Source organism: Acetobacterium sp. MES1 (assembly GCF_002237635.1).
GTDB lineage: Bacteria > Bacillota > Clostridia > Eubacteriales > Eubacteriaceae > Acetobacterium > Acetobacterium wieringae.
In genome coordinates this window covers 57,672-109,395 of sequence record NZ_MJUY01000002.1, presented here as the reverse complement: position 1 = coordinate 109,395, position 51,724 = coordinate 57,672, and the positions used below count along the sequence as shown (strand labels likewise).

The window sequence follows — 51,724 nt, the reverse complement described above, 5'->3', positions numbered from 1 at the left end:
TGCCATTATTAAACGTGAATGGCTCAATCGCTTTAAAATCCTTGATTATAACCATGCTTACCGGCTGATCTTTGAGTATCTGGAAACCTTTTATAATACAACTCGAATCCACAGTCATTGTAATTATATGTCGCCGAATAATTTTGAAAAACTTTTTACTAAAACACAAAATGAAAATTTACAAATAGCAGGTTAAAATGTGGGTGTCAAATTCTCATTTTAATTTGTACTAAATCTTGACATAGGACCACGGGTTTATTTGTAAAAAATGGTTACTGATTAAACACTACCTTCGGGAAGAGAAACGATTAAATAAGCTGGTAGCGAAAGAAATATCGGAAGTAAATATTCAGAGAATTAAGATTCTTCAAGTTACAGCGATTGTAATCAATGTCGTTTTGATTTTTTCTTTTACATATTTGTTCAATCCGGTTACCGTAATGGAGGAAAAATGGCGCAATAGCGTGATCATTGTGCATCTTGTCAGCGTCGCCGTCGTCGCCCTGATAAGCCTTTTGCTGATAATCAATCGTAAAAAAGCAAATCCTCTTTTAGGTGCCAGAATAATTGAACATCTTATTATCGTTTATGTCGTTTCATTCGGACTTGCTATTATCTTTGTAGATCTGCCTCGTACAACAAATATTGTTCCATTTTTAATTGTCTGCGTGGTCATAAGTGCTTTTGTTTTGAGAAGACCGGTTTGCGTAGTTACACAATATTTAATTTCGTATCTTATCTTTTTTAATATCATTTCAACAAACGAAACAGATTCCATGGCTTTAATTACTAATTGTGTCAATGGCTCCGTATTTGTTATCATTGGCATTTTTATTGGAATTATTCTCTGGCAAACCGAAAGAAATAATCTACTGCAGAAACGAAAAATACAGGAACAACAAAATAAACTCGAATCAATGGCCTATTACGATGATTTAACCGGGCTTATTAACCGCCGCAAATGGATTGAACTGCTTAATCAGGAATTTGAACGGATGAAACGCTACAACCATAAAAGCAGTATCTTATTACTGGATATCGATAATTTTAAAGCAATTAACGATCAGTTTGGACATCCAGCTGGGGATCGAATTCTTCAGGAAATAGCGCTTCGGGTAAAAAAACAATTGCGCAGTTGTGATCGAATTGGTCGATGGGGGGGCGAAGAATTTATTGTGCTGCTGGTTGAAACACCGCTAGAAAAAGGGCTTGACGTCGGGGAAAAACTGCGAAATGAAATTGAAAACTTGACGGTGCCGTTTGAATCGCACCGGATAATGGTGACCTTGAGTATTGGTGTATCAAGTCTGGATTGTGAAAAAGAATTTTTTACCAGTTATAAAGAAGCCGATCAGGCCCTTTACTTGGCAAAACAAAATGGCCGCAACCGGGTTGAATGTTATCCGCAGGATACGTTGATACCCGTCACTTAAATTGTCTAATTTAACTTTTCGGTATCACCAGTAGTTAGTGGCTATGATTGCCATCAGCACGGGGCTTTGCGGTCAAATAGCTCTACGCTCGTCCATTGATCGAGAGGGCGGAGGTACTGTGTAAAACATCAATCCGCCTCGGTTGGTAAACCATGAAAAGGGGGACATCACCGTACCAGAAAGTCCAGATGCCCTCTTTCTTATCGTTCAAGTAAGCACCTTCATTACTCCGGATACCGCTATCAAACCAGCTTTTGTAATCACCGTTGAGCAGATTATTAGTATAGCTGCACGTTAAAGCAAGCTGGCCGTTTTCATGCCGGCTTCACGGGCTCCCCGGGAACTGAGCCCGAAACCAACTTATAAACTTATTACCAATATGTCATGTAACAATTCTCACAACAAAGGAGAAACCCCATGAAACCAGAAAAACTCACCGAAATCATCAGCGGCGGCGAAGGCCTGACCGTCGAATTTAATCAAAGCCGAAACAAATTAAATCGGGATGTGTTCGAAACCGTCTGCGCTTTTTAAACCGGAGCGGCGGTCATCTTTTTCTGGGGGTCGATAATCAGGGTGGGATTGTCGGGATCAAACCCGCTGCCATTGAAAAGCTGAAAATGGATTTTGTCACGGCCATGAATAATCCGCTAAAAATCTCGCCGACCTTTTATCTGTCCATTGAAGCCATCGAATTGGAAGGTAAAACGATCTTCCACATCCTGGTACCCGAGAGCTCCCAGGTGCCCCGCTGCAATGGCCGGATTTTTGACCACTATGAAGATGACGATCTGGATATCACCGACAACACCAACCTTGGTGGCCGGTTTGTATAACCGCAAGCAGGGGGCTTATACTGAAAACCGCATCTTTCCCTATGCAAAGCTATCCGAGCTTAACCCCGATTTGTTGAACCGGGCCAGAAAAATGGCCGCCAATGAACGGGCCGATCATCCCTGGAAAACCATGAACGATCTGGAGCTGCAAAAATGCGCCGGCCTGTATTTAAAAGACCCCAAGAGCGACAAAGAGGGGATTACCCTGGCCGGGATTTTGATTTTCGGAAAGCCCGAGCTGATTCTGGCGGCCTTGCCCCATCACCGCACCGATGCGCTGCTGCGCAAAGTCAATCTGGATCGTTACGACGACTACGATGATATCCGGGTGAATCTGCTGGAGAGTTATGAACGGCTGATGCAGTTTATCAACAAACACTTAAACGACACCTTTTATCTGGAAATCGATTAATGCAGATATGTGATGTATAAACAGCCTTTGCACTAGGGATTACCGGTCATAAAACCACCCAGCGGTTAAAATCAACGATTCCAACCACACTTAACTTCGCCCTGACAATGATTATGCGCATTGAAAGATGTTTTTATTTAAAAAATCGAAGCACACGGGATAGATATCAATAAGATATTAATGTGAATGAACTGTCAGGCCATTTGCAGTTGAAAATTGAACAAATTATTCCTGTTATAGTTGTCAGTAAATGTGTATAATTAACCCTAATAAAGCTTTAGAACACAAAGTGACGCAGGTTTTGTGTCCTGGGTCTTGCTAGTGCGGATAGTTGCGAAACAGGTTCACGTCGCTGCCATGGGGGCTTTTTCGGTTTTCATCGACGTCCAGTTATTAAAACAGCATCAGAAAACGGCCGAACACACAATAATAAATTCCAGTTTGAGGAGGGAACTAATAAATGGAAGAGAACAATAAAAAAAACGAGATTGTTAAAGCAATGATGAATGTTGAATACTATCCTGCTGTACTAAAAGATGAAGTAGCGCTAGAAAAATGTACACAAGTACCTTTACTAAGCATTGCCGCATTGGGGACAGCTTTTGCTACCATACCGGAATCTTTTAGAACCATTACGCAAACGATTGAAACTAGCGGAATGGATGGTTACTATAAGGCCGTTTTCCCAGAAGGGGTTGTTGGAGCGCTTGTCAAGGCAAAAGATGGCACTGGTTTCCGTGGTCTCATTCAGGGTGCGAATGGTCAATTTGCCGGTCAACCAGTATTTACGCCGGTAACGGGTAACATCAAAACAATAAAAACCGTTATTCCTGTTGATCCAATGACGCTGGTGATTGCCGTCGCATTGATAAGCATCGAAAAAAAACTGGATGATATCCTTGAAACGCAACAAGAGATTCTTGAATTTTTAAAACAGAAAGAAAAATCGAAACTGAGAGGAAACCTCAATATATTGGAAGATGTTCTGAATAATTATAAATACAATTGGGACAATGAAAAATACAAAACCAACAAACATATTCAGGTTCAGGATATCAAACGGGATGCGGAGCAAAGTATTGTTTTTTATCGGGAGCGAATCGTCAAAAAAATAAATAAAAAAATAAATCCATTGCTATTCATTCATCACGACCAGGATGTCAAAGGCAAGTTGGAAGAAGTGCGGGCTGAGCTCAAAGAATATCAACTAGCCTTATATTTATTCGCTTTTTCATCCTTCCTTGAACTGATGTTATTGGAAAACTTTGACTCGGCCTATCTTGATAGCGCCGTTCAAAAAATAGAGGGTTATTCCCATCAGTATCGGGAATTATATACTGAGTGCTATAACCAGATTGAAGGATATGCTAAAACTTCTATTAATTCTTATTTATTAGGTGGGTTAGCATCCATTAATAAATTTGCCGGTGATGCGGTGGCAATGATTCCCGTTGTCAGTGATTCACAGATTGATGAAACCTTAATTGAAACAGGCAACCAATTAGATAAAATTTGCTCAAAAAAGACAGAAGATACCATGGAGCAGTTTCGGAGCAACCAGAGTAGCTGTGTTAGTCCGTTTGTAGAAAATATCAACACCGTTAATCGGCTGTATAATCAACCACTGGCGCTTCTTTTTGATCAGGAAAACATATATTTAAGTCTACATCAGTAAGAACGAATAACTAAAATGTACGATATGGTTAATATAAAAATACCCCCTGTCTAACTGGGCACCAGGTTGCTGTACTTCTCTGGCGGTACGCCGCCAAGGCATACCCCGATTTATTTCAGAGAATTTTTATGATCACCTTAAGAGTTTTTTGAATTAAAATATAATCATGTCACACGGTTTGCCACATATTGACAAGTTTTTCAATGATTGTTACTATTGAACCAAAGTCATCATAAATTGAATGACCTATGCACACTGTTTAATGACAATGATGCAAAGCATTCTGTTCATAAAAACAACAAGAGTTGAGAAGGAGGATGAATTTGTGAGTAAACGTATACAGAAGTTGTCGGTTTTGTTGTTGGCTTTAGTGCTTATTGTTGGGCTGATTCCAGCCAGTGTGTCAGCATCAGCAAACCCAAGCGTATCTTATCGCACCCACGTGCAGAACGAAGGGTGGCAGGATTGGAAAAAAGATGGCACGATGAGTGGCACATCCGGTAAGGGACTTCGTTTAGAGGGAATTGAAGTGAAGCTGGATACCCAAGGCTATGATCTCGGGATCAATTACCAGACCCACATCCAGAATATTGGCTGGGAAGCCGATACAGAAAGAGGATGGAAGTCAAATGGCGCCATGAGCGGGACAGAGGGTCTTTCATATCGCTTGGAGGCCATTCAAATTAAGCTAACCGGGACGGATGCCAATCAGTTTGATGTTTATTATCAGGTTCATGCTCAAAACATGGGCTGGCTGGGTTGGGCCAAAAACGGAGAATCAGCTGGGACGGCTGGTTTCGGTTATCGACTTGAAGGGATTAATATCGTTGTCGCTCCGGCTGGGACAGGTACACCAGGTGGCGTGGTAGATAAAGCAGAACCGTTTTATGAAAATCCTCTGGCATTGTATCCTGCGATTGCATCAGAGCTCAAAGCTTTGAATTGGAAAGACGGTAAATATGAGAAGGGTCAATTATATTATTGTTATGAAGATTTATCAAATGATGGAATACCCGAATTAATAATTGGTATACAGGTAAAGCCCTGGAACTTTGCCGTTTTTCCATACGCTGGTAAATGCAATCATGAAATAGCAATGATTTTTCAAGTGAAAAATGGTTCGCCAGTCCCAATTTTAGGACGTGATGCATATATTAGAGGGAGATATTATTTGGATCCCAACAATTACATAATCGATTTTGGATCTGGCGGGGCCTATTCCCATGGCTGGGTTTATTATAGTGTTAGTGATTACGATTTGAACTATATAGCACATGTTTATTTGGAAAACCTTTCTGGAGAAGTATACACATTGAGAGATCAAAATGGATATTTATTAAAAAATCTTACAAAATCTGAAGCCTACGCGATATTTGATAAGTATTCGATCAAAACAAATATCGATTGGACGCCTTTAGTCTTTTAAAAAATAGAAGCCAGTGAAGAACGGCGCACCTTTTTAATAAACAAGTTGCCAATACGACTGAGTTCGACCGGAGCTTCCTTGACGGGACCGCCAAGGATGGCCGGCCTGCACAACAATAGTCTGTTTATGAGATAGAATAAAACAAATAGCACTTCAGAATAAATTAATGAATAGGAGGTCAAATTCGTGAGAAGAGAGTTGGAGAGGCTGCTGGTTTTCCTGATGGTTCTGCCAATGCTTTATTTGGTGCCAACTGGTGTTAAGGCTGATGCCACACCGAGCGTGAGCTATTGCACCCATGTCCAGAATGTCGGATGGCAGGATTATTCACCCCAGGGAGAGATGTCGGGAAGTGAAGGTCAAGGGCTGCGGTTGGAAGGTATTCGCATCGCTCTTAATGAATCGGGTTATGATCTTGGGATTGAGTATCAGACGCACATCCAGAATATCGGTTGGGAAACCGATACAGCCAAAGGCTGGACGACATCAAATGGTATTTCTGGAACCCAAGGAATGGGATATCGTCTCGAAGCGATCCAGATCAGACTGACGGGAGCTGATGCAGATCAATTTGATATTTACTACAAGGTGCATGCTCAAAATTATGGATGGTTGGATTGGGCAAAAAATGGTGAGGAAGCTGGAACAGCAGGTTTTGGTTATCGACTGGAAGGAATTATCATTAAAATCCTGCCAGCCGGTTCCGAAGCACCAGGCAATGTCGATTATCCATTTGTGAGCACAAATGAATTTTTAAATAAGATAAAAGGCAACTGGTACAGCATAAAAAATCCCTCAACATTACCAGGCTTGAAAATAACTGGGAATCCCTATGAAGAATGTGGCTTATTATGGTTGGGTTCAAAATATTATGAATGTCGGTATCGTATCATTTTCGTTGCAAAAGATGGTAAAAGTGGAACTTTTGAAGCTTACGAGCAGAATTATTATAAGCCACCATGTTCTGAAAATTCAAATTGGCAAAAAGTACCAATAGTTATCAGCGATATTTATCAGCTTAATGAAGATAATACGATTTCAAGAACATCAAAATCATATAAGGAAACATTTAGAAAGTAAATTTCAATATTAATTATGTAAGCGGTGCTCTCACATTCAGATTTTACTACGAAGCAAGGCTGTTATTAAACCAATTAATACCATCTGCCTTTGTAACCCTGGCCCTTGTGCCGGGGTTTTATTTTTCCTGATCCATTTTAAATGTCGCAAAATAATGCCGCAGTTTGCTGACAAAAACAAACTAAATGTGTATAATTAACCCTAACAAAGCTTATGGGGAACCGTGCCTGATACCATCGGATAGCGTAATAAAAGGCCGCCGCCCTCAAGCGATTCAATTTGTTACCGATGCGTTTCGAAAAATGATCATAAAAAGGGGAAAAGAAGATGTCACAAATTAAAAAACACCTAACTGGGAAAGTAGCAGTGTTGCTGACCCTGATGCTGCTGTCGGTATTCGTTTTTTCCGGTTGCAGCGCCCTTGATGGCCAGAATAAACCGGATTTTGAAGGGTATACCTGGATCGAAGTCGATGGTGGCGACCTGTCGGGCCAGCGGCTGCCCAATGTGGTGGTAGATATTGGTTTTGGCGATCGTGAGTATTATGCTTTTACCAATGAATATGGCCAATTGGTCAAGGTGACGGCAAAAGAAATCATTTTACAGGATGATGATAAGGAACCGGTTTTGGACACGGGCCGCTATTATCCCGATGAGGCCAAGGTTCCCGGTACCGAAAGCCCCACCCTCGATGAGGGCCATGTCATTGCCGATTCCCTTGGCGGGGTGTCCAATGCCTATAACATCACTCCCCAGGATAGCACCCTGAATCGGGATGGTGATCAGGCCTACATGGAAAAGGTCATTCGTGATGCCGGTGGCTGCAGTGATTTTACTGCGGTGATCACCTATCCATCGACCACCACCCAGATCCCCAGTCACTACTGTTATACCTATACCTTAAAAGGCAATGTCATCCATGATGAATTTGACAATGTCAATCCCGATGACGTCAATCAGGGACTGGGCCTCACGTCGCAAAATGGGGGAGCCGGTAGCGGCGTCAGCATTAGCGCCCTTGATAAAAAGGCCGAATACATCGTCATTAAAAATGACGGTACCAATCCGGTTGACCTGACCGGCTGGAAAATCGTATCCGTTACCGGGAATCAGACTTTTACCTTTCAGGCCTTTAGTTTAGCCGCTGGTGCCGAGGTGAAGGTAGGCGATTCTGCCACCAATTCCGGTATCGATTTTCATTGGCTCGATGGCGGCGGGACCTGGAGCAACAGCAAAAGTGACCCGGCGGAGTTATATGACAACACCGGTAAACTGGTGGACCGTTATGATGATTAATCATAACGTTAATGGAGAATAACCCATGAACATCATCACCATCTCAGCCGGTTCCAATTGTTATCTCATCTCTCAGGGGGAACACCACCTGATGATTGACGCCGGTGCCCCGGGAATGGGGGCTAAGATTGAAAAAACCCTGGCCCAACACCAGATTGCCATGGAACAAATCCGTTATCTGGTGCTGACCCATGGCCATAGCGATCATATCGGCAGTGCGGCCATCTTTCAGAAAAAATATGGTATCCCCATTGTCATCCATCAAAACGACATCAATATGATTGATAATCCCTTTTCACAACAAATGCAGGCCACCCATCCCATCGGCAAAATGATTACATGGCTAGGGAAGGGTACCATGAAGCGAAATCCGCCCCAAAGCTTCACGCCGGATCTGATCATCACCGTGCCGGAAACCAACCGGCTGGGTTTTGGCGAAACCATCCATCCACTGCCGGGACATACCCGGGGCTCCATGGTGATTACCTTTCCCAGCGGTGAATTATTTGTCGGGGACATCCTGATGCATATGCTAATCCCCCAACCGGCATATTTATGGGAGGATCACGCCGCCTTGCAAAAGAGTATTCAGGCGGTGCAGCAGCTGCCGGCAAAAACCATTTACTACGGACATGGCCGACCGACACCGGCAAGTAAAATAGGGCAGTAGCAATCGCCCGCAGAACATTTCCCGATAACGAAGCGCTTTTTGCCAGAACAATAAACAAGGGAATAAATATTTTCAGAATTAAAAGAACGGAGCAGATGTGACCGATAAAAATAAAAAACCAATGCGAAAGGACTACCAGGCCATTTTTACAAAAGCCTATGCTCTGATGGATGAAGCGATCATCGCCGGTAATTGTGGAGAATGGTGTGGCTATCATTGTTGCCGCCGACGTGATGACGACGAGAAACGACTGGGTATGTATTTATTACCGCTGGAATATGAATACATACAAGCGGCAGTCGCAACCGACTACGAGCTGCACAGCCAGAAGCACTACAAGATGCCCCCTAAAATTAAAAAAATGTATTATATCTATTGCCATCTGGAGAGTGGTTGCCTGCGGGATCATCGGCCCATTCAATGCCGGACCTATCCCTTTGAACCCCATCTCGAAAATGGGGTCTTCTCACTGGTAATAGAAAAAGAGCAGATTCATGGCTGTCCACTGATAACACGCCGCTCCGAGTGGCGTCCGGCCTTTATTGATGGCATTTATAATGGCTGGCTGGAACTGCTAAAGATCCCCATCATTAAGTATCACATTGAATATTTTTCTAAAGAGCGCAGCGCCGCTGGTAACATTATGATAAACTATCCATAACGCTAAAACAAAAGGAGAACATTATGAACCTATCATGGGTAACCCTTACCGTCAAAAATATGGACGAATCCTTAAACTTTTATACCGAAGTGCTGGGTCTGACACTGCTGGATCGCCGACCGGCTGGCCCCCAGATGGAGCTGGCCTTTTTAGGCGACGGCGAAACCAAGCTGGAGCTGGTCTGTAACCAGGCCGTCACCAGCTTTGATATGGGCCAGAGCATTTCTTTGGGCTTTTCGGTGGCGTCAGTTGATCAAAGTATGGCGACGCTAACGGAAAAAGGCATTGCCATTCACAGTGGCCCGTTTCAGCCTGCCCCGTACATCCGCTTTTTCTTTATCCTCGATCCCAATGGTCTGAAAATCCAGCTGATCGAACACCTCGCCTGAAAACTAAGAACATGAAACTTAAAAATCACCCATCCCAACATCATCGCCAAAGACTGGCAACAGCAGAAAGAAACAGGGACAGATGAAAGAAACGGTCTTAATCATTAATATCGCCACCCTGATGGTGACTTTGTTTTTAGTATATGTCAGTTACCGGCATCGTCGGGACAAGGGTGGGCTACCCTTTTTGTGTACGATGGTGCTGCTGTTGTCCTGGGTGGCCGGTTCCACCATTGAATTGTTTGCTCAAAGCTACGAGGCCAAGGTATTCTGGCGGAATTTTATTCAAATAGGGATGGCCTTTATCCCCATTGCCAATCTCTGGTTTGTCATTGAATACACTGAAAACAAAAACAAATATCTCAAATATACGGTGTGGCTGGCAGCAGCAATCAGCCTGACCGGAATTGTTTTGACCTTCACCAATCCACTGCATCATCTGATCCGCAAAACCGTGGAATTGGTTGAAATAAACGGTCACTGGAGCCTGTATGTGGAGCCGGCATTCTGGGGCAATATGTTTGTGCTGTTGCGTTTCGCCCTGATGCTGTTTTCGATCATTATTCTGATACTGTTTCAAATCCGTATTTTCAGAAGCGGTCAGAAGCAGGTTCTCTATATTCTGATCGGCTTTATTCTGGCCCTGACACTGTTACTTATCAAAAACTACCTGATGGTCGGAACCGCCGAAACTTTTCCGATGTCGGTGATCTTTTTGATTCCCAATCTGTTTATCGCCTATAGTGTCTATCGCCACGATTTTTTAAAGATTGCCCCCTTGGCCAAGGATTGGATCATCAATTCCCTGCCAGATGGGATCGTGGTTTTATCCGCCGCCGGGGAGATTGTGGAGGTGAATCCGTCAGCTGCTGCATTCTTCCAGCATTTTACCGAACCAGAAGCGGCCCAAAGCCCTGACAAAGCATCCGGCAACAAGCTCACAAACCGTGATTTCACCAAATACTCGGCCTTTCTTCACAGCCAATCATTATGGCAGGAGGGCTTAACGCAAAGAAAAAACGGCAGCGTTGAACTGGAGCTGGACACCCTTGATGGAGCCAAACACTACTACGAAATTGATCTGCATCACTTTATCAACGACCGACACCATTATTCCGGCAGTGTCTCGGTGATCCGCAACGTAACCAGCTCCCGGCTCGAGCGCCAGTCCCTGAAACGACAGGCCGAGATGGATCGGCATATTCAGGTGCTTAACAAACAGGCCTACATTGATTACGTCAATGCGTCAGTCGCCGACCCGGTTTCCTTATTGATTATCGATATTGATAAATTTAAGGCCGTCAATGACCAGTATGGCCATCCAGTTGGGGATGTTGTCATCTTAAAAGTGGTGGATGCCATCAAGCAGTGTATCCGCAAAGACGATCTGGTCGGCCGGATTGGCGGAGATGAGTTCAGCCTGACCCTTTTGGGCTGTGGCAAAGAACAGACCCAGGCCATCATCCGGCAGATTCTTAAGCAGGTTCAAAAAGAAACCGCCGATGTGCTCCATGAAAGGGTCACCGTCAGCATCGGTGCCATAACCGATCAGACCTTGCCGGACCACCATTTTGAAACGCTTTATCAGAAGGCGGACGAGGCCCTATATGCGGCCAAAAAAGCCGGTGGTAATCAGGTGGTCTTTTATGAACACTAAAAAACGGCCTGATCCAATCAACCCTGCCGGACCGCCCCCTTGAAACCCCATCTCAAAAACGGGGCCTTTCACTGGTGCCGAAGGCGGCCGCAACAAATGCGACAACATCAGATTCCCCTATACGAGTGCCTGCTGCCACGAATGCCGGTCAATCGGGACTCTATTGATTGACAATCTCGCTGATTTTGGCATACAGGTCATTTTCGTCCTTCATCAGATGTCCCTGGGGAAAGATGGTTGTCATATAATGCTGGGCAAACGGAAAACAGCATGCTTCAAAGGGTTTCATCTGAGAATTGATGAAGCCAAAATCAAGTTGCCTGATCTCGATTTGATCGACTTCAATATGTTGGGCACACTTCATTTCCATCGGATCAAAGATGAGTCCGAAGTGATCATTGCCGTTGTTGTCAAGCTCTCCGGCATAATCAATTGATAAATTACCTTCAATCCATAAGCGCTGATTCAAGAAAACGCAATTATACTGATTGATATCAATGATCAAATCCATTCTGGTGGGGCTATCCTGACCTTCAATATCACAAATCAGCTTGCCATTATAGGTGGTTGTAAAAACCGATTTCTGTAAGGTGGAGGGGAGAAAACCTTGGCCCGGATCATAGTGAAAGGTATTGGATTCGTAGTCACAGATCACCCAGGAAATTAAATTGGTCGTTTTGTTCCGGGCAATCACATACAGCTCATATCGCGAACCCCAAAAAACACTCGTATGAACATTAAAACACCCGATGATTGCGCAATGCTTTTTATCAGAGTGATCAAATATCGAAATCGGTACGAGCTCATAGTTATCGGGGATGTATTCTTTAACCTGTTCTGGAGTAATCTCATAGGCTAAAAACAAACTATAGGGTTCAACCACAAAGCCCATGTACTGATTATTTTTGGTATTTTGTTTGATAATAAAATTTTGGATGAATTTAGGTAGTTTCATCAGTTTTTGAGCGTTGTTAAAGGTCATCGCAATTCCGTCCGGGGTAATCTTTTTTTCAGTTTCCTTGATAAACTCGATTATTTCATTATTCATAGCTAACCACCATTTTCACTTTGCAATTGAAAATATTTGATTTTAATTAATATTATTGACAACAAACGACGCTTTTTTCTACTTATTGGATTAAAATATATATTAAATAGAAATATTTGTCAATGGCTGAATATCAGCACTGTGGCCAGCGCATTTCCCTGGACTATTCCGTGGCTTGGGTCAATCAGACCAGTGCGGCCATACCGTTTTTGTAAATGATGTTAATCTTGATTTATTCATTGATCTTTACAATCAGATGCGGTAAAATTACAACAATAATAAAAAAAGGAGTGATCATTAAGTGAATGATGAACCTGACGAGACGCATAGGATTAATTTTAACTTGCGCCCTAAACTAAAACCGTGTTTAGTTCGATTAAGTCTCTTATTCTACCATCGCAGACCTCGACGCAGTATTTTAAGTGCTGTTTTTTGTGGTCTTTTTTAGTATTATAAATTTGAAGAAAAATCATGTCTTTATAAACCGTTTTTCAGCTTATCTGAGAAACGGTTTTGTTATCGATCGAACCCCGTCTGGTGTTCACATATAATCGATCAATGCGAAGTGAATTAAGTTGAACAATGATTACTGTCAGTGCAATTTCGCAATTACCGATCACAAATAAAAATTGGAGGAATAAATGGAATCCCCTTATGACAAAAAAAGACAGTTTATCATCAATGCTGTCTACATTCTTTTAGTGGTGGCGATTGTGTATCTCATTTTTGAGTATGCAATTTCGTTACTAAGCCCTTTTATCCTGGCTTTCCTGATTGCATATCTGCTTAAAGGCCCGGCCAAAGCAATTTCTGAATGGACCCGGTTGCCAAACAAACTGGTATCGTTTGTTCTGGTTCTGGTGTTTTACGGTGGTGCCGGGATTCTGGTTGCCCTGGTGGGAGTTAAATTAATCTCAACCCTGACGCAAACCATCAGTGCCTTACCCGATATCTACGAGTATCAGCTCAGACCCTTTCTGCTGACCACTTTTGACGGGATAGAACAAACCGTCTTTCTGATTGATGCGGCCCTGGTTGATGTCCTCAATGCAGCATCGGAACAGCTGGTCAATTCCCTGGGGGATAATGTCACCAGTATCTCCTTGGCCTTTGTGGCCTTCTTATCAGACCTGGCCGGGTCGCTGCCGGCTTTTTTAATCAAAATGCTCTTGATGGTCATTGCCACCTTTTTCATGGCGGTTGATTACGAAATGCTGTCAGCCTTTGTTTTCCTGCAGTTTTCCGAGAAAGCCAATGAGATTTTCCAGACTATTAAAAATTACATCGTCAATACCCTCTTTGTGGTGATCCGGTCCTATGCCCTGATTATGTCAATTACCTTTGTTGAACTCTCCATTGGACTTTCAATTGTCGGGATTGACAACCCCATTCTGATTGCCTTTTTTATTGCCATCTTCGATATTTTACCCGTGCTGGGAACCGGTGGGATAATGATCCCCTGGTCGGTGATCACCCTGCTTCAGGGTAACTATCAGACGGCGCTGGGCTTGATCCTGGTTTATGTTTTTGTGACAGTCATCCGCAATATTTTAGAGCCTAAAATCGTCGGCGGTCAATTGGGCCTGCACCCGGTGGTGGCCTTAATGAGCATGTTTATCGGTGTTAATTTACTGGGGGTTCTGGGCCTGTTTGGTTTTCCCATTGCCCTGTCACTACTGAAACATTTAAATGATGTGGGAACGGTAAAGCTCTTCAAATAAAGCCCTTGGCCGCCAAAAAGAAAAATCACTCCAGCAGTTAAGGTTAAATGGTTTAGTCATTGGCATGCACCAACCTGGCGCAGCGACCCAAATATAGAAAACCACTAAGCACCGATCCTGGTTAATAACGATGCCGTAATTAAAACAAAGTCATGGATTAAAATCAATCCATGACTTTGTTTACGTTTTAACTCATTCATTATTATCTGGAATTGTTTCATTATCTGGCGATTTGTGTTCTTTTCTGATAGCTGCGAACCACACACGACAGGCTGAAACAAATCACAAAATAACCAACTGCCAACACCGCAAAGATCATAAAAACTTCAGGTGTCGTCGTATAGCGTCCCATAACCACAAATCCGCTGCGAGTATACTCGGGAATTGCAACAACCTGCAAGAAAGAGGTATCTTTAACAGTTGTAATGACCTGCGAAAGCAGGGAAGGCACAATACTTTTAAAACATTGGGGCAAAATGATGTAGATTAATGTTTGGATCAGCGTAAACCCCTGAGATGTAGCGGCTTCGAACTGGCCCTCGGCGATGGCGTTTAAACCGCCACGGACAATTTCTGCAATAACCGCTGAAGTGTATAAAGTCAAAGCTAATCCGCCACGAATGACAATGGTGCCATAGGGAATCATAAAGCAACACACCAGAATCCAGAGCAGTAAGGGTGTATTTCGAAACATTTCAATATAGAAGCCAGCCAATTTGCCCAAAAAGCGCTTTTCATACGTTCGCAGCAAAGCCAGTATGGTTCCAAAAATAATCGAGATAATAACAACCGATACTGAAATCGCTATGGTTAACGCCATGCCTTTGGCTAAGAATTCAACATTTGAAGGCGTAAATACATTTTTAAAAACGTCTAACATGTTACGGCCTCCTCACATGGATCATAGAGAGTACGGGTCGTGTCATTGCGTTTGAGACGTTCTTCATATTTTCTTGCCCAGGTTGCCAATGGGAAACAGAGCATAAAATACAAGAGACCAGCAAAAACATAAGATGGCCCATAATCAAGACTGGATGATGCCCATGAATCAGCCATATACATCAGATCAAAACCAGAAATCATCGCCAGAACGGAAGTGTTTTTAATCAGGTTGACGGCCTGATTGGTAAGCGGTGGCAGAATAATCTTAATTGTTTGGGGTAGAATAATATAGCGCATATACTGAATATAAGTAAAACCCTGGGACTTGGCCGCTTCGACTTGTCCCTCCGGAATGGAAGTAATTCCCGTCTTAACAACTTCGGAAACATAAGCACCATGATAAACCCCTATGCCTAGAACCCCAATTACAAACACACTTAGCCGCAGTCCCGCAATGGCCAGACCATTATACAAAAAGAAAACCTGAATAACCAGGGGAGTGTTTTGAAAGAACTCAACATAAATCCTTGCGATCCCACGCATTACTTTATTGTTTGAAGTTGAGATAACGCCAAAGATAATACCCAGAACAAGAGCAAGTATCAAGGCGAGGGCTGCGACCTCAATGGTTCGCAGAAACCCTTCGCCAAACATTTGCCATTCTCCAAACATCTTCTCCCAACGCCATAAGGCAAAAGGATTAGAACTATTCATTAATAATTAAGTCCCCATTTCGTGATCAGGCCTTCAATGGTGCCATCTTCTAACCATCCGTTGATATAGCCGTCAACTGCTTCAGTCAGAGCTATGTTATCAAGTTTTGAGGTAACACCATATTGTTGCGGTGAGAAGCGGTCTGGCAAGATCATGGTCGTATCGTCAACATAGCCACCAAGAATTGAACCATCGACACAGAAAGCATCAACGCGTCCAGAGTCTAAAGCTGCCTTGATCTCTGGATAAGTCGCATATTCTGAGAATGATACCGTAATCCCTTTTTCATCGGCAACTTTTTGAACAGCATCTTTGGAGGTCGCACTTTGAGCAACACCAATTACTTTGCCATTCATGTCAGCTAAACCTTTGAATCCGGCATCTTTTTTAACGAGCAGACCAACCGCATCTTCATAATACGGGGTCGAGAAGTTGTAAGTTAATTTTCGTTCGTCCGTAATCGTAAAGGTTGCAATAACAAGATCGACTTCGCCATTGTCAAGTAATGGACCACGGGTTTTAGCCGTTACCGGTGTTAATTCATAAGCATTTTCATCGCCGAGAATTGCTTTGGCCAACAGCTTGACAAGATCAATTTCAAACCCTTCGATTTCACCAGTAGTGGTGTTACGCAGCCCAAAGTTGGGAACGTCTTCTTTAACACCGACACGTAAAACACCGGCTTTAACAACTGCGTCCAAACTACCATCAGTGGTAGCATTGTCCTTTGAACCAGTTGACGACGAACAGGCTGCCAAGGTAAACACCAGGCATAAAACAAGCAGAGCAGAGAGTACCTTTTTCATAGTCATTTTCCTCCTAAATATAAAATATAATAACTAATATCGCTTGCGACATTAGAAATTAACGCAGAATCTTACTGAGAAAGAGTTTTGTTCGTTCCTCGGTTGGGTTTTCAAAGAAATGTTCCGGTTTTCCTTCTTCCACAATCCGGCCATCGTCCATAAAGATGACCCGATCGGCAACCACCCGGGCAAAACCCATTTCATGGGTAACCACTACCATGGTGATGTTTTCCTTTGATAACTTGATCATGACATCCAACACTTCCTGAACTGTTTCCGGATCCAGCGCTGATGTTGGTTCATCAAAAAGGATAATCTTTTTTTCAGTTGCCAGGGCTCTGGCAATAGCGACCCGCTGTTGTTGTCCCCCGGACAAGGTTGCCGGATAAGCATTTTCTTTTTCACTCAAGCCAACAATCGCCAAATATTTACGGGCTTTTTTGATGGCTTCTTCTTTGGACAGTTTTTGCAGTTTGATCGGTGCCAGGGTCAGATTTTCCAGCACGGTTTTATGGGGATACAAGTTAAAACTCTGAAATACCATCGCCGATGTTTGTCGCACCAGTTGAATTTTATTTTTTTGCGTAAGTTCTTCACCATCGATAAAAACATGCCCGGAAGTAGGTGCTTCCAGAAAGTTCATACAACGAACGGTGGTACTCTTGCCCGAACCTGACGGTCCGATAATTACTAATTTTTCACCCTCTGCAACCTCCAGATTAATATCTTTTAACACATGGTGTTCACCAAAATACTTATTCACATCTTGAAGTTTAATCAATTATTCTTCCTCCAAATCTAATGTCAATAGCCAAAAAAAGAACTTCCATAAAATATACGCACTGTGTTATAGTATATTTGAAGCTCCCTCGCTACATAAATTATTTTTAAATATAAAAAACCCTTTTACAATAATATTATGAAGAAGAGCTTTTGTCAAGCGTTTAAAAAGTTGCACTATTAAGAACGTCAATGCTCAAAAGAACTGAATATGCGATTCGGTTTTGGGTATAAAGGGGTATAATCAAATATAACTTAGAGTGAATACAACTTAGAGTGGAAAGAAGGCAGCAAAATGGGTGAGAAAATAACAACCGTTCAGTACAAAGGCAATTTAAATGAGGTTTATCGAGTCGCTGACAAGGGCGTCGGCAATGCTTATAACGAGTATGTTATTCGGACTAAAGACGATGATCCAGTTGAGCTGGCAAGAATTAAGTTTCAAAAAGGAGCCAGAAACGAACCCATATCGGAAGTCGGCGTCATTGATTCTGATTTGCTTGAGATTGTCAGAGATCGCTTAAAGCTATTCCAGGAAGGGGAGTTTGAGTGTACTGAGAATGCGATGGCCTTGGTACATATTGAGACAGCGATCATGTGGTTAAACCGTCGGGTGGAAGATCGGATCAAACGTGATGTCATCGGAACCCATAAGAAATAACTATACGCAACGACGACGAAGGTTGGCTATCGGGTTAAAACCCCAGTGGCCAACCTTTTGAATGTGTTGCTATAAAATTAATCAGGTTAATAGATTCAATACCGACGCATATAACTCCTGGGTATTTTCTTTCCAGCGATTACAGATGTCCAGCGCCAGTTTCAGGGTCGGGGCATTTAAGGCGATCTCCATTAAAACCATATTGTTTTCCTGAAGTTTTAGTTCCACCAGATAGTCGGTTTCGCCCAATTTCTGGTAGTTGGCAGTAATTTTTACTTCTTTAAAAATCTTGGCCCGGTTTTCCTTTAAGTAAAGATCAATCATCTCGGCAATATAAGTGGGGATTTTATCGTGAAAAACCGTCAGCGTATCCTTGCCCATGGGCGTTAAGCTCAATACTGATTTACCGTCATATTCCAGCGTTGAAAGAAAATCGTCCTTGATCAGATCGTCAATGTAGAGTTGGATATCAAAATAACCAATCTGCAGGTTTTCAATAATGATCAGAGCAATCTGCTCCCGGGTTAACGCGGTTTTGATTTTTTGTAGGACATAGAGTATGATTAATTTATCTTCAGCCTGTTGCGAAGAATTAAAGAGCATAAATATCACCACCTTTGTTTTGTAATGCTATTGTAACACATCAATGGGTGAATTTCCCTATTTCTGTGTAAAAAAGAGGAGAAAATGAAAAAAGAAATCTGCAGTCATCAGTCCGATGCCCTCAATCACACCATTAATCACCTGGGGCAGTCCCTGGGTGCCACGGCCGTCGGCTTTTCTGATCTGTCCATTCTACCGGAGCAAAAACGGATGGGCTTTAACCGGGCCATCACGATTCTTATCAAACTGTCCAATGGCATTTTAAATCAGATCGGGGAGGAGCCGACCCAAACCTATTTCAGCCATTACCGCAGTGTCAACCGCCTGCTCGATGATATCAGCCTGCGGCTGCTGCTGACCCTGGAGGCCCAGGGTTACCCCAGCGTGGCGATTCCGGCGTCCCAGTCGGTGGCCGATCCTAATGATTCGTTTACCGGCGCCTTCTCCCATAAAACTGGTGCCGTGCTGGCGGGGCTGGGCTGGATCGGCCGCAGTGCCTTGTTTATCCACCAGCGCTACGGCCCCCGAGTACGGCTGTCCACTATCCTGACCAATGCTCCTTTTAATGTCGGCGACCCGGTTACCGAAAGCGGCTGTGGCAGCTGCCGGGTCTGTGTCACGGCCTGTCCGGCCCAGGCCATCGAAGGGCAGCTGTGGACCCCGGGGATGGTCCGTAACCAGCTTTACGATGCCTTTGCCTGCAGCCAGCAGATGAAGGAGGCCTATCAGCATATTGGCCGGGGAGCGGTCTGCGGCCTTTGCATGGTTCGCTGTCCCATTGGCCAATAATTGCGAAAAATTCTTAAAGAGGTTTTTTTTTCAGTGAAAGTATTATATAATAGATCAGGAGAACTGCCGGCTGGTTTTGCTGGCAGTTTTTAAATTGTAAAGAAACAGAGAGAGATGTTGAAAAAATTTATTATACAGGCTGTTCAGGAAGACAGCATTTTCAGTGAAATGGATGTTACCCCCGGAGACTGTCTGCTGTCGATCAACGGTATGCCGGTCACCGATATTCTCGACTACCGCTATCTGATCGCCGATGACTGCTTAGAGGTGGAAATCGAAAAACCGGATGGGGAAATCTGGGAGCTGGATATTGAAAAAGAATACGAGGAAGATCTGGGGGTGGTTTTTCCCGAAGCGATGATCGGCACCAAAACCTGCAAAAATAATTGCGTTTTCTGCTTTATTGATCAGCTGCCCCAGGGCATGCGGGAAAGCCTCTATGTTAAAGATGACGATGAACGGCTGTCCTTCTTAACCGGCAATTATATCACCATGACCAATCTGACCCCGGATGAACTCAATCGGATTATCCGCTACCGGATCATGCCGATGAACCTGTCGATTCATACCACCAATCCCGAACTGCGGATTAAGATGCTTAAAAACCGTTTTGCCGGGGATGTGATGACCTATCTGGATACCTTTTATGAAAATGGTATTCAGATGAATGGGCAGATTGTGCTGGTGCCGGATTATAATGACGGCCCCGAACTGGAAAAGACGCTTAACGATCTAAAGCGCTTTTACCCGGTGCTGCAGTCGGTGTCGGTGGTGCCAGTGGGCCTGTCCAACCACCGTCAGGGTCTCGCCGAGCTCCGGCTTTTTACCCGGGATGAAGCCCGGCAAACCCTGGCCCTGATCGACGCTGTTCATGCTGAAATGGAAGCCCAGCATGGTGATGGTTTTGTCTATCCCAGTGATGAGTTTTATCTGCTGGCCCAGCGCCCGATTCCCGACAGCTCTTACTACTATGGCTTTCCCCAGATCGAAAATGGGGTAGGGATGATGGCTGATTTTAAAGCTTCGTTGACTGATGCCTTGGCCGATCTGAAACCCCCGAAAGCCCTGGAGCAGCCGAAAAAAATCGGACTGATCACCGGAACAGCGGCAGCTGATTATCTGAACGACCTGGCGACCACCATCACCACCGCCGTACCCGGACTGACGCTTGCAGTTTTCCCGATCACCAACCACTTCTTTGGGGAAGCGATCACCGTCTCCGGCCTGCTCACCGGCGCCGACATCCATGCCCAGCTCAAACCGCAACTTGCGCAAAATCCCTGCGACTTCCTGCTGCTGCCGAAAAACGCCCTGCGCAGCGGCACCCAAACTTTGCTCGATGACTGGACCCTGGAAAGCCTCAGTGCCGCCCTGGGCGTCACCATTGCCGGGGTTCCCCTTGATGGTCAGGCCCTGCTAAAAAACTGCACCGCATAAATAATGCTGAATCATTCAGCCAAAAATTAATACTCCAAACAAAACTTGCTTTGCGTTCAGTTTCCATAAACAATTGTGTAACGTGTAGGCGAACAGTTCATCGAACTGTACGCCGTACAGTGTAACAATTGTTTCGTGCGAAACTGGACACAAAGCTCAACGCACTTTTGCAATTACCGCAAAATGATAATAAATGAAATGAGGAACCACTATGCCAAAACCTATCGTCGCAGTGGTGGGCCGCCCCAATGTGGGCAAGTCCACCCTGTTTAATAAATTAGTCGGCGAACGAATCGCCATCGTCGAAGACACCCCCGGGGTAACCCGGGACCGGATCATTGCCGACGCCGAATGGCAAAACCACCACTTTACCCTGATTGATACCGGCGGAATCGAACCCCATACCAAGGATGATATCCTGCTGCAGATGCGGGTTCAGGCCGAGGTGGCCATTGATATGGCCGATCTGATTGTTCTGCTGGTTGACGGTCGGGAAGGAATGACCGCCTCAGACCTGGAAGTCGCCAATATGATCCGTAAACACGACAAGGATGTGCTGCTGGCCGTCAACAAGGTTGACAGTCAGAGCCTGGAAAATAACATTTTCGAGTTTTATAACCTCGGTATCGGTGAACCGCTGGCCATTTCGGCTGAACAGGGGCTGGGACTGGGGGATTTTCTCGATGAGATCATCAACCATGTCAAGCGCTATTACGATGAAGACGAGTCCGAAGATGAACGCCTGCGGGTGGCCGTCATCGGCAAGCCCAACGTCGGCAAGTCGACCCTGATCAACAAGGTACTGGGCGAAGACCGGCTGATTGTCAGCGATATTCCCGGCACCACCCGGGATGCCGTCGATACCAGCGTCCGCTATGATGGCGAAGATTACGTCCTGATTGATACCGCCGGATTGCGGCGCAAGAAAAAAATCTATGAAGACATTGAACGTTACAGCATTGTCCGGGCCATTGCCGCCGTCGAACGCAGTCAGATCGTCCTGATTCTGATTGACGGCTCCCAGGGCGTCACTGAACAGGATGCCAAAATTGCCGGAATCGCCCATAATCGCTCCAAACCATCGATTATTATCGTCAATAAATGGGATGCGGTGGAAAAAGACAATAAAACCATGAAAAAGATGGAGGGGGATATCCGTGATGCCCTGTCCTTTATGGACTATGCGCCAATCATTTTCATCTCCGCCAAAACCGGCCAGCGCCTCGGCAAAATCTTTGAAACCATTGAATTTGTCAAGGCTCAAAGTGCCAAACGAATTACCACTGGAAAGGTTAACGAAGCCCTGGCCGAATTTGTGATGATGAAACAGCCACCCTCCAAACATGGACGCCGTTTAAAGCTTTATTATGCCTCCCAGGTGGCCATCAATCCACCAACCTTTGTGGTCTTTGTTAATGATATGACCCTGGTTCATTTTTCCTACCAGCGTTATCTGGAAAACAAGATTCGCGAAACCTTTGATTTCTTCGGCACCCCGATCCGTCTGTTTATCCGGGAACGGGCCGAGTAACAAGCATCTGATAACAAGTATTTGACCGTTTGCTGGAAAAACTCTGATTATGGTGTTTGTGATCTCGGAACCCAACCACAGGATGGGACAGGTATGCAATATCATGGACAAAGATAAACGATTCACATTTTTATGCTGCATAGACCTTCATTCGTTTGAGGGTCTTTTTTTTGTTGTCTGATGGTTGTTTGGTTGACTTCTCAAAAAAGCAAAAGATCGTTTTAAACATCGCATTTTTGTCGTATAATTGTTATATCAGATAAAAAAGCTTTTCAGAAGGAGGCTACCTTGAATCTAATCAACGCATTTAACCTGACCGCAACCGACGTCGTCACCATTACTGGTGGCGGTGGCAAGACCTCCCTGATGTTTGCCCTGGGCCGGGAACTCACTGCCGCTGGCCAGGCCCATGTGATCACCACCACCGCCAAAATCTGTGTGGCCGATGTAAACCCGGCGCAGCTGCTGATTGATCCGGATATCGATACCATTATAGCCGAAATAAAAAAAGACCCAGCCAAAGAATGGATCATTGGCCGGGAAACCGTCGCCCAGCAGAAAATTGCTGGCTTTGATGATGCCAATCTGCGCAGACTGCATCAGGCATTGTCTCCACTGGTGATCATTAACGAAGGGGACGGCTCCAATCGACGGCCCTATAAGTTTTATGCCGACTATGAGCCAGCCATTCCGCTCCTGACTACCAAAATCATTCATGTGATTGGAGCAGAAACCTTTAAGCAGCCGATCGATGAAACCCTTTTTCATCGCTCCCAGCTTTTTGACGGACCGGAGTTGATTTTTGACGAGGCGGTCTTAAAACGCTCCCTTGAAACCTTTAGTCGGACCAAACTTGATCCCTACTTTTTTGATCCAACAGTTGATCGCATTCTGCTGATCAATAAGGCCGATGGGGCGCATCTTGAGGATGCCCGACAGATGGCGGAAATTGGTAAAACGATTTTTTCCTTTTGTTTTATCGCCTCCCTGAAAGAAGGCTGGATCAAAGGCTGCTGATAAGAGATAAAAAAGTGCTAACTGCAATTTTCAGACTGTCAAAAAGCTAACCAGTACCGACAATTGTGTATCATGTTGTGACCTAGGAACAGACCCTACGCATCGGAGCGGACAACAGATTGACAAGGGTCTGACCCCTTGGTCATTGGTCGGTACGGTAGTTTTTCGACAACCTCAAAAGCGCTGTCAGCACTTTTTTTATTAGGAAAGGGTGGGCCAGTTCAGGACTTTAAATACTGAGGGCTTTATTGCTGATGCGGTCAGCCAGATTCTTGACCTTTTCCTCAATTTGAGCAATAATCGCCAGAAATTCGGCGTCACTTTTGCCGGAGGGATCATCCAGTCCCCAATCTTCAGTATAGCGGCTGGGCAGGTAGGGGCAGACGACATTGCAGCCCATTTTGATGACAATTTCAATCGGCGGCAGATCTGTCAGCAACTTGGAGTGCTGGGTCGCTTCCATATCAATGCCGTAGTGGGCTTTAATCAGGCGGACGGCATCCTGGTTGATTTGCGGTTTGGTCTCGGTGCCGGCTGAATAGCTTTCAAAGACATCACTGGCAAATTTCTTTGCCAGGGCTTCTGCCATCTGGCTGCGGCAGAAATTATGGACACAGATAAAGGCAACTTTGGGTTTGTTCATTAATTTCTCCTGTTTGATATAAGCTAAATCGAATCTTTGTAGGTGTTAATCAGATCGATGACGTTTTCCCGGATTTTATAGCGTAAATGGCGTGCTTGTTCCAGCTGCTCCTCCTCAGTACCAGTAAAATCAGCCGGATCTTCAAAGGTCCAGTCGAGGACATTCATAGCCAGCGGAAAAATCGGGCAGCGTTGACCATTTTCCAGGTCGCAGACCTTAACGATTATGGAATAGAGGCGCCCCTCTTTAAAATAATCAAACACCGAATTGGTCGTGTTTTGACTGAGATCATAGCCGACTTCTGCCATCACCTTGACAATCAGGGGATTGATGGTGCCCGGTTCCAGGCCGGCACTTTCGGCGATGAAATAGTCTTTTCCCAAATCATTTAAAAAAGCTTCGGCCATCTGGCTGCGGGCGGAATTATGGACACAGACAAATAGTACTTTAATCATATTTCTGACTCCTTGCAACAAAGATTTGACTGTAAGCATAACATAATTAAAGGATGCCAGCGAGATTGGTTATGTTAAATTTTTAAACTGCTCAGAAACTTTTAAAACAATCAAAACACACCCGGAAGCGGGTGCGATGCTTACCGGGTGTTCTGCTGAATGCTTTAGTTTAGCGATTAATATCGTGAGCAAAATAATTCACTCCTGTAATTGCTCAGTTACTGGCTAATATTTTATCAAGGGCCTGCTGAACGTGTTCGATTTCGGCCTCAATATCGTCCAGATTCTGATATTTCTCATTGTGTTTAATATCATAATCGGGAGTCATCACAATTTCGTCATAGAGTTCATACCCCATATCTTCATATGCCATCGACGCACAGGTCGACGGACAGCCATTCAAAGAAATGTATTTTTCATCATCACCGGCCGCTGCAACCTCTGCGAGAATGTTCATGCTGACATGGGGGAGGATGGTGATGTTTTCCTCATCAATAATACCAAAATACTGGGCCACAGTTTTGGTCATCATACTGACATTGCAATGCCCGGGACAGGGATAAATTTTTAATTTCATATGCGTTACCTACTTTCGTGCGGTTTATTTAAAATCCAGGGTTTCAAAATATTCTTCAACAGTTTGATCCATAATTTCCAACAGTGTTGTGATGCCTTTTAACTTTACCCGATAATGCATTTCAACCCCAATTTTTTTATTTTCCAGAATGCCCGCTTCACGCAGAATTTTTAAATGCTGGGAGAGATTTGCCTGACTATAATCAAAAGCAGGCAGAAGTTCACAAACACAACGTGATTGATCCAGAAGTGATTTTACTATTTGCAAGCGGATGGGATGACCCAGCGCTTTGAATATTTTGACAGAAAGATCTTCGCTATTCATAATTGACCTCTTTTCGATATTTTTAAACTGATTCCACAGCTAAAAGGGTTGACAACGGAATGGGTTTTATAACATTATAAGCAATCACTTATAAAAATGCAAACTTAATCGATTGCCCTTGACACCCATAACCGAGAGGCGTATAATGAATTCAACCATAAGCATTTAATTATATTATAAACGAGGTGGAAGATATGAGTCAAGAATTACCAGGTTTTATTATGTGTGTCTGTACCGGAAAATGTCCTGGCTTTCAAGCCATGGATATTTGGGATTTCATCAACCAGGTACGGGTCGAGTTGCCGGTGGAATACGCCTTTATTCATCCACAACTGTGCGAAGAAGATGGCGATCGTTTTCTGGCTGATTTTTTAAAGTCCCATCGCAAAGTAATCATTGGCGCCTGTGCCCCCAATATGCAACGGAAAATGTTCAAGGATGCCTTTAAAGAAGCCGGCCTTAATATTGAAGAAGATGCCGTGATGCTGGATATCCGCGATATGACCAACGAAAAAGCCTTTGAAGTGGTGGAAAACAAACTGGAAGAAATGGGATATGAGGTGTAGCCATGAGTGAATCAACTTTTATGGGTGTCGAACGGGATCGGATTGACTGGTCTCCCCGTATTGATTTTTCAAAATGCAACGATTGTATGGACTGTGTGAAATTCTGCCCCCATCAGGTTTTTGAAGTCGATGAGAATGCCAAACCCAAGTTAAAGGTCAAAAACCCCAATAACTGTGTGGTTTTCTGTCGGGCCTGTGCCAAAACCTGTGGTCCGGATGCCATTACCTTTCCGGATAAAACCGAAACCACCAAGATGATCAAAGCCATCCGTAAGGCAGAAAAAGCAGCAGAAAAAGAGGCTGAAGCCAATGAGTGAGTCAATTTATGTATTGCCCTGTAACGGCCTGGATAAATGCGCCGGGGATCTGTCCCGGCGAGTGGCCCTGGAGCTGGCCCAGTCAGCAGAAGTAGCGCTGATCTGTCCGGTGTTATTAAATCAGAACCGCAGCCGCTACGAAAAAGCCCTGGCCGCTGGCGATTTAACCATCATCGATGGCTGCAATACCCGCTGTGCCAGTAAACTGGCTGGCGATCTGGAACTGGCCATCAAGGACAAAGTCAATGTCAGTGAAGTCGCCAAAACCCTGGATATCAAACTGGGGGTCGACATTCAGGAAAATGATGACACCCGGGCGGTTGTCCAGGCTGTCTTGGCAAAAGTAAATAGTAGTGCCGCTGATCAGGCGGAGTCGGAGTTTATTGAACCGGAAGCGGTTGAGTATAACAGCTTTTCCCATGGAAAATTTATTTTCAAGGTCCCCCAAAGCAATTATTTCTTCAATGAAAACGACTGTTGGGTGACCGTGTCCGGAAAGATGGCTCGGGTGGGGGTCAGTGATTATGTACAACAGAACCTGTCAGACATTCTCTATGTCGACCCGCCGGAAATCGGCGATGAGTTTGAACAGTTTGACGATTTAGGCAGCATCGAGTCCAGCAAAGCGGTGTTTGAAATTATTTCACCGGTTTCTGGTACTGTGGTGGCTGTCAATAGCAGTTTAAATGATGCCCCGGAACAGGTCAACGAAAGTCCCTACGAAAAAGGCTGGCTGGTGGAAGTGAAACTCCGTGATTTTTCCGAAGATCAGGATCTTCTCCACGATTGCCCGGCCTATTTTGAATTTTTACAACGAAAGGTAGCAGAAATCGATGTCTAAAATAAAAGTAATCCCCTGCAGCGGAATTGGCAAAGTATTTGGTTTACTGGCCAGAGAATCGGTATTAATGGTAACTGAGGAAAAGTGTCCCAACGACACCGAGACCCTCTGCCTGGCCCATGTGGTCACCGGTGATGATGAGGTCGTGGCCAAGATTAACGGCAAATCCTGCATCACCATGGATGGTTGTGCCAAATACTGCGCTAAAAAAAGTGTCGAAGAAACCGGCGGCGTTGTCGTTAAAAGTCATAAGGTTCCCGATTTTATGAAAGCCCATCGCGGTGAAGAACATGGTACGGGAACTGCCCTTACTCAAGACGGTTGGAACTATGCCGAAGAACTGGCCGAAATTTTAGCTGCTGATGTTAAAGAAATAAAAGGTGGGGGTGACTTGCTATGATAAACAATAAAATTGGGATTATTTCCTGCAGCGGTGAAGAGTGCCTGGGGGGGACCATTTCCCGGCTGGCAGTGCGTAAAATGATGGAAGAACTCAAACCGGGGATGGTATCGACCCTTTGTCTGCCCTTATTTATCGCTGGTGATGGCGGCGAACGGGAATTTGCCGAAAAATATCCGACCATTGCCGTCGATGGCTGTTCCAAATGCTGTGCCAAACGGGCCATTGAAAAATACAGCAATCAGGTTGCCGGTAGCGTCGATGTGGCCGAGATTATCGGCGAAGACAAATCCCTGGAAAAGCCCTTGTCAACCCGTCATCTAACCGACGAACACCATGAGTATGTCAACAAAACCGCTGCTATAACCTGTCAGATATTTGACGATATTTTAGCCAAACAATAACAAAACCATCATCAAAAAAGCCAGATCATTGACAAAAATGATCTGGCTTTTGGGTTAAGATGATTATTCTGGTTTAACGGACTCAGTCGGTTTCATAACCCAGCAGCTGCAGATGGGCTTCCAGGCTTAAATAATTGGGGGCATACTCCTCTTCTTTCATCAGGGTACACTGGTTCAGCCGACAGCTGCCTAATATCAGTTTGGAGGCAAAGGCCATGCAGGAACCCTGGCCACAGACCTTACAGCCAATTTTCTTGGGCAACAATTTATAAAGCTGTATCGCACTGGGGCGCTCCCGGGTTTCCTCATTGGGTTCGATATTATCTTTGTTTGCCCAAGTCTCATTGATAAGATTATAAATATGATCGATCATTTCATAACACTGGGCTTCATTGGTTAATTGGGTACAGGTAAGATTGCGATCGTGGATATTGATGATATGACTGCCGATCTTATAGGTAAAGGTATGGGCTGAGGGAATATAAAGGCCGGTCTTAATCACCGTATTGAGATAGGGCATGACGTCAGGAACCGGATTGCTGAGCTTCGCCCGAAATTTAATCCGACCGCCACCGGTGGTGCAGGGTTTGATGTAAATAAGGCTGATGGTTTCGAGGTACATTAGTTATTCTCCTTTAAATATGATTTCAAGCCATTAACCAAGGCATCGATATGCGCCGGTTCATTGAAATAGCCAATCCCAATGCGACAGCTGCCCCGGGTCACCGTCCCAATCAAACGATGGGCACTGGGGGCGCAATGCAAGCCAGCGCGGATCATCACCTGACATTCCTGATCCAGATAAAAGGCGATTTCTTCGGGAACCTGTCCTTCAAGATTAAACGGAATAACCCCGACACTCTTGGAAGAATCACAGGGGCCATAAATTTCGATTCCCGGCACCGTACTTAAAGCATTGAGGGCATAGTCCATCAGAGCATCCTCTTTATGACGGATTGTCGCCAGGCCTTCAGCCTCTAGAAACGAAAGTGCGGCCCCCAAACCGATGATGCCGCTGACATTCATGGTACCGGCTTCCAAATGGTTGGGATAATAATCCGGCTGGTATTCGTAGGCTGAATCTCCGCCGGTCCCACCGGAGATAAGGGGATGAATTTCAGCCTCGCAATTGACAACCAGGCCGCCGGTACCCATTGGTCCCAACAGGCTTTTATGGCCGGTAAAGGCCAACAGATCAATGTTCTGGGCCTGGACATCAATGGGAATCACCCCCGCCGTCTGGGCGGCATCCACCAGAAAAAGCAGGTTCTGCCTGCGGGCTAAAGCGCCGATCTCACCAATCGGTTGAATGGTTCCCAGGACATTGGAAGCATGGGTAAAAACAATCATCCGGGTTTCCGGTGTGATCGCCGCTTCCACATCCTCAATCGCCGTTTCGCCCTGAGCCGTGGCCGGAACCACTGAAATCGTAATGCCCCGATCCCGTTCCAGGGTTTTCAGACATCGCCAGACAGCGTTATGCTCCAGCGCACTGGTGACGACATGATCGCCAGGCTTTAAAATACCCTGGAGGGCCAGATTTAACGATTCCGTAACGGAAGAAGTAAACACCACTGTTTTGGGGTCGTTGTGGTTGAACAATTTGGCAAGACTTTTTCTGGTCTGATAAACCAGACCATCGGCCAGAATCGCCTTTTCGTAGGAGCCGCGTCCAGAAGTCCCGCCATTATTGACAATATAATCATAAATCGCATCAGGAACGGCCAGCGGCTTGGGAAAGGTGGTGGCCGCATTATCCAGATAAATATCCATATATGTCTCCTTCTATAATCATTTAATAATATCCTTAGTTATCTCTTTTATCATAAGCGCAAAAAATAAATTCGTCAATAAATTTAACAGGTAGAATTTGGGTTGATTAAAATCGAATTTCCATGATTTTACTTAAAAACAGGGCAAGAAATTAACAGTTGACATAATTGAGAGAAAAATAGATCATATCAGTAACCGTAATTTTATGACGGCACTGGCTTCATTATCGTTACATAAATATTTCAGACAAATACAAGGAGATACCATGAAAATTACAATTATTGGTGCTGGCCCCGGTGGCTATGAAGCTGCCATTATGGCAGCTAAGTTAGGGGCAGAAGTGACCGTTGTCGAAAAAAACAGGGTCGGGGGAACCTGCCTCAATGTGGGCTGTATTCCAACCAAGGCCTTACTGGCTTCGGCCGATGTATTGACGACCTCGTTGGAAGCTGAGAAATTCGGGGTATTCAATGAGCATACTTTTGCCGATCTAAATCAGGTAATCGAACGCAAAGACAAGCTGGTATCCGGTTTGGTTAAGGGAATAGAATTTCTTTTTGAATCAAATGGGGTTACGCTGGTGCGAGGGACTGGCCGACTGATCGATGCCCATACCGTCAGCGTCGAGTTAAACGATGGCGGGCTTGAAACCCTGGTCAGTGATAAAATCCTACTGGCCACCGGGTCCGTCCCGATCTGTCCGGAATTATTTCAGTATGATGGTGTGCGGGTGATTACCAGCACCGAGGCCCTGTCACTGCAACAGCCGCCCAAATCGATGATTATTGTTGGCGGCGGCGTCATCGGTTGTGAACTGGGACAGTTTTTTAGTCGGATGGGGACCCTAATCACGATTGTCGAAATGGCCCCACAGCTGCTGCCCTCCGAGGATGAGGATGTCGCCAAACAAGTCATGCGGCAATTCAAACGAGAAAAAATAAAAGTCATCACCGCCAACAGTGTGTCCAATGTGGCGGTTTCGGACGCTGGAGTCGTGGTGACATTGGCAGATGGCAAAACCTTAGCAGCCGAAATGCTGTTGCTAGCCATTGGCCGGGCCAGCTTTGCAAGTGGACTGAATCTGGAAGCATTGGGAATCGCTGTTGATCCCAGGGGGCATATTGAAGTTAATGATCATCTGGAAACCAGTGTTGCCGGTATTTATGCCGTCGGTGATCTGATTAACAGCCCATATTTGGCCCATGTCGCCTCAAAAGAGGGGATTATTGCCGCCGAAAATATGCTGGGGCACAATAAATCCGGCGCCCATAAAGCGATCCCCCGATGTGTTTATACCGACCCCCAGGTTGCCGCAGTCGGGTTAACCGAAAAAGAAGCCCAGATTAAGGGGATCAAGTATAAAACCGGCAGTTTTGATTTCCGATCACTGGGTAAAGCCCAGATCATCGGGAAAATTCAGGGCCAGGTTAAAATTATTGTCAATCAGGAGGATGTGATCATTGGGGCCTCGATTATCGGACCAGAGGCCACCGACCTGTTGGCCGAATTGACCATGGCCGTCCACCTCGGCTTAACGGCAGAAGCCCTTGGGGAGGTGATTCATCCGCACCCGACCCTGTCCGAAGCGATCATGGAAGCCCTTCATGATGTCCATGGAAAATCAATTAATAAAGTTAAGATGCGTTTGTAAAAATTTTAAAGATATTTAAGATGAGCAAAAAACGCTTGACTTAGTTACATGAATGAATTATCATATGATTAATAAGACATATGAAGATACATTCATATAAGAAAGAAGGATTATCATGTATAAGAATTTTTCACCCGATCAGGTAAGCTTAACAAAATATTTATTCTATACCGGCAAAGGCGGCGTCGGCAAAACCTCCACAGCCTGTGCCACGGCAGTGAGTCTTGCTGATCAGGGCAAGCGTGTATTTCTCGTCAGCACCGATCCGGCGTCAAATTTACAGGATGTTTTTGAAACCGCATTAACCGGTCAAGGAGTACCGATTAAGAATGTCCCCAATCTCGTGGTTGCCAACCTGGATCCGATCCAGGCCGCAAAAGAGTATAAGGAATCCGTCGTTGGCCCCTATCGGGGGAAATTACCGGATGTTGCCATTGCCAGTATGGAAGAACAGCTGGCCGGTTCCTGCACCGTTGAGATTGCGGCCTTTAACGAATTTTCCCGCTTCATCACCGATGAAAAAATGAGCCAAGACTATGATTATATTATCTTTGATACCGCCCCCACCGGACACACCCTCAGAATGCTGCAACTACCATCAGCCTGGGATAGCTTTATTGATGAAAGTACCCACGGCGCTTCCTGCCTGGGGCAGTTATCGGGTTTGACCGAACAAAAGAAAATGTATGAAAAAGCCGTGCGAACCTTATCCGATGGCGACAAGACAACCCTGATTCTGGTTTCCCGTCCCGAACCATCGCCACTGGCCGAAGCGGCCAGAGCATCAAAGGAACTTAAAGAAATTGGGGTAGACAATCAACTATTGATCATCAATGGGGCCCTGGAGAACTTTGACCAATCCGATGACATTGCCACGGCTTTCTACGATAAGCAAAAAGATGCCGTTAAAAATATTCCCAATAGCTTAAAAACCCTGGATATTTATACCCTGCCATTACGGGCCTATAACGTTGCCGGGGTCGACAACATTCGTCGCCTGTTTACTGAAGATGACGCGATTAAAGCAGAGCAAGTACAGAAAATCAGCGATTTGCCCGGTTTGGAAAACCTGGTCAAAGACATGGTTGATTCCAACAAAAAAGTTATCTTTACCATGGGTAAAGGCGGCGTCGGTAAAACTACCATTGCCGCTGCGATTGCGCTGGGCCTTTCAAAAATGGGCAAAAAGGTTTACCTGACCACCACCGACCCGGCTGGTCATCTCAGTGCCGCAACCATGGGCGGGGAAAATATCACCGTCAGTAATATTGATGAAGCCGTAGAACTGCAGAAATATCGGGATGAAGTCATTGGTAAAGCCAAAGCAGCTAACATGAGTCAAGATGACATCGACTATATCATTGAAGATCTGGAATCTCCCTGCACCCAGGAAATTGCTGTATTCAGAGCCTTTGCGGAACAGGTCGAAAAAGCTGAAGATGGGGTGGTAGTCATTGACACCGCCCCCACCGGACATACCCTGCTGCTACTCAACTCTACTGAAAGTTACCATAAAGAAATGCAGCGATCCAATGCCGATATTCCCGATTCCGTCGTCAATCTGCTCCCACGTCTGCAAAATCAGGCCGAAACCGAAGTTGTTATCGTCGCCCTGCCAGAAGCAACCCCAGTTTTTGAGGCCCTCCGGTTAGAAGCCGACTTAAAACGGGCCGGTATTCTGAGCAAATGGTGGGTGATGAACGCCAGCCTACTGGCTACCGATACCAAAGATCCATTTTTACGGGCCAGAGCCAATAACGAACAAAAATGGATTAAACGAATAGCCAAAGACACCAACGGCAATTATGTGGTTATTCCCTGGAAAAAATAATGCGTGAGGCAAATGAACTCAGAAAGGAAACATATGGATATATTACAGGAACAGCTAAAAGCAAAAAAAGCCGGTCTGGCTTACGCCATTCTGACTGTGGTGGATGCTGAGGGAACTTCCCCATGCAAAATTGGAAAGAAAATCTTACTGCTTGAAGATGGCTCCGCCATGGGAACGATCGGCGGTGGCCAGTTTGAGCGTGAGGCTTTAGCCGATGCCAAACAAGCCATTAAAGATCGCCAAAGCTTTTTTAAGCGTTATGAACACATCCCCACCTATGAAGCAGCTGGTCTGGGATGCACCTTTAATGTCAGTTTATTTGTCGAAGTGGTCAGCCCCCGGTTGCAGCTGGTTGTTTGCAATGCCGGTCATGTTGGCTATGCGGTTCTAAATTTGGCCAGGATGCTCCATTTTGAAACGATTCTTTTTGATACCCGTCAACCCGAACAAATTAAAGAGCAGATATCGGTGGCTGATCAGTTTATTCCCTGTGATGATTTTGAAAAAGCCATCCTGGAAACGGATATTGCTGATGGTGCCTACTACGTCTGTTGTGCCTCAACCCATACCCAGGATAAATCGGCCCTAAAAGGCTCACTGCAAAAGAATTTTGCTTATGTCGGGATGCTGGGCAGCTTTCAAAAAACAAAAGAAATGTACAAACAGCTGGAAGCAGAGGGGATCGCCGCCGACTTGCTTGAACAAGTCCATACCCCGGTGGGCTTGGATATCTGCGACATGTCACCGGAGGAAGTTGGCTTTTCGATTCTGGCTGAAATCTTGATGATCAAAAATGGTGGCACCGGGATACCCCGGAAAGAGCTGAAACGAAAAGTGCAAACTAAAACAAATGAGTAGTTTTTTAGAGCAACCATTAATGGAGGAAAAAATGACAGTCATCGAAATACTTAAAGTATTGTCTGATACCAATCGTTTGCGAATTCTGAATTTACTTTATGTGCAGGAATTATGCGTTTGCGAGCTGGAGTATTTGCTCGGTATTTCGCAATCGAATTTGTCCAAACATCTGCGCTTAATGAGCGATGCCGGTTTTTTGGAAAGTCGTCGCGAAAATAAATTTGCCTATTACCGAATTAAAGATCTGGTTCTCACCGAACATCCCTTTCTGACAGCAATTTTCGAAACAGAATTAGGTAAAGAAAATTTATTTGTGGCTGAATTAAATAAACTGATACAGTATCGAAACAGTGAATTAACCTGCCACAGTATTACAGCTCTGATCGTATAAAAAAATAAAACAAAATCGATGGGGAAGAAGAGTAAGTCATTATAATCTTTCTGAACCCCCTGTCGTTTGGGAGAACAAGAATGAAGCGAGGCAAATATGGAACTGAAACGGATTTATATTGAACTCACAAATCGGTGTAATCTGAATTGCGAGATGTGTTTTCGGCATACCTGGGATACGGTTGAGGGTGATATGGATTTGGAGTTGCTCAAATCGATCCGGGAACAGGTTAAAGAATTTCCCGCACTAGAGGAAGTTTTTTTCGGCGGAATCGGGGAACCAACGGTTTACCCCCATTTTAAAGAAGCGGTCGAGTTATTTGAAGGCTATAAACTACTGATGACCAGTAACGGCATCATGACCGAAGAAAATGCTAAAATACTTTGCGAAAAATTTACGGAAGTTTATTTTTCAGCCGATCAATATCACGAAGATACCCAGGGTGTCAAGGATCAGCTGATCAAAACCTTTGAAGCCATCTCCAATTATCATAAACAAACCCATTCACCGACGCCGAAAGTTGGGGTGGCCTATGTACTGACAAAAAGCAATGCCGACGCCTTATTTGACATCATGAAGATGATGCGGCACTACGGCTTCCACCGTTTATCGCTTTCTCATCTATTGCCGATCAATGAGAAAGATGCGGATGATATTTTTTATACCCGCTATCAAAATCCGGAAGGCAAGGCTTATCTGGAAAAAATCTTTACCTATCGGGACATAAAAATTAACATCCCGGATATGGAATTAAAAACCGAACGCCGCTGTACCTTTATTGATAAGGGCTATATTTATATTGACACCCAGGGGGAAGTGATGTCCTGCTATCGGTTGGCAAACAGTTATGACGAATATGTCTTTGGCGACAAAAAAAGAGTCATCAAACATTCATTTGGCAACATCAAAGAAAAATCTCTAAAAGAAATCATCGAAGGCAAAGACTATCAGAGTTTCTGGCATACGGTTTATAACAACCAGTATCCGTCCTGTATCGACTGTGATTTACGAAGCGGCTGCAGTCTGGTGGAAGACACCAAGTATGATTGCTATTTCAACACGCCTTCCTGCTCTGACTGTTTATGGGTTCGAAATTTTGTCCGCTGTCCGTAATCCGGTTATCTGGGATAATTTATGTTAGTCAAATTTATACAATAATAAATAACGAAATGGAGAAAGAAAAATGAGTAAAGTAGAAATTTATGAGCCCGCAATGTGTTGCTCTACCGGTGTTTGTGGACCAGGTGTGGATCAGGAATTGTTAAGAGTGGCAACTTTCTTAAATGAACTGGAGGGGGAAGGGCGAAAAATTATCCGTTACAATCTTTCCAGTGATCCGATGGCCTTTGTTACCAATAAAGAAGTCAACGATATCATTGCCAATGAAGGTACCGAAGCTTTGCCAATCACCGTTGTGGATGGGAAAGTCAAACAGAAAGCTTCCTACCCATCCAATGCCAATTTTGCAGAGTGGGCAGGCATGACCAGAGAAGATATTATCAAGATGGTACAGAAAAATGATAAACCAACGACTTGTGGTTGCGGCTGTGATAAAGAGGGTTGTTGTTAAATAAGAGCACCGACTATTTCATGCGAACCATTTTGTCACAAAGAAACTTTTTGCGACAAAAGCGTGATCACCATTGGCAACAATGCAAGCACCATAATAAAGTGCTGCGGCTATTTACAAACGGATCGTCATTACTAAACCTGACGATCCGTTTGTTTTATCGTTGTGTTTTATCGTTGTGATCATTTCGGAAAAAATCTGTATATCTATTGAAGAACAACTGTTAAGATGAAGAACAACTGTTAAGATTTGGAATGATCGTTTTAACATCAGATAAGTATTAATGAGGGTATTTTTTGAACCTGAGAATAACTGTGATTATAACAATGCACCAAACAAAGCTCAGTATGAATTTGAAATAAGCAAAAATATTATGTCGCAAAATGTAAGTTTCGTGACAAAATGGCTAAAGTGTGGTAAGCTATAATAAAATCTGCCGGTGCTTGTGCAAATACCATCTCAGCTTATGCCATCTTTTTTGCAGCTGTTACCAGCCAACCCCGGCAAAAATTTTAGGAGACTCTGATGACCATCCCAACCAATCTAACTGATAAAATTATTCCCAATAATGCACTGCTGGATGAATTCCTAAATTATGTTTTAACCATTAAAGGTTATTCTGAAAAGTCCGCCCAGGCTTACCGTTATGATCTGATTATTTTTTTCCGCTTCCTCAAACGCTATTTTGCGATGGTTCCCCAATCGCTGCCTTTTGATGCAATTCCCATCGATGATATCGACATTGATGTCTTAAAATCGGTAAATCTGGGGATTCTCTATGCCTTTCTTTCCTACTCCAGTAAGGAACGGCAAAATGCAGATGCGGCCCGAAGCCGCAAGGTCTCTTCCTTACGTTCATTCTTTAATTATCTGTGCAATAAGCAAAAGTACTTTCTGCCCAACCCGGTGACTGAACTGGAAATGCCCAAACTCCCGGCCCGTCATGCCCGTTATCTGGAATGGGACGAAGCCGTGGATTTATTGAAAGGGATTACCGGTCGCCATAAAGAAAGGGACTTTGCCATTATTACCCTGTTTCTCAATTGCGGGATGCGTCTTTCCGAGCTGACCCAAATAAAGATTTCCGACATCAAAAACGATGCCCTGCGCATCATTGGTAAGGGTAATAAAGAGCGTACCGTCTTTTTAAACCATGCCTGCTTAAAAGCCATCAATCGCTATCTGGCGGTGCGCCCAGAATCCAACTGCCCCTATCTCTTTCTCAGCCAGCAAAATGGCCCGATCAGCAATCGGGCGGTTCAGCACCTGGTCAAGAAACATCTGGCGAATTGCGGTCTCAATACCGATGAAATCAGTGTCCACAAACTCCGCCACACCGCTGCAACCCTGATGTTCCGTTATGGCAATGCCGATTTGCGCTCGGTTCAGGAAATTCTTGGTCATCAGAATGTTTCAACCACTCAGATCTATACCCATGTCAATGAAGAAATCCTCCGGGATACCCTTAACCAAAATCCGTTGGCACAGTTTGAAAGCGATGATTGACAACAATGGTAAAATTAAGAACTTACGTTTGCCTTTAATCTGGTGATATGCTATAATGAAGCATAACTATTTTGGAGGAAAACTCATGTACGAGGATTTAAACAGCAAACAATTAGATATCTTGAAATTCATCGAAACTCAAATGCGCGATAAACGTTATCCCCCATCGGTGCGGGAAATTTGTGCCGCTGTTAATCTGAAATCGACTTCCACTGCCCACACCTACCTGAAAAAGCTGGAAGAGTTGGGTTATATCAGGCGGGATTCAACCAAAACCCGGGCTATTGAGGTGTTGCGCCACGATCCCAATGAAACCATTTCCAGTCACTTTGATGAAAAAACAATTATCTCATTGCCAATTTTAGGCTGCGTCACTGCCGGTGCTCCAATTCTGGCAATTGAAAACATTACTGATATTTTCCCGCTGCCGCTCGATTTTACCGGATCCGATGACGCCTTTATTCTTATAGTCAAGGGGACTAGCATGATTGAAGCCGGGATTCTCGATGGTGATAAAATCATCGTCCGAAAGCAGGAGACGGCCCGAAATAATGACATTGTTGTAGCGCTTTTGCTTGAAGATAACGAAGCCACGGTCAAACGCATTTTTTACGACGAGCCCAATAAAATCCGGCTGCAACCGGAAAATAAAACCATGGATCCGATTTTCTGCAATGCCCAGGATATCAAAATTCTTGGCAAGGTAACCGGTCTGATCCGCAAATTTTAGAGCAATAAAAAAAGATGTGCAAACATCTTTTTTTTATTTTCCGTTAGTCCAGTTTCATTTTGTCTTCAATGCTTTTAAAGACATCTTTTTCGATATGATTTTTGTTGGCTTTGACCAATTCGATCTGGCTTTCAAACAACTGATTCTGGAGATCCAGGATTGTTTTGCGGCTGGTTTCACTTTCAATTTTTCCTTGTCGTAAGTGTTCCCGGTATTGGGCCAACAGATCATTTTTTTCATCCAGTTCTTTTTGCAATAAGTCTTTCTCTTCAGCCAGTGCTTGATATTTTGCCTGTTCTTCGGCCAGCAAATCGCTGAGTTTCTTGAGTTCAGCTTTAACTTGTTTCACCTCGCCGACTTCTTTGGCTTTTACTTCTTCACTGCTCCGAACTTCTTCCTCTGCGTTGAAAAGCCGCTCGGTAATATTCATACAGCCTAAAATCGCAATCCGAATATGGTTTGTGAAGGGATTCGCAGCCTTGACCCGTTCCAATTCGGTATTGACGTAGTCAGAAACGTGCTTAATATGCTCTTCGTTTCCCTTGGCCTTTAGATTAAATTCGGTATCGAGTATGCGTAATTCCATGATTGTTTGTTCAGGCATTTTTTCCTCCTGTGAAATAAATTTAGTTCTCAAAAGTGATAAAAAGGTTCTTCTTTGTTATATTCTATTATAGGTAATAAACAAGAAAATTACAATTGATTTATCAATTAATACTGCTCAATGACATCAGCCAGTTCTGTATTGCTTAAAATTCGGTAGTCAATCTGTTTTATCTCAAGATGCTTAAAACCAGCCCGTGATTCGCTATGGATAACCGGAATGGAATAAATCGCTTTCTGGTATTTTCTGGCGTAATCCAGGGTATAAATGGTACCGCTCCCCGGCGTAAAATTGGAAACAATCACAAACTGACTGGACGCACTCTGAAGACGATCCCGCTCTACGAACTTATATGGCAGAAGGGTTTCATGATGGGGGTATTCGGATACCAGACAGCCCCCCATGCCACAGATTTTATCTGCCAACTGCTGATTGGTGCTGGGATAAACCGGAGCTAAACCAGAAGGCAGAAAGGCCACCGTCTTCCCACCGGCATCCAAACAACCCTGGTGCCCATAAGAATCAGAACCGATCGCCAGGCCACTGACTACCACAAAATTGTTTTCGGCCAGTAACTTACCTGCTTGAAAAGCAAAATCTGCCCCCAAGGCGGAAGGTTGGCGGCTGCCAATCACTGCCGCCCGTTTGGAATGTGTTAAAATACTCAAGTCGCCCTGATAAAAAATCAACACCGGATGATCCGAAAATTTCAGACTATCCGGAAACGCTTCATCCCAATACGAGCAGCAAGAGATTCCCAGCTGACCGCATTGTTCGGCCAGCGTCTGGGCACAGTCCTCAGCAGCTGCGATTTCGGCCTTGCTGATCTGGCTGGAAATCATCCCAAAAGTCTGGCCGATTTCAACCAACTCCCGGAAACAAAGCTGCTGAGGAGCGGTGATCAACTCCAGCAAGCGGATCGTTTTCTGTCGACCGACCCCTTTTAATTGCTGAAGCCCGACAATATGTTCACAAATCAGATTCATGATCGTTTCAATACTTACTCACGGAGTTGGGCATCAAATGCCTGTTTCAATTCACCGAGAATCTGGTCGATAACCGGATTAATATCATTGTCAGTGAGGGTTCGTTCGTGATGACGGAAGTTTAAGGCATAGGCCAGACTCTTATAACCGGCCGGAATTTGAGCTCCGGTATAGACGTCAAACAATTCAATGCTTTCAAGGATTTCGCCGCTGTTTTTACGGATAATTGCCGCAATCGCTGCCGCCGGAATTTCAGCTTTGAGTAAAATAGCCAAATCGCGATTAGAAGCCGGGAATTTTGGCAGATCAGTAAATTTATTATCCAGGCTGGCACATTCAAAAAGTTCATCAAACGATAACTGACAAACATAACACCGTTTCGGCAGTTCATAATGCTTGACAACCATCGGATGAATCTCGCCGATTTCCCCGAGTTTGGTCCCATTGGCAAAAATTTCTGCTTTTCGTCCGGGATGAAGGAAGTCCGATCCGCCAGCAACAAACTCCGGATAGTAAATTCCAAAATGCTCAAGCAAGAGCTCAACAACCCCTTTTAATTCAAAATAATCCCCGCTGCCATAGGAACTGATGGCCAGTTTTTTGGCTTCAACCGGTAATTCTCCTGGCTTGGTGTTTTTGCGATAGGTATTGGACAATTCAAAAAAACAGCCCGCCGGGTTTTTACGATTATAGTTTAGTGAAATCACTTCCAGCTGATGGCCAATGAGGGTATGGCGCATGATGCTGTTTTCTTCCCCCAGCGGATTAATCAGCGGAATCAGGTTATCCGGAAGCTGTGTATTCAGTCCCTGAAGACGCTTTTCGCTGGTAAAGGAGGATGTCAGGGTTTCAAAATAGCCCTGACCCACCAGAATGTTTTTCAGGCTGTCTTCAAATTTCTGCACTGGGGTTTTACCGCCAACCATGGTTTCGCCGCCCATTATGGTACCAGGGATGCGATCATAGCCAAAAATCCTTACCACTTCCTCGGCCAGATCTTCTTTAAGCTCAATGTCCATCCGATAACTGGGCACTTCAACTTCCAAAACGGCATCGCTTATTTTGTTCACCGTAAAGAATAACCGGGTCAGCATGCTTGAAACTTCCTCAACAGTCAAAGAAATCCCCACAAACGCATTAAACCAATTAACATCGAGGGCAACTTTTTTTAATGCAGCCACCTGAGGGTAAACATCAATCATCCCTTCGATAACATCACAGGCACCAATATCCAGTAGCAGCTGAGTGGCCCGCAGTGCTGCCACTGCGGCTAATTCCGGATCAACACCCTTTTCAAACCGGGATGAGGCTTCGGTTCGCAGGCCCAGTTGCTTAGCCGTTAGACGTACACTGCCTTTGTTAAAATTAGCCGATTCCAGAACAATCAGACTGGTTTTATCGGTGATTTCTGAGTTTTCACCGCCCATGACTCCGGCAATGGCCACTGGAGCCTTGCCATTGGTGATCATCAGCATCGATTCATCAATTTCCCGCTCTTTATCGTCTAAGGTGACCATCTTCTTATCGGCAGTGGTTGTAACCACAATTTCCTGTGACTTAAGGCTGTGGTAATCAAAAGCATGGAGCGGTTGGCCCAGCTCCAGCATCACGTAGTTGGTGACGTCAACAATATTGTTGATTGGCCGCACCCCACTGTTTAGCAGCTTTTTCTGCATCCACAGCGGTGAGTCTTCTATTTTCTTGACTTTGAGCATCTTGGCGACATATCGGGGGCAGGCAGAATCTTCAATACGTACGGCCAAATAGTCGGCGATTTCATCAGCACTTTCTGCGGTGGCGTCATAAACTGGTACTTCAGCCATTGGCAGATCCAGGGTTGCTGCCGCTTCCCGGGCGATCCCCACAATCGATTGGCAATCCGATCGGTTAGCCGTCAGTTCCACATCGATGATCACGTCATCAAGCCACAAAAGTTCCCGGGCATCCATTCCCAGCGGCGTATTTTCCGGCAGAATCAGAATCCCTTCCATGATTTCTTTAGAAAATAAATCGGTGTTCATTCCCAGTTCTTCAATCGAGCAGAACATCCCATAGGAAAGCAATCCCCGAAAATCATTGGTGCCGATTTTGGTACCATTGGCAATTACCGCACCATCAATGGCCACCGGAACAATGGCACCTTCAAAGACATTCTTGGCCGCAGTGACAATCACCCGTTGGTCAGTTCCCATATCCACGGTACAGACGGTCAGCTTATCCGCATTGGGATGGGCTTCAATTTTGGTAATTTGTCCGGTAAAGATATTAACCACATTTTCTGAAACAACCGTTAGGGTTTCCACCTTTGTCCCGGACATCGTCAGAGCCTCCCCAAAATCAAACGGTGCCATTTTTATATCAACAAATTCTTTTAACCAATTCAGTGAAACGAGCATAATTGGGTTCCTCCTATTTAAATTGCGCTAAAAAACGCAGATCATTTTCAAACAATAAACGCAGATCGTTGATGCCATACTTGATCATTGTGATCCGGTCAAGGCCCATGCCAAAGGCAAAGCCGCTGTATTCATCCGGGTCAATGCCACAGAAGCGCAAAACATTCGGGTGAACCATTCCGCAACCGAGAATTTCAATCCAGCCGGTGTTGCTGCAAACCTTACAGCCAACGCCGCCGCATTTAAAGCAGGTTACATCCATCTCAGCGCTGGGCTCGGTAAAATAGAACTGGTGGGGGCGGAACTTGGTTTTCGTCTGTTCACCAAAGAGTTTCTTGGCAAATAAATCAAGGGTTCCTTTAAGATCGCTCATGGTGATGCCTTTATCAATCACCAATCCCTCCATCTGATGGAAGACTGGAGAATGGGTAGCGTCGATTTCATCAAAGCGATAAACCCGACCCGGTGAAATAATCCGCAGGGGTGGTTGCTGTTCTTCCATAACCCGAACTTGAACCGGTGAAGTCTGAGTTCTCAGCACGATATCATCCTGATAGTAAAAAGTGTCCTGGAGGTCTCTGGCCGAATGATCCTGAGGCACATTCAAATAGTCAAAATTATATTTTGCCCATTCAATCTCCGGACCTTCGGCAATGGAGAAGCCCATTCCCAGAAAGATTTCTTTTAAATCATTGATAATCGTAGTTAACGGATGCAGGTTTCCCGCCTGATGTTTTTGTCCAGGCAGGGACACATCGATACGTTCTTCTTTGATCTGCGCTTCAATTTCCTGTTGTTCCAGTAACTGTTTTTGCGCCATGATGTTACTTTCAATTTCTTCCCGGATTTCATTGGCCAGCTTGCCAATGACCGGACGTTCCTCGTTGGAAAGCTTGCCCATTCCTTTTAGGGCAATGGTCAGTTCGCCTTTTTTACCCAGATACTTAATCCGGACATTATCCAGTGATTTCAGTTCGGTAACGGCACTTAGATCAGCTATACAGCGATCTCGTAATTGTTTGAGTTCTAGCTCCATTTCTTTCTCCTTATAAATAAAAAAATCGTCCTCTCAAAAGGACGAAATCATTCCGCGGTACCACCTTAAATTAATACATAATTGTATTCACTTAAAATTTTAACGCAATTAACGTTAGCTGCTATCAATCATCAAAATTGGTTGATGCGGTTCACAGCTAAAACTCCAGAGGGAACTTCAATAAATTTAAACACAAAATCTCTCAGCCTGGGATTTTTTCTCTGTAAAGTCTCATCTTTATTTACTCGCTCTATCATTGTAGATAAGTTATTTAATTATCTTTTACTTTGGTCTGGCATTCCTTAAAATCTCGAATCAGATCATACATGATTATACCTGCAGCCGTTGCCACATTCAGTGACTCCGCTTGACCCAAAATGGGAATTTTCAGTAACAGATCGCAGCATTCACTCATTTGCTTCGACATTCCCTGGGATTCATTCCCCATAACGATGGCAAATGAACCGTTGAGGGACTGGCGTTCCCATAAACAACTGCCACTTAAGGAAGTACCGATGATCGTTACCTGCTGCTCTTTTAACTGCTTGACCGTATCAAGCAGCGAAACGACCTGATAAATCGGCAAGTGAAAGACCGAACCCATCGAACCCCGTAGTACCTTCTCATTGTAAATATCCGCTGTTTTAGCAGACGTCACCACACAGTCAAAACCTGCTGCATCGGCAGTACGAATAATGGTACCAACATTGTAGGGATCCTGAACATCCTCCAGTAAAACCGTACGCTTGAAGGTTCCCGGTCGGCTATTAATTTTATGCAGTACCGCCATAATTCCTTCGGGTTTTTGTAAACCGGACAGGCTTGCCAGAATCGTCGGACTGACGATTGCAATGGCAACTTTATTGTTCTCCAAAGTAACCAGACGATCCCTGACAGATGCGCCATTAATCTTTAGCCAAGTGCTGGTAATAAAGATCTGCTTAAACTGCAATTGATTTTTAACTGCTTCCAGAAAAAGCTTGGTGCCTTCGATGGCAAAGGTACCTTCGGCGTCCCGAAAGGATTTACTGCTGAGTTTACGCAGATACTTCAGTTGCTCATTATTTTTTGATGTAATTTCTGGAAACATCGTTAATGGTCTTTTCGGGACAGTTTGTTAATCTCATTAATGGAGCGATTCTCCCCCATCACAATCAGTTTATCTCCGGCATGAATCACATCACTGGCCAATGGCGAAGCATTTAAGACATCCAGACTCCGAATTGCAATTACATTTAAGCCATGTTTTTCCCGGAGGTTTAACTGTTCCAGGTTTTTTCCTTCCCAAATATGAAGGGACTCCACCTCAACGATGGAATGATTGGTATCCAGCTCCAAAATATCGATAAAATCGCCGGAAAACAGATTATGCGCAACCCGCTCACCCATGTCCCGCTCTGGAGAAAATACTTTTTTGACCCCTAATTTAAGTAGCACCTTTTCGTGCTGGGCATTGTTGGCTTTTCCATAAATTTCATTGATTCCCAGTTCCTGAGCATTGACAATACCCATAATACTGCTGTTAATGTCTGAGGTAATGGAAACCACCACCGCATCGACATTCTTCAAGCCAATCGATTTCAGTGCATTAATATCGGTCACATCCGCTTGCACCGCATAGGTTACCAAATTCGCAATGTTTTGAATTTTTTCTTCGTCATTATCGACGACAACAACATTACAGCCCAATTCGCTGAGGGTGATGGCCAGTGCTTCACCAAAACGCCCTAAACCAAGAACCGCAAACTGCTTTTCTTTCAATTAATACTCCTCCTCTAGCCAATCATAATGTTGCCTTCCGGCAATTTGAAATTTCCCACGTTTTCTCGGGCTCGCTTTTCACTGCGTGAAATCGCATAGGCTACCGTTAACGGACCCAGCCGGCCAACAAACATGGTCAAACTGATGGCTATTTTCCCCGCTGTTGATAAATGAGGGGTTAAACCGGTTGTTAAGCCAACCGTACCAAATGCTGAAAGAACTTCAAAAACCACCGTTTCAAAAGAAGCTTCAGGTTCAGTACATAATAACACAAAAATCATAAAGATGACAATACCCAATGCAATGACAATCACCGAAATGGACCGACGGATTGCCGGGCCCATGATGCTACGCTTAAAGGCCACCACATCTTTTCGACCATGAAGAACGGAGACAACCGTCATCATAATAATCGCAAAGGTGGTGGTTTTAACGCCGCCACCGGTGGACCCCGGTGAAGCTCCGATAAACATAAACAGCATGGTTAAAAACAATGATGGTGTTGTTAAAGCGGCAATGTCAATGGTATTATAACCAGCAGTTCTTGGTGTGATCGACTGGAAAGCGGCGGCCAGTAGTTTTTCGGGAAAAGAAAGCTTTCCCATCGTCATCGGATTATTGTATTCAAAAACAAAAAAAAGCACAAAACCAATAATCAAAAGAACACCGGTGACTGTCAGGGCCAGTTTGGCATGCATAGTCATTTTTTCAAATTTTCGAATGTTAATGATATCACTGGTAACGGCAAATCCCAGCCCCCCCAGAATAATCAGCCCGCCAATCACAAAATTGACAATAAAATTACCGACATATTTTGTCAGGCTGGAGTAATTCCCAAATAGATCAAAACCAGCATTACAAAAGGCAGAAATCGAATGAAAAAAGCTGAAGGCAGTGCCCCGCAAAAATCCATATTCCGGAATAAAAACCAGGGCCAACAATAATGCCCCAACTGTTTCAATGATCAGCGATGAAAAGAAAATGTACTTGGTGAATTTAACTACTCCGGAAAGTGAATCCATGTTCACTGAGGATTGAATCAGCAGACGATCCTTGATCGTAATCCGTTTTCCCGCCAGTACAAAAAACATTGTCGTCAATGACATGAAGCCCAGGCCACCGATCTGTATCAGTAAAATAATAACGACTTTCCCAAATACCGACCAAAAGGTGCCGGTGTCCACAACCACAAGCCCCGTTACGCATACTGCTGAGGTAGCCGTAAATAACGCATTAATAAAACCACCGCTGGTTCCTGATGCGCTGGCCATCGGCAAGGTCAACAAAATGGCTCCCAGTAGGATCACCAGTGCAAATCCATAAATCAGCATTTCTGCCGGGGAACGTTGTCCCGCAAATTTTTTAAAGTTCCAGCGTATTTTTTCTGCCATGATTCGATTCCTGCCTTAAATATTTAATAACCATACCTATTCTAACACGACACAATAAAAAAGCAAGAATAATATCCATAAAAAAAACTTCTCAAGCATGGATAATCCGTTGAGAAGTTTTTCATTACGATTAGTTCATGTTCTTCTTTGATACTTCAACTAAGTCTTTAAAAGCATTACTGTCATTCATTGCCAGATCTGCTAAGATTTTACGGTCGATTTCAACACCTGCCTGTTTTAAACCAAACATGAATTTGCTGTAGCTTAAACCATGTATTCTGGCACCGGCATTGATTCGGGTGATCCATAATCTTCGGAAGTTTCGTTTCTTTTCTTTACGGCCAACATATGAAGATCTGAGTGCTCGCATAACGGCTTCATTCGCTGATCGATATAACTTACTTTTAGCACCATAATAGCCTTTTGCAAGTTTTAGTACTTTTTTATGTTTCTTTTTGGCATTAACGCCTTTTTTAATTCGCATTATCTATTTCCTCCTATCTTCAAATATTATCTTTTTACGATTTTGATCATTTTCATTACTACTTTAGCATCGCCAGGAGCTAAACCAGTTGCTTTTCTTAAATTTCTTTTTCGCTTGCTGCTCTTTTTGTTAAGAATATGACGTTTGAACGCTCTTGAACGTTTAATATAACCTGATTTTTTTATTTTAAAACGCTTTGCAGCACCACGGTGGGTTTTCATTTTTGGCATAACTATTTCCTCCTCCCTGTACAAGGTTTCATTTATAAAAAACTATATCTGAGAAACGAAAGTTTCACAATCAGATAGTCAATTAACAGTGTGAATTACTTATCTTTTTTGGGGGCTAAATACATAACCATGTTTCGGCCTTCAATTTTTGGTGCTTTTTCGACTACCGCCAGATCAGCAACCCGCTCAGCAAAATCCAGTAATACTTCTTTTCCCTGTTCGGTGTAAGCCATTTCACGGCCTCGGAAACGGATCGCCACCTTAACTCGACTGCCTTGCTCTAAAAACTTGATGCAATTTTTAATTTTAACATTAATATCATGCTCTTCAACTCGAACCGACATACGAATTTCTTTAATAACCACAGCTTTTTGATTTTTTTTGGCTTCTTTTAATCGTTGAATTTCTTCGTATCTAAACTTACCGTAGTCAAGAATCTTACAAACCGGCGGTTTTGCGTTTGGTGAAACTTTCACTAGATCCAAATTTTTTTCATCGGCTAATGCTTGAGCTTCTCTGGTATTCATGACACCAAGCATTTCTCCAGTTTCGTCAATTACACGGATTTCGCGATCACGGATCTCGTTATTAATTTCGTGTTGAACATCTTTGCTAATAGTAATATACCTCCATATAAAAAAATTGCAGGTAGAGTTACTCCACCTGCAAAAAAATACTTACGAACAATGATTATGCGTTCATTCATATTTACCTATTTCCCTGAGAAATGAGGTGAGAAGTGTGTGTTCCTCTACTTTGTTACTCAGCTATTATATGCTTATTCAGATCGATTGTCAAGTTTTTTTTATGAAAGTAAAGCCCGGTCGTTGGCAAACTCTTCGCCACTGACCTGGCCAAAGCGTTTTAGTAGATCTTCAACTGTGAGACTCTGTTTTTCTTCACCACTGATATCTAAAATTACGTGGCCTTCATGCATCATAATCAAGCGATTCCCATGCTCAATGGCGTGGCGCATATTATGGGTGACCATCAGGGTGGTCAGATTCCCTTCGTGGACAAAACGGTCACTGAGTTTTAGAACCTTATCAGCCGTTTTGGGATCCAATGCCGCTGTATGTTCATCCAGCAATAGCAGTTTAGGTTTTTTCAGAGTTGCCATCAGTAGGGTCAAGGCCTGCCGCTGTCCACCAGAGAGCAGACCAACCTTAGCATGAAGACGATTCTCAAGCCCCAGATCCAGATGGCTCAGGTACTCTTTATAAATTTCACGTTCCTTATTTCTGATGCCCCAGCTAAGTGACCGGGTCTTACCGCGACGGTAGGCCAGGGCAAGGTTTTCTTCAATCCCCATATTACCGGCAGTACCCATCATCGGATCCTGAAAAACCCGGCCGATAACGGCAGAGCGTTTATGTTCAGGCAGCTTGGTAACATCTTGTCCGTCTATCAGAATCGAACCCTTGTCAACACCAAAGACTCCCGCCACACAGTTAAGAAAAGTCGACTTGCCAGCACCGTTACCACCAATAACCGTGACAAAATCACCCTCGGCCAGGGATAGACTAAAATTGCGGAGGGCCACTTTTTCGTTGACCGTGCCAGCGTTAAATTTTTTTTCAATTTCATTGATTATTAGCATTTTAGAGATCGCCTCCATTCATCGATTTTTTAATGGGACGAAGATAGCTTTTAAAGACCGGCAGTGACAGCGCAATGGCCACAGTAATGGCGGTAAAGAGTTTTAAGTCGTTGGCTGGCATCCCCATTTTTAATACCAGGGCGATGATAATCCGATAGGTAATGGCACCAAGGACGAGTGAAATCAGGCAATTGAAAAAATTTCGGGTGCCAAAAATAACTTCGCCAATGATAACCGAGGCTAACCCGATAACAATGGAGCCAATCCCCATTTGGATGTCCGCAAAGCTCTGGCTCTGGGCTATTAACGAACCCGAAAGAGCAACCAGTCCATTACTGATCACCAGGCCCAGAATAATCATATTATTGGTATTAATACCCTGAGCTCTGGCCATTTGCGGATTGTTCCCGGTAGCCCGGATGGCGCAACCGATTTCGGTTCCAAAAAACCAGTATAAAAGACCAACAATTGCCATCACACTGATAAATCCAAAAAGCATGACTGCATTGGTTGGGCTTAATCCCAGGTTCTCAAGCGGAGTAAAAACGGTGTCAATCCGCAGCAGCGACAGGTTGGCTTTGCCCATAATCCGGAGATTAACCGAATAAAGTGCAATCATCGTTAAAATACCGGCCAGCAAGGCGGGTATTTTAAGTTTGGTATGCAAAATCCCCGTGACCAGTCCGGCCAGCATCCCGCCGACAAAGGCCAAACAGGTTGCGATGAACGGATTCATCCCGTTAAAAATTGAAAAAGCTGCGATCGCAGCTCCCATGGCAATACTGCCTTCGACTGTTAAATCAGCAATATCGAGTATTCGGTAGGTGATATAAACGCCAATCGTCATGATCGCCCAGAGCAGGCCCAGCGATATTGCACCTAATAGTATCTCAAACATTATTCTGCCTCACTTCTTATCTATTGATTATGTTGATTAATAATTTTAGCAAGCAGCAATGTACTCATTACTGCTTGCTAAATCGTTTCTATTTAAGTTACTTATTTTGCGGTAATCACGTATTGCTGAAGATCCGCAGGAATCGTTAAGCCAATTTCCTGTGCGACGGCACCATTAATGGCATATTCAAACTTTGTTGCTGATTCAATCGGCATGGTTGCCGGTTCAGCTTCACCCTTTAGAATTTTAACAGCCATTAAACCAGTCTGGTAACCTAGATCTGAGTAGGAAATTCCCAAGGTCGCCAGTCCACCGGATTCCACCATTCCGGCTTCACCACAAATGACTGGAGTTTTTGACTGTGAAGTAATGCTTTGAACCTGAGGCATAGCTGAGGCGAAAACATTGTCAGTCGGAATGTAGATGGCATCGCATTGGCTGACGATCGATTGAGTTGCCTGTTGCACGTCATTGGAGTTAGTAACCGTTACTTCGACATATTTCAGGCCAAGTTTTTCAATGGCTTCTTTGGCAATTTTTGCCTGGATGACTGAATTATCTTCACTGGATGTATACAGGACACCAACAGTTTTAGCGGTGGGTACCAGTTTTACCAGCAGATCAATTTGTTCTTTAATCGGATTCATGTCGGTGGTACCACTGACATTTCCACCGGGTGCTTCGTTTGAAGACACCAGACGAGCCGCTTCATAATCAGTGATGGCCGTTCCCAGAATCGGGATTTCAGTCGTTTTACCAGCGATGGCCTGAGCTGCCGGTGTGGCAATGGCCAGAACCATATCAACCTTGTTGCTGACAAAACGATCACTGATGGTTGACAGATTACTTTGATCGCCCTGGGCATTTTGAACATCCAGGGTGATCTTATCCCCATCCGTATAACCATTGTCAGCCAGGGCAGTCACAAAGCCTTCCCGGGCTGCATCAAGGGCTACGTGGTCAACGTATTGAACAATCCCGATGGTGGCACTCTTGCTGTCATTTTTTGTCGCCGTGCTTGAACAGCCAGCGCCTAATGCGACCACAGCAGCAACAGCCAGCACAGCCATTAATTTTTTACCGTGTTTTTTCATTTTCTTTTCCTCCATTTTCATTTTTATTCAATCAAACCTTTTCAGGCTGAATTGTTCGCTTTTTACACAAAAAAAATTCGTCTCTGTCTAACAGGGACGAACACAAATTCGCGGTACCACCTTGCCTTTGATGCGCATGCATCACACTCTGAAAGCAACCTAAAGTCACTTAACCACGGTAACGGTTGGTATCCGGCTCAGCCTATCGGGCAATGCCTTTCGGTGAGCAGCTCTCAGGATGTATTCATAACGACGTCTTGCTTCCTCGCACCTACCGAAAGCTCTCTGTAAAGATCATCCTGTTATTACTCGTTCCTGGTCATCACTTTATTGTTTTTTATTATATTGATATGGGTCGAATTTGTCAACCATTATTGCAAATTCGACCCATATTATTCCTGGATTAGTCTAAGGTTAATGACTTTGTTTTGATTTTTTCAATCAGCTTTTCTTTGAGATCCGCCAGACTGATCAGACCAGCATCCCCAGTATCCCGGATTCGCAGCGCCAGGTCACCACCTTCAGCTTCCTTGTCACCAACCACCAGCATATAAGGCACTTTTTGCATCTGTGCTTCCCGGATTCGGTAACCCAACTTTTCATCCCGGCCATCCACCGAGGCCCGAACGCCAATGGCGGTCAGTTGGTCAGCAATGCCTTTGGCAAAATCATGATGGGCATCAGCAACCGGAATAATCATTACCTGTACCGGCGCCAGCCAGAGCGGGAACTTCCCGGCAAAATGCTCAATCAGAATACCAAAGAACCGCTCGATACTGCCGAGAATGGTACGATGGACAATAACCGGACGGTGTTTTTCGCCGTCAGAGCCAATGTAGTTTAAATCAAAACGTTCCGGCATCTGAAAATCCAGCTGGATGGT

The 51,724-nt window shown here is 44.4% G+C and carries 57 protein-coding genes and 2 other annotated features (1 of these 59 running past the window's edge); of the genes, 31 read left to right on the top strand and 26 right to left on the bottom strand.

The features are described from left to right. From BI182_RS00555 to BI182_RS00500, 12 genes are all read left to right on the top strand, one after another. A partial coding sequence (locus BI182_RS00555) for an IS3 family transposase (protein ID WP_286804787.1) occupies positions 1 to 196 on the top strand: 196 nt, incomplete at its 5' end. A 580-nt stretch (positions 197 to 776) separates the two neighbouring features. Then, on the top strand, positions 777 to 1,433 hold the full coding sequence (locus tag BI182_RS00550; RefSeq protein WP_286804785.1) for a GGDEF domain-containing protein: 657 nt from the start codon (positions 777 to 779) through the stop codon (positions 1,431 to 1,433). 494 nt (positions 1,434 to 1,927) lie between these two features. Further along, on the top strand, positions 1,928 to 2,269 hold the full coding sequence (locus BI182_RS00545) for an AlbA family DNA-binding domain-containing protein (protein WP_353744724.1): 342 nt from the start codon (positions 1,928 to 1,930) through the stop codon (positions 2,267 to 2,269). Further along, complete coding sequence (locus tag BI182_RS00540; protein WP_286804783.1) at positions 2,262 to 2,681, top strand: DUF8451 domain-containing protein; 420 nt, start codon at positions 2,262 to 2,264, stop codon at positions 2,679 to 2,681. The genes BI182_RS00545 and BI182_RS00540 overlap by 8 nt, the downstream gene beginning before the upstream one ends. Positions 2,682 to 3,141: 460 nt before the next feature. Then, positions 3,142 to 4,356 carry a hypothetical protein gene (locus BI182_RS00535; RefSeq protein ID WP_286804782.1) on the top strand — a complete coding sequence of 405 codons (1,215 nt, stop codon included), beginning with the start codon at positions 3,142 to 3,144 and terminating at the stop codon, positions 4,354 to 4,356. Positions 4,357 to 4,681: 325 nt separating this feature from the next. Next, on the top strand, positions 4,682 to 5,782 hold the full coding sequence (locus BI182_RS00530) for a hypothetical protein (protein WP_286804781.1): 1,101 nt from the start codon (positions 4,682 to 4,684) through the stop codon (positions 5,780 to 5,782). Between the two features lie 222 nt (positions 5,783 to 6,004). Next, positions 6,005 to 6,862, top strand: a complete 858-nt coding sequence (locus tag BI182_RS00525; RefSeq protein ID WP_286804780.1) for a hypothetical protein — start codon at positions 6,005 to 6,007, stop codon at positions 6,860 to 6,862. A gap of 327 nt (positions 6,863 to 7,189) precedes the next feature. After that, on the top strand, positions 7,190 to 8,158 hold the full coding sequence (locus tag BI182_RS00520; protein WP_286804778.1) for a lamin tail domain-containing protein: 969 nt from the start codon (positions 7,190 to 7,192) through the stop codon (positions 8,156 to 8,158). Positions 8,159 to 8,183: 25 nt separating this feature from the next. Continuing rightward, the gene (locus tag BI182_RS00515; protein ID WP_286804777.1) at positions 8,184 to 8,828 is read left to right on the top strand and encodes an MBL fold metallo-hydrolase; all 645 of its coding nucleotides are present in this window, start codon (positions 8,184 to 8,186) and stop codon (positions 8,826 to 8,828) included. A gap of 97 nt (positions 8,829 to 8,925) precedes the next feature. Continuing rightward, positions 8,926 to 9,489, top strand: a complete 564-nt coding sequence (locus tag BI182_RS00510; RefSeq protein WP_286804775.1) for a hypothetical protein — start codon at positions 8,926 to 8,928, stop codon at positions 9,487 to 9,489. Positions 9,490 to 9,512: 23 nt separating this feature from the next. Continuing rightward, on the top strand, positions 9,513 to 9,878 hold the full coding sequence (locus BI182_RS00505; protein ID WP_070371388.1) for a VOC family protein: 366 nt from the start codon (positions 9,513 to 9,515) through the stop codon (positions 9,876 to 9,878). An 82-nt stretch (positions 9,879 to 9,960) separates the two neighbouring features. After that, on the top strand, positions 9,961 to 11,535 hold the full coding sequence (locus BI182_RS00500) for a histidine kinase N-terminal 7TM domain-containing diguanylate cyclase (RefSeq protein WP_286804773.1): 1,575 nt from the start codon (positions 9,961 to 9,963) through the stop codon (positions 11,533 to 11,535). A 160-nt stretch (positions 11,536 to 11,695) separates the two neighbouring features. Here BI182_RS00500 and BI182_RS00495 read toward each other — a convergent pair whose 3' ends face one another. After that, positions 11,696 to 12,583 carry a hypothetical protein gene (locus BI182_RS00495; RefSeq protein ID WP_286804771.1) on the bottom strand — a complete coding sequence of 296 codons (888 nt, stop codon included), beginning with the start codon at positions 12,581 to 12,583 and terminating at the stop codon, positions 11,696 to 11,698. Between the two features lie 641 nt (positions 12,584 to 13,224). Here BI182_RS00495 and ytvI point away from each other — a divergent pair. After that, positions 13,225 to 14,304, top strand: a complete 1,080-nt coding sequence (gene ytvI, locus BI182_RS00490) for a sporulation integral membrane protein YtvI (RefSeq protein ID WP_286804770.1) — start codon at positions 13,225 to 13,227, stop codon at positions 14,302 to 14,304. A 220-nt stretch (positions 14,305 to 14,524) separates the two neighbouring features. On the opposite strand, the gene BI182_RS00485 is transcribed toward ytvI, so the two are convergent. From BI182_RS00485 to BI182_RS00470, 4 genes are read right to left on the bottom strand one after another with little or no spacing between them, the layout of a single operon-like run. Beyond that, on the bottom strand, positions 14,525 to 15,184 hold the full coding sequence (locus BI182_RS00485; protein ID WP_286804769.1) for an amino acid ABC transporter permease: 660 nt from the start codon (positions 15,182 to 15,184) through the stop codon (positions 14,525 to 14,527). Continuing rightward, the gene (locus tag BI182_RS00480) at positions 15,178 to 15,900 is read right to left on the bottom strand and encodes an amino acid ABC transporter permease (protein ID WP_070371394.1); all 723 of its coding nucleotides are present in this window, start codon (positions 15,898 to 15,900) and stop codon (positions 15,178 to 15,180) included. Before BI182_RS00480 ends, BI182_RS00485 begins: the two co-directional genes overlap by 7 nt. Beyond that, a complete protein-coding gene (locus BI182_RS00475; RefSeq protein WP_070371395.1) occupies positions 15,900 to 16,712 on the bottom strand; it encodes a transporter substrate-binding domain-containing protein in 813 nt (270 codons plus the stop codon). Before BI182_RS00475 ends, BI182_RS00480 begins: the two co-directional genes overlap by 1 nt. A gap of 52 nt (positions 16,713 to 16,764) precedes the next feature. Then, the gene (locus BI182_RS00470) at positions 16,765 to 17,487 is read right to left on the bottom strand and encodes an amino acid ABC transporter ATP-binding protein (protein WP_070371396.1); all 723 of its coding nucleotides are present in this window, start codon (positions 17,485 to 17,487) and stop codon (positions 16,765 to 16,767) included. Between the two features lie 294 nt (positions 17,488 to 17,781). Here BI182_RS00470 and BI182_RS00465 point away from each other — a divergent pair, with 294 nt between their 5' ends. Further along, complete coding sequence (locus tag BI182_RS00465; RefSeq protein ID WP_070371397.1) at positions 17,782 to 18,147, top strand: Acb2/Tad1 domain-containing protein; 366 nt, start codon at positions 17,782 to 17,784, stop codon at positions 18,145 to 18,147. A gap of 81 nt (positions 18,148 to 18,228) precedes the next feature. On the opposite strand, the gene BI182_RS00460 is transcribed toward BI182_RS00465, so the two are convergent. Further along, positions 18,229 to 18,750 (bottom strand): DUF4364 family protein, encoded by a 522-nt coding sequence (locus BI182_RS00460; RefSeq protein WP_070371398.1) that lies wholly within the window; start codon positions 18,748 to 18,750, stop codon positions 18,229 to 18,231. An 84-nt stretch (positions 18,751 to 18,834) separates the two neighbouring features. Here BI182_RS00460 and BI182_RS00455 point away from each other — a divergent pair, with 84 nt between their 5' ends. From BI182_RS00455 to yqeC, 4 genes are all read left to right on the top strand, one after another. Further along, a complete protein-coding gene (locus BI182_RS00455; protein ID WP_286804765.1) occupies positions 18,835 to 19,539 on the top strand; it encodes a 4Fe-4S double cluster binding domain-containing protein in 705 nt (234 codons plus the stop codon). A 114-nt stretch (positions 19,540 to 19,653) separates the two neighbouring features. Next, positions 19,654 to 20,976: a DUF512 domain-containing protein gene (locus BI182_RS00450; RefSeq protein WP_286804763.1), complete on the top strand. Its 1,323-nt coding sequence runs from the start codon at positions 19,654 to 19,656 to the stop codon at positions 20,974 to 20,976. A gap of 211 nt (positions 20,977 to 21,187) precedes the next feature. Continuing rightward, positions 21,188 to 22,507 (top strand): ribosome biogenesis GTPase Der, encoded by a 1,320-nt coding sequence (gene der, locus BI182_RS00445; RefSeq protein ID WP_286804761.1) that lies wholly within the window; start codon positions 21,188 to 21,190, stop codon positions 22,505 to 22,507. Positions 22,508 to 22,795: 288 nt separating this feature from the next. Then, positions 22,796 to 23,524, top strand: coding sequence for a selenium cofactor biosynthesis protein YqeC (yqeC, locus tag BI182_RS00440; protein WP_286804759.1), 729 nt, complete (start codon positions 22,796 to 22,798; stop codon positions 23,522 to 23,524). Positions 23,525 to 23,753: 229 nt separating this feature from the next. Here the strand turns inward: yqeC and BI182_RS00435 are convergent, their stop codons facing one another. The 4 genes from BI182_RS00435 to BI182_RS00420 form a co-directional block, all read right to left on the bottom strand. Continuing rightward, positions 23,754 to 24,167, bottom strand: a complete 414-nt coding sequence (locus BI182_RS00435) for an arsenate reductase ArsC (protein WP_286804757.1) — start codon at positions 24,165 to 24,167, stop codon at positions 23,754 to 23,756. 23 nt (positions 24,168 to 24,190) lie between these two features. Further along, entirely contained in the window at positions 24,191 to 24,622 is a 432-nt protein-coding gene (locus BI182_RS00430; RefSeq protein WP_070371403.1) for an arsenate reductase ArsC, read from the bottom strand. Positions 24,623 to 24,836: 214 nt separating this feature from the next. Continuing rightward, entirely contained in the window at positions 24,837 to 25,199 is a 363-nt protein-coding gene (locus tag BI182_RS00425; protein ID WP_070371404.1) for a putative zinc-binding protein, read from the bottom strand. Positions 25,200 to 25,223: 24 nt separating this feature from the next. After that, positions 25,224 to 25,523, bottom strand: coding sequence for an ArsR/SmtB family transcription factor (locus BI182_RS00420; RefSeq protein WP_070371405.1), 300 nt, complete (start codon positions 25,521 to 25,523; stop codon positions 25,224 to 25,226). Positions 25,524 to 25,717: 194 nt separating this feature from the next. On the opposite strand from BI182_RS00420, the gene BI182_RS00415 reads away from it, so the two are divergent. From BI182_RS00415 to BI182_RS00395, 5 genes are read left to right on the top strand one after another with little or no spacing between them, the layout of a single operon-like run. Next, entirely contained in the window at positions 25,718 to 26,089 is a 372-nt protein-coding gene (locus BI182_RS00415) for a hypothetical protein (protein WP_070371406.1), read from the top strand. A 2-nt stretch (positions 26,090 to 26,091) separates the two neighbouring features. Continuing rightward, positions 26,092 to 26,406, top strand: coding sequence for a 4Fe-4S dicluster domain-containing protein (locus tag BI182_RS00410; RefSeq protein WP_070371407.1), 315 nt, complete (start codon positions 26,092 to 26,094; stop codon positions 26,404 to 26,406). Beyond that, positions 26,399 to 27,247 (top strand): glycine cleavage system protein GcvH, encoded by an 849-nt coding sequence (gene gcvH / locus BI182_RS00405; RefSeq protein WP_286804751.1) that lies wholly within the window; start codon positions 26,399 to 26,401, stop codon positions 27,245 to 27,247. The genes BI182_RS00410 and gcvH overlap by 8 nt, the downstream gene beginning before the upstream one ends. Then, positions 27,240 to 27,647 (top strand): putative zinc-binding protein, encoded by a 408-nt coding sequence (locus BI182_RS00400; RefSeq protein WP_070371408.1) that lies wholly within the window; start codon positions 27,240 to 27,242, stop codon positions 27,645 to 27,647. Before gcvH ends, BI182_RS00400 begins: the two co-directional genes overlap by 8 nt. Continuing rightward, on the top strand, positions 27,644 to 28,051 hold the full coding sequence (locus BI182_RS00395; protein ID WP_228879820.1) for a putative zinc-binding protein: 408 nt from the start codon (positions 27,644 to 27,646) through the stop codon (positions 28,049 to 28,051). Before BI182_RS00400 ends, BI182_RS00395 begins: the two co-directional genes overlap by 4 nt. An 82-nt stretch (positions 28,052 to 28,133) precedes the next feature. On the opposite strand, the gene BI182_RS00390 is transcribed toward BI182_RS00395, so the two are convergent. Both BI182_RS00390 and BI182_RS00385 read right to left on the bottom strand, forming a co-directional pair. Then, a complete protein-coding gene (locus tag BI182_RS00390; protein WP_286804748.1) occupies positions 28,134 to 28,673 on the bottom strand; it encodes a (Fe-S)-binding protein in 540 nt (179 codons plus the stop codon). Beyond that, entirely contained in the window at positions 28,673 to 29,824 is a 1,152-nt protein-coding gene (locus BI182_RS00385) for an aminotransferase class V-fold PLP-dependent enzyme (protein WP_250936064.1), read from the bottom strand. Before BI182_RS00385 ends, BI182_RS00390 begins: the two co-directional genes overlap by 1 nt. 265 nt (positions 29,825 to 30,089) lie before the next feature. Here BI182_RS00385 and lpdA point away from each other — a divergent pair, with 265 nt between their 5' ends. The 8 genes from lpdA (at position 30,090) to lexA (ending at position 38,361) form a co-directional block, all read left to right on the top strand. Continuing rightward, a complete protein-coding gene (gene lpdA / locus BI182_RS00380) occupies positions 30,090 to 31,475 on the top strand; it encodes a dihydrolipoyl dehydrogenase (RefSeq protein WP_286804746.1) in 1,386 nt (461 codons plus the stop codon). 115 nt (positions 31,476 to 31,590) lie between these two features. Beyond that, the gene (gene arsA, locus BI182_RS00375; protein WP_286804745.1) at positions 31,591 to 33,306 is read left to right on the top strand and encodes an arsenical pump-driving ATPase; all 1,716 of its coding nucleotides are present in this window, start codon (positions 31,591 to 31,593) and stop codon (positions 33,304 to 33,306) included. A 33-nt stretch (positions 33,307 to 33,339) separates the two neighbouring features. Then, positions 33,340 to 34,164 carry an XdhC family protein gene (locus tag BI182_RS00370; protein WP_228879831.1) on the top strand — a complete coding sequence of 275 codons (825 nt, stop codon included), beginning with the start codon at positions 33,340 to 33,342 and terminating at the stop codon, positions 34,162 to 34,164. 31 nt (positions 34,165 to 34,195) lie between these two features. Then, positions 34,196 to 34,555, top strand: a complete 360-nt coding sequence (locus BI182_RS00365; RefSeq protein ID WP_250936059.1) for an ArsR/SmtB family transcription factor — start codon at positions 34,196 to 34,198, stop codon at positions 34,553 to 34,555. 96 nt (positions 34,556 to 34,651) lie between these two features. Beyond that, positions 34,652 to 35,668, top strand: a complete 1,017-nt coding sequence (locus BI182_RS00360; protein ID WP_286804744.1) for a radical SAM protein — start codon at positions 34,652 to 34,654, stop codon at positions 35,666 to 35,668. A gap of 70 nt (positions 35,669 to 35,738) precedes the next feature. Next, positions 35,739 to 36,125 (top strand): arsenite efflux transporter metallochaperone ArsD, encoded by a 387-nt coding sequence (gene arsD / locus BI182_RS00355; RefSeq protein ID WP_286804743.1) that lies wholly within the window; start codon positions 35,739 to 35,741, stop codon positions 36,123 to 36,125. A 525-nt stretch (positions 36,126 to 36,650) separates the two neighbouring features. Further along, complete coding sequence (locus BI182_RS00350) at positions 36,651 to 37,631, top strand: tyrosine recombinase XerC (protein WP_070371422.1); 981 nt, start codon at positions 36,651 to 36,653, stop codon at positions 37,629 to 37,631. A gap of 85 nt (positions 37,632 to 37,716) precedes the next feature. Continuing rightward, on the top strand, positions 37,717 to 38,361 hold the full coding sequence (lexA, locus tag BI182_RS00345; protein WP_286804740.1) for a transcriptional repressor LexA: 645 nt from the start codon (positions 37,717 to 37,719) through the stop codon (positions 38,359 to 38,361). 43 nt (positions 38,362 to 38,404) lie between these two features. Here lexA and zapA read toward each other — a convergent pair whose 3' ends face one another. From zapA to thrS, 14 genes are all read right to left on the bottom strand, one after another. Next, the gene (zapA, locus tag BI182_RS00340) at positions 38,405 to 38,965 is read right to left on the bottom strand and encodes a cell division protein ZapA (protein ID WP_242871614.1); all 561 of its coding nucleotides are present in this window, start codon (positions 38,963 to 38,965) and stop codon (positions 38,405 to 38,407) included. A gap of 107 nt (positions 38,966 to 39,072) precedes the next feature. After that, a complete protein-coding gene (locus tag BI182_RS00335) occupies positions 39,073 to 39,951 on the bottom strand; it encodes a DNA-processing protein DprA (protein WP_228879851.1) in 879 nt (292 codons plus the stop codon). Positions 39,952 to 39,965: 14 nt separating this feature from the next. Continuing rightward, positions 39,966 to 42,347, bottom strand: a complete 2,382-nt coding sequence (gene pheT / locus BI182_RS00330; protein ID WP_286804736.1) for a phenylalanine--tRNA ligase subunit beta — start codon at positions 42,345 to 42,347, stop codon at positions 39,966 to 39,968. Positions 42,348 to 42,360: 13 nt separating this feature from the next. Continuing rightward, complete coding sequence (pheS, locus tag BI182_RS00325; RefSeq protein ID WP_070371426.1) at positions 42,361 to 43,383, bottom strand: phenylalanine--tRNA ligase subunit alpha; 1,023 nt, start codon at positions 43,381 to 43,383, stop codon at positions 42,361 to 42,363. Between the two features lie 34 nt (positions 43,384 to 43,417). Further along, positions 43,418 to 43,649: a binding site (T-box leader), on the bottom strand. A gap of 5 nt (positions 43,650 to 43,654) precedes the next feature. Further along, the gene (locus BI182_RS00320) at positions 43,655 to 44,473 is read right to left on the bottom strand and encodes a TrmH family RNA methyltransferase (protein WP_148638225.1); all 819 of its coding nucleotides are present in this window, start codon (positions 44,471 to 44,473) and stop codon (positions 43,655 to 43,657) included. Between the two features lie 2 nt (positions 44,474 to 44,475). Then, complete coding sequence (locus BI182_RS00315; RefSeq protein ID WP_070371428.1) at positions 44,476 to 45,144, bottom strand: potassium channel family protein; 669 nt, start codon at positions 45,142 to 45,144, stop codon at positions 44,476 to 44,478. Positions 45,145 to 45,158: 14 nt separating this feature from the next. Then, on the bottom strand, positions 45,159 to 46,535 hold the full coding sequence (locus BI182_RS00310) for a TrkH family potassium uptake protein (RefSeq protein WP_070371429.1): 1,377 nt from the start codon (positions 46,533 to 46,535) through the stop codon (positions 45,159 to 45,161). Between the two features lie 130 nt (positions 46,536 to 46,665). Further along, positions 46,666 to 47,019 (bottom strand): 50S ribosomal protein L20, encoded by a 354-nt coding sequence (rplT, locus tag BI182_RS00305; protein ID WP_410171668.1) that lies wholly within the window; start codon positions 47,017 to 47,019, stop codon positions 46,666 to 46,668. Between the two features lie 26 nt (positions 47,020 to 47,045). Beyond that, a complete protein-coding gene (rpmI, locus tag BI182_RS00300) occupies positions 47,046 to 47,249 on the bottom strand; it encodes a 50S ribosomal protein L35 (RefSeq protein ID WP_070371431.1) in 204 nt (67 codons plus the stop codon). A 95-nt stretch (positions 47,250 to 47,344) separates the two neighbouring features. Then, positions 47,345 to 47,884: a translation initiation factor IF-3 gene (infC, locus tag BI182_RS00295; protein WP_175440945.1), complete on the bottom strand. Its 540-nt coding sequence runs from the start codon at positions 47,882 to 47,884 to the stop codon at positions 47,345 to 47,347. Positions 47,885 to 48,054: 170 nt separating this feature from the next. Further along, a complete protein-coding gene (locus BI182_RS00290; RefSeq protein WP_286804732.1) occupies positions 48,055 to 48,849 on the bottom strand; it encodes an ABC transporter ATP-binding protein in 795 nt (264 codons plus the stop codon). 1 nt (position 48,850) lies between these two features. Continuing rightward, a complete protein-coding gene (locus BI182_RS00285; RefSeq protein ID WP_070371434.1) occupies positions 48,851 to 49,747 on the bottom strand; it encodes an ABC transporter permease in 897 nt (298 codons plus the stop codon). Positions 49,748 to 49,848: 101 nt separating this feature from the next. Then, positions 49,849 to 50,841, bottom strand: coding sequence for an ABC transporter substrate-binding protein (locus BI182_RS00280; RefSeq protein WP_187389306.1), 993 nt, complete (start codon positions 50,839 to 50,841; stop codon positions 49,849 to 49,851). Positions 50,842 to 50,930: 89 nt separating this feature from the next. Further along, positions 50,931 to 51,173: a binding site (T-box leader), on the bottom strand. Between the two features lie 71 nt (positions 51,174 to 51,244). Then, positions 51,245 to 51,724, bottom strand: partial view of a threonine--tRNA ligase gene (gene thrS / locus BI182_RS00275; protein WP_070371436.1) — the 3' end only. 1,437 nt of this gene lie beyond the right edge of the window; only the last 480 of its 1,917 coding nucleotides appear in the window; the start codon falls outside the window, past its right edge; it ends in the stop codon at positions 51,245 to 51,247.

What these genes read in the sequence shown, in the direction of transcription:
- BI182_RS00550 (WP_286804785.1), top strand. Translation starts at nt 777, where the DNA reads ATGGCTTTAATTACTAATTGTGTCAATGGCTCCGTATTTGTTATCATT.
- BI182_RS00535 (WP_286804782.1), top strand. Translation starts at nt 3,142, where the DNA reads ATGGAAGAGAACAATAAAAAAAACGAGATTGTTAAAGCAATGATGAAT.
- BI182_RS00525 (WP_286804780.1), top strand. Translation starts at nt 6,005, where the DNA reads ATGGTTCTGCCAATGCTTTATTTGGTGCCAACTGGTGTTAAGGCTGAT.
- BI182_RS00520 (WP_286804778.1), top strand. Translation starts at nt 7,190, where the DNA reads ATGTCACAAATTAAAAAACACCTAACTGGGAAAGTAGCAGTGTTGCTG.
- BI182_RS00515 (WP_286804777.1), top strand. Translation starts at nt 8,184, where the DNA reads ATGAACATCATCACCATCTCAGCCGGTTCCAATTGTTATCTCATCTCT.
- BI182_RS00505 (WP_070371388.1), top strand. Translation starts at nt 9,513, where the DNA reads ATGAACCTATCATGGGTAACCCTTACCGTCAAAAATATGGACGAATCC.
- BI182_RS00500 (WP_286804773.1), top strand. Translation starts at nt 9,961, where the DNA reads ATGAAAGAAACGGTCTTAATCATTAATATCGCCACCCTGATGGTGACT.
- BI182_RS00495 (WP_286804771.1), bottom strand. Translation starts at nt 12,583, where the DNA reads ATGAATAATGAAATAATCGAGTTTATCAAGGAAACTGAAAAAAAGATT.
- ytvI (WP_286804770.1), top strand. Translation starts at nt 13,225, where the DNA reads ATGGAATCCCCTTATGACAAAAAAAGACAGTTTATCATCAATGCTGTC.
- BI182_RS00485 (WP_286804769.1), bottom strand. Translation starts at nt 15,184, where the DNA reads ATGTTAGACGTTTTTAAAAATGTATTTACGCCTTCAAATGTTGAATTC.
- BI182_RS00480 (WP_070371394.1), bottom strand. Translation starts at nt 15,900, where the DNA reads ATGAATAGTTCTAATCCTTTTGCCTTATGGCGTTGGGAGAAGATGTTT.
- BI182_RS00475 (WP_070371395.1), bottom strand. Translation starts at nt 16,712, where the DNA reads ATGACTATGAAAAAGGTACTCTCTGCTCTGCTTGTTTTATGCCTGGTG.
- BI182_RS00465 (WP_070371397.1), top strand. Translation starts at nt 17,782, where the DNA reads ATGGGTGAGAAAATAACAACCGTTCAGTACAAAGGCAATTTAAATGAG.
- BI182_RS00460 (WP_070371398.1), bottom strand. Translation starts at nt 18,750, where the DNA reads ATGCTCTTTAATTCTTCGCAACAGGCTGAAGATAAATTAATCATACTC.
- BI182_RS00455 (WP_286804765.1), top strand. Translation starts at nt 18,835, where the DNA reads ATGAAAAAAGAAATCTGCAGTCATCAGTCCGATGCCCTCAATCACACC.
- BI182_RS00450 (WP_286804763.1), top strand. Translation starts at nt 19,654, where the DNA reads ATGTTGAAAAAATTTATTATACAGGCTGTTCAGGAAGACAGCATTTTC.
- der (WP_286804761.1), top strand. Translation starts at nt 21,188, where the DNA reads ATGCCAAAACCTATCGTCGCAGTGGTGGGCCGCCCCAATGTGGGCAAG.
- BI182_RS00435 (WP_286804757.1), bottom strand. Translation starts at nt 24,167, where the DNA reads ATGAACAAACCCAAAGTTGCCTTTATCTGTGTCCATAATTTCTGCCGC.
- BI182_RS00430 (WP_070371403.1), bottom strand. Translation starts at nt 24,622, where the DNA reads ATGATTAAAGTACTATTTGTCTGTGTCCATAATTCCGCCCGCAGCCAG.
- BI182_RS00425 (WP_070371404.1), bottom strand. Translation starts at nt 25,199, where the DNA reads ATGAAATTAAAAATTTATCCCTGTCCCGGGCATTGCAATGTCAGTATG.
- BI182_RS00420 (WP_070371405.1), bottom strand. Translation starts at nt 25,523, where the DNA reads ATGAATAGCGAAGATCTTTCTGTCAAAATATTCAAAGCGCTGGGTCAT.
- BI182_RS00415 (WP_070371406.1), top strand. Translation starts at nt 25,718, where the DNA reads ATGAGTCAAGAATTACCAGGTTTTATTATGTGTGTCTGTACCGGAAAA.
- BI182_RS00410 (WP_070371407.1), top strand. Translation starts at nt 26,092, where the DNA reads ATGAGTGAATCAACTTTTATGGGTGTCGAACGGGATCGGATTGACTGG.
- gcvH (WP_286804751.1), top strand. Translation starts at nt 26,399, where the DNA reads ATGAGTGAGTCAATTTATGTATTGCCCTGTAACGGCCTGGATAAATGC.
- BI182_RS00400 (WP_070371408.1), top strand. Translation starts at nt 27,240, where the DNA reads ATGTCTAAAATAAAAGTAATCCCCTGCAGCGGAATTGGCAAAGTATTT.
- BI182_RS00395 (WP_228879820.1), top strand. Translation starts at nt 27,644, where the DNA reads ATGATAAACAATAAAATTGGGATTATTTCCTGCAGCGGTGAAGAGTGC.
- BI182_RS00390 (WP_286804748.1), bottom strand. Translation starts at nt 28,673, where the DNA reads ATGTACCTCGAAACCATCAGCCTTATTTACATCAAACCCTGCACCACC.
- BI182_RS00385 (WP_250936064.1), bottom strand. Translation starts at nt 29,824, where the DNA reads ATGGATATTTATCTGGATAATGCGGCCACCACCTTTCCCAAGCCGCTG.
- lpdA (WP_286804746.1), top strand. Translation starts at nt 30,090, where the DNA reads ATGAAAATTACAATTATTGGTGCTGGCCCCGGTGGCTATGAAGCTGCC.
- arsA (WP_286804745.1), top strand. Translation starts at nt 31,591, where the DNA reads ATGTATAAGAATTTTTCACCCGATCAGGTAAGCTTAACAAAATATTTA.
- BI182_RS00370 (WP_228879831.1), top strand. Translation starts at nt 33,340, where the DNA reads ATGGATATATTACAGGAACAGCTAAAAGCAAAAAAAGCCGGTCTGGCT.
- BI182_RS00365 (WP_250936059.1), top strand. Translation starts at nt 34,196, where the DNA reads ATGACAGTCATCGAAATACTTAAAGTATTGTCTGATACCAATCGTTTG.
- BI182_RS00360 (WP_286804744.1), top strand. Translation starts at nt 34,652, where the DNA reads ATGGAACTGAAACGGATTTATATTGAACTCACAAATCGGTGTAATCTG.
- arsD (WP_286804743.1), top strand. Translation starts at nt 35,739, where the DNA reads ATGAGTAAAGTAGAAATTTATGAGCCCGCAATGTGTTGCTCTACCGGT.
- BI182_RS00350 (WP_070371422.1), top strand. Translation starts at nt 36,651, where the DNA reads ATGACCATCCCAACCAATCTAACTGATAAAATTATTCCCAATAATGCA.
- lexA (WP_286804740.1), top strand. Translation starts at nt 37,717, where the DNA reads ATGTACGAGGATTTAAACAGCAAACAATTAGATATCTTGAAATTCATC.
- zapA (WP_242871614.1), bottom strand. Translation starts at nt 38,965, where the DNA reads ATGCCTGAACAAACAATCATGGAATTACGCATACTCGATACCGAATTT.
- BI182_RS00335 (WP_228879851.1), bottom strand. Translation starts at nt 39,951, where the DNA reads ATGAATCTGATTTGTGAACATATTGTCGGGCTTCAGCAATTAAAAGGG.
- pheT (WP_286804736.1), bottom strand. Translation starts at nt 42,347, where the DNA reads ATGCTCGTTTCACTGAATTGGTTAAAAGAATTTGTTGATATAAAAATG.
- pheS (WP_070371426.1), bottom strand. Translation starts at nt 43,383, where the DNA reads ATGGAGCTAGAACTCAAACAATTACGAGATCGCTGTATAGCTGATCTA.
- BI182_RS00320 (WP_148638225.1), bottom strand. Translation starts at nt 44,473, where the DNA reads ATGTTTCCAGAAATTACATCAAAAAATAATGAGCAACTGAAGTATCTG.
- BI182_RS00310 (WP_070371429.1), bottom strand. Translation starts at nt 46,535, where the DNA reads ATGGCAGAAAAAATACGCTGGAACTTTAAAAAATTTGCGGGACAACGT.
- rplT (WP_410171668.1), bottom strand. Translation starts at nt 47,019, where the DNA reads ATGCGAATTAAAAAAGGCGTTAATGCCAAAAAGAAACATAAAAAAGTA.
- rpmI (WP_070371431.1), bottom strand. Translation starts at nt 47,249, where the DNA reads ATGCCAAAAATGAAAACCCACCGTGGTGCTGCAAAGCGTTTTAAAATA.
- BI182_RS00290 (WP_286804732.1), bottom strand. Translation starts at nt 48,849, where the DNA reads ATGCTAATAATCAATGAAATTGAAAAAAAATTTAACGCTGGCACGGTC.
- BI182_RS00285 (WP_070371434.1), bottom strand. Translation starts at nt 49,747, where the DNA reads ATGTTTGAGATACTATTAGGTGCAATATCGCTGGGCCTGCTCTGGGCG.
- BI182_RS00280 (WP_187389306.1), bottom strand. Translation starts at nt 50,841, where the DNA reads ATGAAAAAACACGGTAAAAAATTAATGGCTGTGCTGGCTGTTGCTGCT.